The 57,002-nt window shown below is 67.6% G+C and carries 48 protein-coding genes and 1 tRNA gene (2 of these 49 only partly in view); 31 read left to right on the forward strand and 18 right to left on the reverse strand.

The annotated features are described in order from the left end of the window. Both ACS5PN_RS24435 and ACS5PN_RS24440 read right to left on the reverse strand, forming a co-directional pair. A protein-coding gene (locus ACS5PN_RS24435) for a TonB-dependent receptor (protein ID WP_439466633.1) crosses the window boundary here: on the reverse strand, window positions 1-2,674 show its 5' portion. It extends 23 nt beyond the left edge of the window; only the first 2,674 of its 2,697 coding nucleotides appear in the window; the start codon lies at window positions 2,672-2,674; its stop codon lies off the left edge, out of view. A gap of 482 nt (window positions 2,675-3,156) precedes the next feature. After that, window positions 3,157-3,882 carry an IclR family transcriptional regulator gene (locus ACS5PN_RS24440; RefSeq protein ID WP_439466634.1) on the reverse strand — a complete coding sequence of 242 codons (726 nt, stop codon included), beginning with the start codon at window positions 3,880-3,882 and terminating at the stop codon, window positions 3,157-3,159. Between the two features lie 72 nt (window positions 3,883-3,954). On the opposite strand from ACS5PN_RS24440, the gene ACS5PN_RS24445 reads away from it, so the two are divergent. The 7 genes from ACS5PN_RS24445 (at window position 3,955) to ACS5PN_RS24475 (ending at window position 13,406) form a co-directional block, all read left to right on the forward strand. Further along, complete coding sequence (locus tag ACS5PN_RS24445) at window positions 3,955-4,923, forward strand: MBL fold metallo-hydrolase (RefSeq protein WP_439466635.1); 969 nt, start codon at window positions 3,955-3,957, stop codon at window positions 4,921-4,923. Then, the gene (locus ACS5PN_RS24450) at window positions 4,923-6,503 is read left to right on the forward strand and encodes an FAD-dependent oxidoreductase (protein ID WP_439466636.1); all 1,581 of its coding nucleotides are present in this window, start codon (window positions 4,923-4,925) and stop codon (window positions 6,501-6,503) included. The genes ACS5PN_RS24445 and ACS5PN_RS24450 overlap by 1 nt, the downstream gene beginning before the upstream one ends. Next, entirely contained in the window at window positions 6,500-6,700 is a 201-nt protein-coding gene (locus ACS5PN_RS24455) for a DUF2783 domain-containing protein (protein ID WP_439466637.1), read from the forward strand. The genes ACS5PN_RS24450 and ACS5PN_RS24455 overlap by 4 nt, the downstream gene beginning before the upstream one ends. Further along, window positions 6,693-7,976 (forward strand): homogentisate 1,2-dioxygenase, encoded by a 1,284-nt coding sequence (hmgA, locus tag ACS5PN_RS24460; RefSeq protein ID WP_439466638.1) that lies wholly within the window; start codon window positions 6,693-6,695, stop codon window positions 7,974-7,976. Before ACS5PN_RS24455 ends, hmgA begins: the two co-directional genes overlap by 8 nt. After that, the gene (fahA, locus tag ACS5PN_RS24465; protein ID WP_439466639.1) at window positions 7,973-9,202 is read left to right on the forward strand and encodes a fumarylacetoacetase; all 1,230 of its coding nucleotides are present in this window, start codon (window positions 7,973-7,975) and stop codon (window positions 9,200-9,202) included. The genes hmgA and fahA overlap by 4 nt, the downstream gene beginning before the upstream one ends. A gap of 223 nt (window positions 9,203-9,425) precedes the next feature. Then, window positions 9,426-12,011, forward strand: coding sequence for a TonB-dependent receptor (locus ACS5PN_RS24470; RefSeq protein ID WP_439466640.1), 2,586 nt, complete (start codon window positions 9,426-9,428; stop codon window positions 12,009-12,011). Between the two features lie 75 nt (window positions 12,012-12,086). Further along, entirely contained in the window at window positions 12,087-13,406 is a 1,320-nt protein-coding gene (locus ACS5PN_RS24475) for a sugar MFS transporter (RefSeq protein WP_439466641.1), read from the forward strand. Here ACS5PN_RS24475 and ACS5PN_RS24480 read toward each other — a convergent pair. The 8 genes from ACS5PN_RS24480 to ACS5PN_RS24515 form a co-directional block, all read right to left on the reverse strand. After that, on the reverse strand, window positions 13,393-14,703 hold the full coding sequence (locus ACS5PN_RS24480) for an FAD-dependent oxidoreductase (RefSeq protein ID WP_439466642.1): 1,311 nt from the start codon (window positions 14,701-14,703) through the stop codon (window positions 13,393-13,395). The genes ACS5PN_RS24475 and ACS5PN_RS24480 overlap by 14 nt on opposite strands. Window positions 14,704-14,712: 9 nt before the next feature. Continuing rightward, entirely contained in the window at window positions 14,713-16,899 is a 2,187-nt protein-coding gene (locus ACS5PN_RS24485; RefSeq protein WP_439466924.1) for a carboxy terminal-processing peptidase, read from the reverse strand. An 81-nt stretch (window positions 16,900-16,980) separates the two neighbouring features. Beyond that, entirely contained in the window at window positions 16,981-18,453 is a 1,473-nt protein-coding gene (locus tag ACS5PN_RS24490; protein ID WP_439466643.1) for a tryptophan halogenase family protein, read from the reverse strand. Further along, entirely contained in the window at window positions 18,450-19,979 is a 1,530-nt protein-coding gene (locus tag ACS5PN_RS24495; RefSeq protein ID WP_439466644.1) for an ATP-binding protein, read from the reverse strand. The genes ACS5PN_RS24490 and ACS5PN_RS24495 overlap by 4 nt, the downstream gene beginning before the upstream one ends. Further along, window positions 19,969-20,688, reverse strand: a complete 720-nt coding sequence (locus ACS5PN_RS24500) for a response regulator (RefSeq protein ID WP_439466645.1) — start codon at window positions 20,686-20,688, stop codon at window positions 19,969-19,971. Before ACS5PN_RS24500 ends, ACS5PN_RS24495 begins: the two co-directional genes overlap by 11 nt. Continuing rightward, a complete protein-coding gene (locus ACS5PN_RS24505) occupies window positions 20,685-21,992 on the reverse strand; it encodes an ABC transporter substrate-binding protein (protein WP_439466646.1) in 1,308 nt (435 codons plus the stop codon). The genes ACS5PN_RS24500 and ACS5PN_RS24505 overlap by 4 nt, the downstream gene beginning before the upstream one ends. Before the next feature lie 149 nt (window positions 21,993-22,141). Then, the gene (locus tag ACS5PN_RS24510; RefSeq protein WP_439466647.1) at window positions 22,142-24,499 is read right to left on the reverse strand and encodes an FtsX-like permease family protein; all 2,358 of its coding nucleotides are present in this window, start codon (window positions 24,497-24,499) and stop codon (window positions 22,142-22,144) included. After that, the gene (locus ACS5PN_RS24515) at window positions 24,492-25,193 is read right to left on the reverse strand and encodes an ABC transporter ATP-binding protein (RefSeq protein WP_439466648.1); all 702 of its coding nucleotides are present in this window, start codon (window positions 25,191-25,193) and stop codon (window positions 24,492-24,494) included. Before ACS5PN_RS24515 ends, ACS5PN_RS24510 begins: the two co-directional genes overlap by 8 nt. Window positions 25,194-25,325: 132 nt before the next feature. On the opposite strand from ACS5PN_RS24515, the gene ACS5PN_RS24520 reads away from it, so the two are divergent. From ACS5PN_RS24520 to ACS5PN_RS24570, 11 genes are all read left to right on the forward strand, one after another. Next, on the forward strand, window positions 25,326-25,913 hold the full coding sequence (locus ACS5PN_RS24520; protein ID WP_439466649.1) for a hypothetical protein: 588 nt from the start codon (window positions 25,326-25,328) through the stop codon (window positions 25,911-25,913). 178 nt (window positions 25,914-26,091) lie between these two features. Next, entirely contained in the window at window positions 26,092-27,114 is a 1,023-nt protein-coding gene (locus ACS5PN_RS24525; RefSeq protein WP_439466650.1) for a sensor histidine kinase, read from the forward strand. Next, on the forward strand, window positions 27,111-27,863 hold the full coding sequence (locus ACS5PN_RS24530) for a LytR/AlgR family response regulator transcription factor (protein WP_439466651.1): 753 nt from the start codon (window positions 27,111-27,113) through the stop codon (window positions 27,861-27,863). The genes ACS5PN_RS24525 and ACS5PN_RS24530 overlap by 4 nt, the downstream gene beginning before the upstream one ends. A 221-nt stretch (window positions 27,864-28,084) precedes the next feature. Then, the gene (urtA, locus tag ACS5PN_RS24535; protein WP_439466652.1) at window positions 28,085-29,335 is read left to right on the forward strand and encodes an urea ABC transporter substrate-binding protein; all 1,251 of its coding nucleotides are present in this window, start codon (window positions 28,085-28,087) and stop codon (window positions 29,333-29,335) included. 119 nt (window positions 29,336-29,454) lie between these two features. Then, window positions 29,455-30,996 carry an urea ABC transporter permease subunit UrtB gene (gene urtB / locus ACS5PN_RS24540; RefSeq protein WP_439466653.1) on the forward strand — a complete coding sequence of 514 codons (1,542 nt, stop codon included), beginning with the start codon at window positions 29,455-29,457 and terminating at the stop codon, window positions 30,994-30,996. Further along, window positions 30,993-32,039, forward strand: coding sequence for an urea ABC transporter permease subunit UrtC (gene urtC, locus ACS5PN_RS24545; RefSeq protein ID WP_439466654.1), 1,047 nt, complete (start codon window positions 30,993-30,995; stop codon window positions 32,037-32,039). The genes urtB and urtC overlap by 4 nt, the downstream gene beginning before the upstream one ends. Then, window positions 32,036-32,869: an urea ABC transporter ATP-binding protein UrtD gene (gene urtD / locus ACS5PN_RS24550; RefSeq protein ID WP_439466655.1), complete on the forward strand. Its 834-nt coding sequence runs from the start codon at window positions 32,036-32,038 to the stop codon at window positions 32,867-32,869. Before urtC ends, urtD begins: the two co-directional genes overlap by 4 nt. A 1-nt stretch (window position 32,870) precedes the next feature. After that, window positions 32,871-33,563: an urea ABC transporter ATP-binding subunit UrtE gene (urtE, locus tag ACS5PN_RS24555; RefSeq protein ID WP_439466925.1), complete on the forward strand. Its 693-nt coding sequence runs from the start codon at window positions 32,871-32,873 to the stop codon at window positions 33,561-33,563. Between the two features lie 65 nt (window positions 33,564-33,628). Continuing rightward, window positions 33,629-34,024 (forward strand): DOPA 4,5-dioxygenase family protein, encoded by a 396-nt coding sequence (locus tag ACS5PN_RS24560; RefSeq protein ID WP_439466656.1) that lies wholly within the window; start codon window positions 33,629-33,631, stop codon window positions 34,022-34,024. Between the two features lie 24 nt (window positions 34,025-34,048). Next, window positions 34,049-34,654: a GNAT family N-acetyltransferase gene (locus tag ACS5PN_RS24565; protein WP_439466657.1), complete on the forward strand. Its 606-nt coding sequence runs from the start codon at window positions 34,049-34,051 to the stop codon at window positions 34,652-34,654. A 164-nt stretch (window positions 34,655-34,818) separates the two neighbouring features. Continuing rightward, window positions 34,819-35,478, forward strand: coding sequence for a hypothetical protein (locus ACS5PN_RS24570; RefSeq protein ID WP_439466658.1), 660 nt, complete (start codon window positions 34,819-34,821; stop codon window positions 35,476-35,478). A gap of 33 nt (window positions 35,479-35,511) precedes the next feature. Here the strand turns inward: ACS5PN_RS24570 and egtD are convergent, their stop codons facing one another. Together egtD and egtB are read right to left on the reverse strand one after the other, a co-directional pair. Continuing rightward, window positions 35,512-36,483 carry an L-histidine N(alpha)-methyltransferase gene (egtD, locus tag ACS5PN_RS24575; protein ID WP_439466659.1) on the reverse strand — a complete coding sequence of 324 codons (972 nt, stop codon included), beginning with the start codon at window positions 36,481-36,483 and terminating at the stop codon, window positions 35,512-35,514. Beyond that, window positions 36,480-37,622 (reverse strand): ergothioneine biosynthesis protein EgtB, encoded by a 1,143-nt coding sequence (egtB, locus tag ACS5PN_RS24580; protein ID WP_439466660.1) that lies wholly within the window; start codon window positions 37,620-37,622, stop codon window positions 36,480-36,482. Before egtB ends, egtD begins: the two co-directional genes overlap by 4 nt. Window positions 37,623-37,765: 143 nt before the next feature. Between egtB and ACS5PN_RS24585 the strand changes: the two genes are divergently transcribed. Genes ACS5PN_RS24585 through ACS5PN_RS24595 form a run of 3 tightly spaced genes read left to right on the forward strand, consistent with a single transcriptional unit; the run spans window position 37,766 to window position 40,544 of the window. Continuing rightward, window positions 37,766-38,785 (forward strand): TRAP transporter substrate-binding protein, encoded by a 1,020-nt coding sequence (locus ACS5PN_RS24585; protein ID WP_439466661.1) that lies wholly within the window; start codon window positions 37,766-37,768, stop codon window positions 38,783-38,785. Next, on the forward strand, window positions 38,782-39,237 hold the full coding sequence (locus tag ACS5PN_RS24590) for a TRAP transporter small permease (RefSeq protein ID WP_439466662.1): 456 nt from the start codon (window positions 38,782-38,784) through the stop codon (window positions 39,235-39,237). Before ACS5PN_RS24585 ends, ACS5PN_RS24590 begins: the two co-directional genes overlap by 4 nt. Continuing rightward, window positions 39,234-40,544 carry a TRAP transporter large permease gene (locus tag ACS5PN_RS24595; protein ID WP_439466663.1) on the forward strand — a complete coding sequence of 437 codons (1,311 nt, stop codon included), beginning with the start codon at window positions 39,234-39,236 and terminating at the stop codon, window positions 40,542-40,544. The genes ACS5PN_RS24590 and ACS5PN_RS24595 overlap by 4 nt, the downstream gene beginning before the upstream one ends. On the opposite strand, the gene ACS5PN_RS24600 is transcribed toward ACS5PN_RS24595, so the two are convergent. Together ACS5PN_RS24600 and ACS5PN_RS24605 are read right to left on the reverse strand one after the other, a co-directional pair. Beyond that, entirely contained in the window at window positions 40,516-40,905 is a 390-nt protein-coding gene (locus ACS5PN_RS24600) for a VanZ family protein (RefSeq protein WP_439466664.1), read from the reverse strand. The two genes, ACS5PN_RS24595 and ACS5PN_RS24600, sit on opposite strands and share 29 nt — an antisense overlap. A gap of 243 nt (window positions 40,906-41,148) precedes the next feature. Beyond that, window positions 41,149-43,479: a hypothetical protein gene (locus ACS5PN_RS24605; protein ID WP_439466665.1), complete on the reverse strand. Its 2,331-nt coding sequence runs from the start codon at window positions 43,477-43,479 to the stop codon at window positions 41,149-41,151. A 135-nt stretch (window positions 43,480-43,614) separates the two neighbouring features. Here ACS5PN_RS24605 and ACS5PN_RS24610 point away from each other — a divergent pair, with 135 nt between their 5' ends. The 10 genes from ACS5PN_RS24610 to ACS5PN_RS24655 all read left to right on the forward strand — a co-directional run bounded on the left by ACS5PN_RS24610 (window position 43,615) and on the right by ACS5PN_RS24655 (window position 54,580). Continuing rightward, window positions 43,615-43,992 (forward strand): hypothetical protein, encoded by a 378-nt coding sequence (locus ACS5PN_RS24610; protein ID WP_439466666.1) that lies wholly within the window; start codon window positions 43,615-43,617, stop codon window positions 43,990-43,992. A gap of 128 nt (window positions 43,993-44,120) precedes the next feature. Then, window positions 44,121-46,214, forward strand: coding sequence for a 3-hydroxyacyl-CoA dehydrogenase NAD-binding domain-containing protein (locus ACS5PN_RS24615; RefSeq protein WP_439466667.1), 2,094 nt, complete (start codon window positions 44,121-44,123; stop codon window positions 46,212-46,214). Between the two features lie 31 nt (window positions 46,215-46,245). Next, on the forward strand, window positions 46,246-47,421 hold the full coding sequence (locus ACS5PN_RS24620; RefSeq protein WP_439466668.1) for an acetyl-CoA C-acyltransferase: 1,176 nt from the start codon (window positions 46,246-46,248) through the stop codon (window positions 47,419-47,421). Beyond that, the gene (locus ACS5PN_RS24625; RefSeq protein ID WP_439466669.1) at window positions 47,418-47,840 is read left to right on the forward strand and encodes a PaaI family thioesterase; all 423 of its coding nucleotides are present in this window, start codon (window positions 47,418-47,420) and stop codon (window positions 47,838-47,840) included. Before ACS5PN_RS24620 ends, ACS5PN_RS24625 begins: the two co-directional genes overlap by 4 nt. A gap of 1 nt (window position 47,841) precedes the next feature. Next, complete coding sequence (locus ACS5PN_RS24630; RefSeq protein WP_439466670.1) at window positions 47,842-48,261, forward strand: PaaI family thioesterase; 420 nt, start codon at window positions 47,842-47,844, stop codon at window positions 48,259-48,261. A gap of 4 nt (window positions 48,262-48,265) precedes the next feature. Then, window positions 48,266-50,062, forward strand: coding sequence for an acyl-CoA dehydrogenase (locus ACS5PN_RS24635; RefSeq protein ID WP_439466671.1), 1,797 nt, complete (start codon window positions 48,266-48,268; stop codon window positions 50,060-50,062). A 65-nt stretch (window positions 50,063-50,127) separates the two neighbouring features. Further along, window positions 50,128-50,919 carry an SDR family oxidoreductase gene (locus tag ACS5PN_RS24640; protein ID WP_439466672.1) on the forward strand — a complete coding sequence of 264 codons (792 nt, stop codon included), beginning with the start codon at window positions 50,128-50,130 and terminating at the stop codon, window positions 50,917-50,919. A gap of 7 nt (window positions 50,920-50,926) precedes the next feature. Then, window positions 50,927-51,364: a PaaI family thioesterase gene (locus ACS5PN_RS24645; protein ID WP_439466673.1), complete on the forward strand. Its 438-nt coding sequence runs from the start codon at window positions 50,927-50,929 to the stop codon at window positions 51,362-51,364. Window positions 51,365-51,612: 248 nt separating this feature from the next. Further along, window positions 51,613-52,254, forward strand: coding sequence for an RpiB/LacA/LacB family sugar-phosphate isomerase (locus tag ACS5PN_RS24650; protein WP_439466674.1), 642 nt, complete (start codon window positions 51,613-51,615; stop codon window positions 52,252-52,254). A gap of 40 nt (window positions 52,255-52,294) precedes the next feature. Then, the gene (locus ACS5PN_RS24655; protein ID WP_439466675.1) at window positions 52,295-54,580 is read left to right on the forward strand and encodes a DEAD/DEAH box helicase; all 2,286 of its coding nucleotides are present in this window, start codon (window positions 52,295-52,297) and stop codon (window positions 54,578-54,580) included. A gap of 50 nt (window positions 54,581-54,630) precedes the next feature. Here ACS5PN_RS24655 and ACS5PN_RS24660 read toward each other — a convergent pair. From ACS5PN_RS24660 to pheT, 4 genes are all read right to left on the reverse strand, one after another. Then, window positions 54,631-54,707 (reverse strand) — tRNA-Pro (locus ACS5PN_RS24660). A gap of 67 nt (window positions 54,708-54,774) precedes the next feature. Continuing rightward, entirely contained in the window at window positions 54,775-55,296 is a 522-nt protein-coding gene (locus tag ACS5PN_RS24665; protein WP_439466676.1) for a MerR family transcriptional regulator, read from the reverse strand. A 35-nt stretch (window positions 55,297-55,331) separates the two neighbouring features. Further along, window positions 55,332-55,703, reverse strand: coding sequence for an integration host factor subunit alpha (locus tag ACS5PN_RS24670; protein WP_025563996.1), 372 nt, complete (start codon window positions 55,701-55,703; stop codon window positions 55,332-55,334). A gap of 23 nt (window positions 55,704-55,726) precedes the next feature. Beyond that, on the reverse strand, window positions 55,727-57,002 hold the 3' portion of the coding sequence (gene pheT / locus ACS5PN_RS24675; protein WP_439466677.1) for a phenylalanine--tRNA ligase subunit beta. 1,151 nt of this gene lie beyond the right edge of the window; 1,276 of the gene's 2,427 nt are visible here — the last part of the coding sequence; its start codon lies beyond the right edge, outside the window — the gene reads right to left on this strand; its stop codon occupies window positions 55,727-55,729.

Raw genomic sequence — 57,002 nt, forward strand, 5'->3', positions numbered from 1 at the left:
CGTAGTAGGTGCGGCCCGCTGCGTTGGCGTAGCGCGAATCCCAACCGCCGGACTGGAACAGGTCGCCCTGGTTGGTGAACGGCGGATCGCGGTCGAACAGGTTGCGAACGCCCAGCAGCAGAGACGCGCCCTTGATGGGCGACCAGCTGCCGTACAGGTCGGTCGTCGTGAAGGCCGAGACGTGGTTGGTCGGGGTGAAGTCCACATAGCCCGACTTGTAGTGCACGGCGGCGCCCAGAGCGAAGCTGCTGTAAGCCCAGTTCGCCGTCAGGTTGTGCTGCCACTTGAAGACCGGGCCGGCACCGGAGTAGACGCCGACGTTCTGCTTCCAGGGGCCCGTCTGGTAGTCCTGGTACTCGTACTTGTTGACGAAGGTGCTGTTCAGCGTGAAGTCGAACTGGCCGACGTTGGAGCGCAGGCGGTACTGGGCGCTCAGGTCCACACCGTTGGTGTTGGTGCCGCCCAGGTTCTGGTTCAGCTGCTCAACATAACCGCACTTCGGACCCGGGCAGTTGCTGGTGATGGACAGCAGGTTGCCAGGTTGCGCGAAGTGGAAGTACTGCTGGAACTGCTGGTATTCCTGGAACAGCGTCGACTGCGGCAGCACGGCGATGGCGTTCTTGATCTTGATCGCCCACAGGTCGATGCCCAGGCTCATATCGGCCATCGGCTCGAACACGGCACCCAGGGTGTAGTTCTTGGCCTTCTCGGGCTTCAGGAAGGCGTTGCCGCCGTTCTGGACCTGGAACTGGCCGTTGCAGTTCGCTTGCGATGCGCCGGGGATGGCGGTGCCGCCCGGGCAGTTGATCGGGTTGTTGAAGTTGCCGGCCGTGTTGGTGAACGACGTCGAGCTGTAGAGCTCGAACAGCGTCGGGGCGCGGAAACCGGTGGAGGCCGATCCGCGGAACAGCACTTCCTTGCTGGGCTGGAAGCGGAAGGAAATCTTGGGATTGGTGCTGTCGCCGAAGTCGCTGTACTTGTCGTAGCGCAGCGAGCCGGTCAACTCCAGGGCCTTGTTGATCGGCACGTTGAGTTCGCCGTACGCCGCATAGACCTTGCGCGTGCCCTTGGAGGTCGCATCCGGATCGACACCGGTGGAGGCCGAGACGAGCTGGGCGAAATCCTTGATCGGATGCGAGTCGAAGTCCTCGTGACGGTACTCACCACCCACGGCGATCGCTGCCGGTCGGCCAGCGCCGACCCAGTCACCCAGTTCGCGGCTGGCCGTGACCTTGAAGATGTTGACCTTGCCGACGGCGGTCTGCAGCTTGCCGTTCAGGGCAGCCTTTTCCAGCAGGGCGGTGCCTGCGGCGCTCTGCGCACCGAAGGGGTTGATGACGCCTTCGAGCAGGCCTTCACCGATCATGTCGCCGTCACCGTAGCCACCGGTCAGGTTCTGGTCGACGGTGTTCTTGTTGGCCGAGAACTTGACCGAGTAGTCCCAGTTCATGGCATTGCCGTCGGCCGACAGGACGATGCGGCTTTGCTTGTTCTCGTTCATCTGGGCGCGCGAGCCGTTGGGGAAGTCGCGCCAGAGGACGTAGACGAAGCCAGGCTGCACGGCCACCGGGTTGGCAAAGGCGGCAGAAGGGTTGAAGGGCTTCAGGCCGACCGAGCCGTCGTCGAAGGTCGGATCGACGTGAGCGGTCGGGAAGTAGGGGTTCTTCTGACCATTGGGCATGGTCGGGTTCATGTAGTAGCCGCCGTAGGGCACGGGGGCGATGCGCGTCGTGACCCGGTTGCGGGTCAGGAAGGCTTCGGCGCCCAGTTCCAGCGAGTCATTGACGCGCAGCGTGCCCTTGAGCATGCCGGAGGCGGTGTCCGACTTGGGAGCGAAGTCGACGAAGTTGGGCGTGACGATCTTGCACTGCGTGCCGCCGGCGACGGGGATCAGCGAGGTGCCAGCGCAACCCGGAGCGGCCGGGTTGTACAGCGTGCCGAAGTCCTGGGTGTAGTTGGCGGGGTCGGTGCTGTTGGACAGTCCGCCGACGATGCGCTTGTTGAAATCGCGCTGGTCACCGGCGATCGGGTCTTCCTTCTTCACGCTGAGGAAGGCCAGCACGTTGAAGTTCTGGGTGGCGAGGTCGCCGAAGCCGAAGCCGACATTGGCGCTCTTGGCGCGGCCGCCTGCGGCCTTGGGCCGGTCGTAGCCGAGCGTGACGGTGGCGCCGTTGTAGCTCTTCTTCGTGATGAAGTTGATCACGCCGCCGATGGCGTCCGTGCCGTACAGGGCCGAGGCACCGTCGCGCAGAACTTCGATGCGCTCGATGGCAGCGAAGGGGATCATGTTCAGGTCGGGAGCCGAGCCGTCGACCGCGTTGTTGGCGATGCGTTCGCCATTCAGCAGCACCAGGGTCTTGTCCGCGCCGATGCCACGCAGGTCGGCGAAGGAGGCGCCGCCGCTGCCGGAGCCGATGGACTGGGCCGCATTGGTCGATTGCTGCACGGCCGTCAGGCTGGACATGATCTGCTCGACCGACGTCACGCCGGAGTTGCGCAGGTCCTGCATCTTGATGACGGTGACGGGCACCGACGTCTCCGCGTCGATGCGCTTGATCGCAGAACCGGTGACGGTCACGCGCTCGATCTGTTGCGGCTCGGCCTGTTGGGCCCAAGCGCTGAGACCACCGACGGTCATCAGGACCGCGGCGGCGATTTTGGTTTGCTTATGCATCTCTGCTCCAGAAAAGAATGGCTAGCGGGTGTGCTGCCAAACGGCTCAGCCAAATAACAACGCGCCCGGTCGGGCGGTGGCTGGGGCAAATTTTCGGAGCGCGCGAAATTCAGCCTGGCTTGGGAAAACCCCTAGCCTCCCCAGAAACGGCGGGTCATCGCGTCCGGATTGCGATGCAAGCTGTTGATTTCAATGAGGTTGTTCAGGCCTCGCAATAAGCGGAGATGTGGTTCAAATGCTGCAGTTTTCAGCGCAGCAATCCATTTTCACATTCGGCAACCATCTGGAAAAGGTGTATCAAAAAGTTTCAATCATTTATTTGTTGTTGGCTAATAAATGAATGACTTTTGGCTGGGCTGGGTCGAATGTGATCAGGAGTTGTGTTGATTAGCCACGGCAATGTGCCGCAAAGGCAAAAATAGTTTGCGAGGGTTTTTGCGAGATTTGCTGTCGCCAGGCTGTCGTGGCGACATCTGGGGATTTCAGCGGCCGAGTCGCCGTGACAAGAGGGCGGCGGCCTCGCGCAGGCGTTGGGCCAGAGGGCCATCCGGGGCCGTGTCGAAACTGGCCGTCGGCCCGATGGCCGTCAGCGCCAACACCAACCGCCCCGAGGCTTCGAATACCGGGGCGGCCGCGGCGCTGACACCCGCCACCACCCCGTCGCGCGAAGTGGCCAGGCCGGCCGCGCGAACCTCGTCGGTGACCGTCGAATCCGGCGGCGGTTCGCCCAGGGCCTGGGCGTCCTCCGCCCGCCAGGTGGCAAACAGCCGCCCCGACGCCGTGCCCGCCAGGCTCATCACCGTGCCATGCCGCATGCTGATGTGCACCGGCGTCGGCCCCTCGGCCACGCGCACGATGGTGGGCCCACGCGTGCCCCAGACGGCGATGGCCACCGTGTGGCCGAGCTGCACGGCCAGCTCCTCGATGACTGGGGTGGCCAGGCGCACCGGGTCGTACTGCTGCAGGCTGATCAGGCCGAGCTGCAGGGCCAGTGGGCCCAGGCCGTAGGGGCCGCTGCCGCCGTCCTGCTCCACCAGGCCCAGTTTGATGAAGCTGACCAGATAGGGGTGGGCCTTGGCCGGCGTCATGCCCGCCTCACGGGCCAGGTCCTTCAGCGCCATCGGCCGGCCGTGGTGAACCAGGGCCAGCAGCAACTGGCCGCCTACTTCGATGCTCTGGATGCCGCGGGGGGCCTTGGTTTCCGCCATGTTCAAAATTCTATATTGGTGAATTGATTTGGAATAGGCTAAATTTCGGGCCTGACGCAGCCGGAGACCGCCATGACCGCCAAAGCCTTTGCCTCGCAAGCCGACCTGGAAGAGAAGCAGGTCAGCTTCGAGCGCCTGTCCGAGCATGCCTGGGCCTACACGGCCGAGGGCGACCCCAACACTGGCATCGTCATCGGTCGCGATGCGGCCATGGTGATCGACACCCAGGCCACACCCGTCATGGCGGCGGACGTGATCCGCCGCATCCGCGAGGTGTCGGCCGTGCCTATCAAATACGTGCTGCTCAGCCACTACCACGCGGTGCGCGTGCTGGGCGCTTCCGCCTTCAAGGCCGAGGGCCTGGAGCAGGTCATCGCCAGCGAGGGTACGCTGGCCCTGATCAAGGAGAGAGGCGAACAGGACAAGGCCAGCGAGATCGGCCGCTTCCCGCGCCTGTTCCGCAATGTCGAGTCCGTGCCGGCAGGCCTGACCTGGCCGACGCTGACCTTCAGCGGCCGGCTGACGCTGGACCTGGGCGGCGTGAAAGTCGAGATGTTCTCGCCCGGCCGCGGTCATACGGCCGGCGATACGGTGGCCTGGTTGCCCGAGGAGAAGGTGCTGTTCAGCGGGGACCTGGTGGAGTTCGATGCGACGCCCTATTGCGGCGATGCCCACTTCGAAGACTGGCCGGCGACTCTTGCGGCCATCGCCAAGCTGAATGCCCAAGCCCTCGTGCCCGGTCGTGGCCCCGCGCTGAAGGGCGCCGAGCAAGTCGCCGCTGGCCTGGATGGCACGCGCGCATTCGTCAGCGAGCTCTATGCCGCCGTGCAGTCGGGTGTGAGGGCCGGCGAGGAGTTGAAGGCCGTCTACCAGCGCACCATGGCGGCGCTGCGGCCCAAGTACGGCCACTGGGTCATCTTTGACCACTGCATGCCTTTCGATGTGACGCGGGCCTATGACGAGGCGGGCGGCACTTCACATCCGCGCATCTGGACGGCAGAGCGAGACGTGGACATGTGGAAGGCGTTGGAAGGAGCCTGATGGACCTGCCGCGCTACCCGTATCACCAGACGCTGGAGCAGCGCTCCGGTCAGCCGGAGCGCCGGCCGGTCGTCATCGTCGGCGCAGGCCCGGTCGGGCTGACGCTGGCGCTGGACCTGGCGCGGCGCGACGTGCCCGTCGTCGTCATCGACGACAGCGACCGCATCGGCGAGGGCTCGCGCGCCGTCTGCTGGGCCAAGAAGACGCTGGAGGTCTTCGACCGCCTCGGTGTCGGCGAGCCCGTTGCGCGCGAGGGCGTGCGCTGGCAGCGCGGCCGCGTCTTCCACGGCGAGCACGAGGCCTATGCCTTCGACCTGCTGCCCGAGGCGCATCACAAGATGCCGGCCATGGTCAATCTGCAGCAAGACCAGGTCGAGGCGCGGCTGGTGCGCGCCGTGCAGTTGGACCCGCGTATCGAGCTGCGCGGCAAGCACGAGTTGATCGGACTGGAACAGGATGACGAAGGCGTCACGCTGAATGTGCGCACGCCGGACGGCCTGTTCGATATGCGGGCCGACTGGGTGGTCGGCTGCGACGGTGCGCGCAGTCCCACAAGAACACTGCTGGGCCTGGGATTCCAGGGTCAGGTCTTCGAAGACCGCTTCCTGATCGCCGACGTGCGCCTGGCGACCGCTGTGCGGCCACGCGGCCTCGACCCGGCCAGGCCGGAGCGCTGGTTCTGGTTCGACCCGCCTTTCCATCGCGGCCAGTCCGTGCTGCTGCACGCCCAGGCCGATGGACTCTGGCGCATCGACTTCCAGCTCGGCCGCGATGCCGATGTGGAGGCCGAACGCGACCCCGAGCGCATCAAGTCTCGCGTCGCGGCCATGTTGGGGACGCACGGCTTCGAGCTGGCCTGGTCGTCCATCTATCAGTTCTGCTGCCGCCGTGCCGAGCGCTTCCGTGTCGGTCGCGTACTGCTGGCCGGTGACGCGGCCCACCAGGTCTCGCCCTTCGGCGCGCGTGGCGCCAACAGCGGCGTGCAGGACGCCGACAACCTCGGCTGGAAGCTGGCCGCCGTGATCCAAGGGGAGGGCGGCGACGTGCTGCTGGACTCCTATGAATTCGAGCGCCTGGAAGCCGCTGACGACAACATCGGCCATTCGACGCGGGCGACCGACTTCATCAGTCCCAAGAGCGCCTTGAGCCTGCGCCTGCGCAAGGCCGCGCTGGACCTCGCTGCGCGCACGGAGTTCGCCAAACCGCTGGTCAACAGCGGGCGGCTGTCGATGCCGACCGAGCATGTCGATTCGCCGCTGAGTACGGTCGGTGCCGAAGCGTGGACGAACGGCCCTGCGCCCGGCTGCCCGGCGCCCGATGCGCCGTTGGACGGCGATGGCTGGCTCAGCGAGCAGTTCGGCAAGGGCTTTGTGCTGCTGGCCTTTGGCTGGTTCGTCGAAGTGCCGGGCCTGCAGGTCGTCACGCTGCCGGGCGAGGGCATCGCCGCCACGCGTTATGGCGCCCGTCCGGGCAGCGTTGTGCTGATTCGCCCCGACGCTGTCGTAGCCGCCCGCTGGCATCGCTTCGACGCCGGTGCGGTGGCATCCGCGCTGGCCCGCGCCCATGGGAGGCCTCAATGAGCCAATTGAACCTGACCCCAAATTTCGGACGTGAAGCGGACGCCTTTTATGCCGAACTCATCGCTGCCCAGGCCGGCTTGAGTGACGAACAGGCGGCCGACTGGCTGGCGCGCCTGACCCTGATCCTGTGCAACCACATCGGCGATCGTGAAGTCCTCCGCCAGGCCTTCGCAGCCGCCCACGAACACCATGACTGAACTGACCTATCTGACGGGCTTCGGCAACCAGCACAGCAGCGAGGCCCATCCCGGCGCTTTGCCCATCGGCCGCAACAGCCCGCAGAAGGCGCCGCACGGCCTGTATGCCGAGCTGCTGTCGGGCAGTGCCTTCACCGCGCCGCGGGCTGACAACCACCGCACCTGGATGTACCGCCGCCGACCCTCGGTCGTGGTCGGGGGCTATGAGGCGCTGCCACATACGTTGTGGAAGAGCGGCGCCGCGGAAGGTGAGCACGCGCCGCCCGATCCGCTGCGCTGGGGCCCGACGCCTTTGCAGGGCGATGGCGACTTCATCGACGGCCTGCGCAGCTATGCCGTCAACGGCGAAGTGGGCATCACGGGCATGGGCGCCCTGGCCTATGTGGCGACGCGCTCCATGGGCCGGCGTGCGCTCGTGAACGCCGATGCGGAGATGCTGCTGGTGCCCCAGCAGGGCCGTCTGCTGGTGACGACCGAGCTGGGACGCCTGGAAGTCGCCCCCGGCTCCATCGCCCTGCTGCCGCGCGGCATGGCCTTCAAGGTCGATCCGCTGGACGTGCCGGCACGAGGCTATGTCTGCGAGAACTTCGGCGCCGCCATGCGCCTGCCCGAGCTCGGCCCCATCGGCAGCAACGGCCTGGCCAACGCGCGCGATTTCGAGGCGCCGGTGGCCTGGCATGAGCAGGGACAAGGCGAGTACGAGATCGTCAAGCGCTACGGCGGCAAGCTGTGGCGGGCCCGGCAGGCGCACAGCCCTTTCAATGTCGTCGCCTGGCATGGCAACCTCGTGCCCTACCGTTGGGACACGTCGCGCTTCATGACGATCAACACCGTCAGCTTCGACCATCCCGATCCCAGCATCTTCACGGTACTGACCAGCCCCAGCGACACCCCCGGCTGGGCCAATGTCGACTTCGTCATCTTCCCGCCGCGCTGGATGGTGGCCGAAGACACCTTCCGCCCGCCCTGGTACCACCGCAACGTGATGAGCGAGTTCATGGGTCTGGTGCTGGGCCAGTACGACGCCAAGCCCGAGGGCTTCAAGCCCGGCGGCGCCAGCCTGCACAACAGCTATGTGCCCCACGGCCCCGACACCGAGGCCTTCGACAAGGCCAGCAACGCCGACTTGAAGCCGCACAAGCTGGACCAGACACTGGCCTTCATGTTCGAGACGCGCTGGCCCCTCAAGCCCACGAGCTGGGCACTCAACGATGCGCCGCTCGAGAAGACCTATGCCGATTGCTGGCGTGACCTGAAAGAAGAGTTCAACCCATGATTGACCACACCCACGACGCCGCCGCCCTTTCCTGGGTCGCCTCGGCCAACGACCCCGCCACCGACTTTCCGCTGCAGAACCTGCCCTTCTGTTCCTTCCGACGCGCCGGCAGCCTGGAGCCCTGGCGCGTCGGTGTCGGCATCGGCGACCAGATCCTGGACTTGACCGGCTGGGGCATCACCGACCTGAACGCGCTGATGGCCCGCCCCAGCAGCGAGCGCCTGGCGCTGCGCCATCGCCTCTTCGACACCTTGAAGGCCGGTGCGCCCGAGGTCGACCTGGTGCCGCAGGCCCAGGCCGAATACACGCTGCCCTGCCGCATCGGCGACTACACCGACTTCTACACCGGCATCCATCACGCCCGCGCCATCGGCAAGCTGTTCCGCCCGGACAACCCGCTGCTGCCCAACTACCAATGGGTGCCCATCGGCTACCACGGCCGCTCGTCCTCCATCGTCGTCAGCGGCACGCCGCTGCGCCGCCCCAAGGGCCAGGTCAAACCGCCGGACGCCGAGGTGCCCGTCTTCAAGCCCAGCGCCCGCGTCGACTGCGAGCTGGAGCTGGGCCTCTTCGTCGGCCCCGGCAATGCCCTGGGCGAACCCTTCGGCATCGACGAGGCGGACGAGCACGCCTTCGGCCTGACGCTGCTGAACGACTGGTCGGCCCGTGACATCCAGCCCTGGGAGTACCAGCCCCTCGGCCCCTTCCTGGCCAAGAACTTCGGGACCACCATCTCGCCGTGGATCGTCACGATGGAGGCGCTGGAGCCCTTCCGTATCCCCTTCACGCGCCCCGAAGGTGACCCCCAGCCTCTGCCCTATCTCGACTCGCCGGCGCACCGCGCCAACGCCAGCTACGACATCGAGCTTGAGGTCTGGTTCAAGACACCGACCATGAGCGAGCCGACGCGGCTGTCACGCTCCAACCTGCGCCACGCCTATTGGTCGCTGGCCCAGATGCTGACCCACCACGCCAGCAACGGCTGCAACCTGCAGCCGGGTGACTTGCTGGGCACGGGCACCATCAGCGGCCCCGAGCAAAGCGAAGCCGGCTCGCTGTTGGAGCTGACGCTGGGCGGCAAGCAGCCCATCACCTTGCCGAACGGTGAACAGCGCACCTTCGTGCTGGACGGCGACCAGCTCGGCATCCGCGCCTTTGCGGAGAAACCCGGATATCGCCGCATCGGTTTCGGGGCCTGCGACGGCCAAATCACCCCTGCCACCTGAGCCTGTCTTGCGCCAACGTAACGTCGGCGCAATGAAGTCCAACAAAGCGCAACGAGGTGCGCCGCGCGGGAGCGCCGCCGCTAGATTGCCGCCACTGGCCGGGGACTGACGACAAGAGACAACGCAGCCCTGGCCTTTTCGAGAACTGCCCACCCTGTCGGTACACCCGCCGACGGGCCAGGCCTTTGTTGTCCAACAGAACTCGTTGCCCAGGAGCACCTACGTGGCCAAGCCTCACTTCCAGCAGAACCTCTTGCCCCGCCTCATCGGCCTTGCGCTCGGCGCCAGCGCGCTCGGCGCCATGGCTCAGGAGGCCGCCCAGCAACTCGACACCGTGGAAATCCGCGGCGTGCGGGCGACGCTGAAGAAGAACCTCGCCGAGAAGCGCGAGTCGCAGAACATCGTCGACTCCATCAGCGCCGAGGACGTGGGCAAGTTCCCCGACAAGAACGTGGCCGACTCGCTGCAGCGCGTGCCCGGCATCTCGGTGGACCGCATCTGGGGTGAAGGCAAGGCCATCTTCGTGCGCGGCACCGACAAGAACCTCAACATGACGCAGCTCAACGGCCAGGCCGTGGCGTCGTCGGAGTGGTGGCTGAACGAACCGCAGACGCGCAGCTTCAACTACGACGTGCTGCCCTCCGAGATCGTTGGCAGCCTGGACGTCTTCAAGAGCCCGTCGGCCGACCTGGACGAGGGCAGCATTGGCGGCCTCGTCATCGTCAAGACCCGCAAGCCGCTGGCCTTCAAGGACCAGCTGACGTTGCAGGCCTCGGCCGAGGCCATGTACAGCAAGCTGCCCGGCAAGACCGACCCGCAGGTCTCGGGTCTGCTGAACTGGAAGAACGACGCCAAGACCTTCGGCGTGCTGCTGGCCGTCAGCAGCCAGAAGCGCCACATGCGCCGTGACGGCCTGGAGCAGTTCTCCGACGGCAAGTACGACGTCAAGGACCAGAACGGCAATGTCACCAATGCCTATGCCTCCTGGGGCGGCGGCTCGGCCATCTTCCGCCAGGAGCGCGAGCGCACGACCACCAACCTGGCCCTGCAGTTCCAGCCCAACCCGGCCACCGACATCGTCCTGAACCTGATGGATTCGGACATGAAGATGAACAACAACAACCAGAACTACCTCTGGCAGGCCGGCGGCCTGGCGGTGGGCGGCGTCATCAGCGCCGTCGACCCGAAGTTCATCACCGTCAGCGATGGCAGCAAGGCCCTCGTGGGCGGCACCTTCGGCCCCAAGACCGGTGTGTCTTTCGAGCCCATCTACCGCGAGAGCTATATCAAGTCCAAGGTGGCGGACCTGGACGGCAACTACCAGGGCGGCAACTGGACGCTGCACGGCCAGGTCGGCACGACCGACAGCCAGGGCGGCAGCTCGCATGACCGCCACTTCTGGATGGAGGGCGACACGCGCACCCAGATCAGCCTGGGCCCGGATCACTACGGCGTGAAGTACCTGGACATCAGCCCGCTGGACCCCAAGGCCCTGACGCTGAAGTCCGGCGACGACCGCATCCGCCGCATGGAGGCCAAGGAGAACTATGCCCAGGGCGACGTCACCTTCGACCTCGACAGCGGCGTCATCAAGTCGGTGAAGTTCGGCCTCAAGCTGCGCGACAACACGCTGAAGAACTCCCGCATCCAGGGCACGGCCGGTCCCAACTCGCCGGGCTGGCAATCGTTCTCGCTGTCTGACCTGTCCACCGGCCCCTCGCCGCTGCTGAGCCAGCAGGCAGCCACCTCCGACGCCCTGACGCAGTACGCCTGGTATGACGACGGTCTCGTCGCGAGCAAGGGCATCCCCATGTTCGACAAGGCCATGACCTACAAGGACGTGCTCAACGAGAACTACAAGATCCACGAGAAGATCACGGCCCTGTATGCCAAGGCCGACTACGCGATGGGCCAGCTGCGCGGCGACTTCGGCCTGCGCTTCGTGCGCACCCAGCAAACGTCGGACGGCTACCTCGGCAACGCGACCGGCGGCTTCTCGCCCACCAGCGTCGGCAACAACTACACCGATGCCCTGCCCAGCGTGAACGTCGTCTATGACCTCAGCAAGCAGGTCATCGTGCGTGGCTCGGTCTCGCGTGCCATGGCCCGCCAGACCTTCGACCTGCTCAGCCCCGGCCTGCGCCGCGACGGCACCGTGCTGTCCAAGGGCTATGCCGGCAACCCCATGCTGAAGCCGGTGCATGCCAACCAGGCCGAAATCGGCGCCGAGTGGTACTACGCAGATGCCGCCCTGGTCTCGGGCACCTTCTTCATCAAGAAGCTCGACACCTTCACCTACAAGGCCTCCAAGTCCGAGCAGGTGGGCAACGAGACGCTGACGGTAGAGCGCCCCTACAACGCCGACAACGGCGCCGACATCAAGGGCTTCGAGCTGCAATGGCAGCAGCCCTTCGGCAACACCGGCTTCGGCACCGTCGTGAACTACACCTTCACCGACGCCAAAGCCGGCGCCGTGACGGGCCAGCCGCGCCTGAAGGTGTTGGGCAACTCGCGTGACCAGTTCAATTTCAGCGGCTACTACGAGCAGGGCCCCATCAGCCTGCGCGTCTCCTACAACTACCGCTCCAAGAGCTATGGCGACGTGCAGATGGGCGGCCAGGTCGTCAATGCCGCTTACGGCCAGTGGGATGCCTCGGCCAGCTGGGATGTGACGAAGCAGATCGCGCTGTACGCCAGCGCCGTCAACATCAACAACGAAGTGATCAAGTCCAACACGGTGGACGGCATCCCGGTGGGTGTGTACGAGAACGGCGCCCGCTACAGCATCGGTGTCCGCGCGAAGTTCTAAGTAAGGTCCTGATAGCCGAGACCCCGGCAGCGGTGTACACCACCGCTGCCGGCCCTTGCTTCACGCCCATCGCCCATGCAAACCAAAACTCTCACCCCCACGGCAGGCCAGGGCGTGCTGCTGCCCATGCTCTTCATCGGGCTGATGTTCTTCATCCTCGGCTTCGTGACCTGGCTGAACGGCTCGCTGATCCCCTTCCTGAAGATCGTCTGCGAACTGAACAACTTCCAGGCGCTGTGGGTGGCCTTCGCCTTCTACATCGCCTATACCGTGATGGCCTTGCCCAGCGCGGCCATCCTGGCCCGCATCGGCTACAAGAACGGCATGACGGCCGGTCTCGGCGTGATGGCCGTGGGCGCCTTGCTCTTCATCCCGGCGGCCCGCTCGGGCCTGTATCCCGTCTTCCTGCTGGCCCTGTTCACGCTGGCCAGCGGCATGACGCTGATGCAGACCGCCATCAACCCCTACATCGTCTGCATCGGCCCGCGCGAGAGCGCGGCCATGCGCATCTCCATCATGGGCCTGTTCAACAAGGGTGCCGGCATCGTCGTGCCTCTGGTGTTCACGGCCATGATCCTGTCCGGCATGGAGCGCTTCTCCGAGTCGGCGCTTGCGGCTCTGGACGTGGCCGGCCGCGAGGCCCTGCGCAACGAACTGTCTCAGCGCCTGGTCTTCCCCTATGCGGTGATGGCCATCGGCCTGGTCGTCTTCATGGCGCTGATCCACTTCTCGTCGCTGCGGGAACCCGAACTGGACGCGGCCGACGCATCCTCCGGCGAGGTCAAGCGCTGGGGCGTGTTCCAGCATCCTCAGGTCGTGCTCGGGGCCGTTGCGCTGTTCGGCTACGTGGGCGTCGAGGTCATCGCCGGCGACACCATCGGCCTGTATGGCCGCCAGCTGGGCGTGGCTCACTACGGCGTGCTGACGTCCTACACCATGGGCTTCATGGTGCTGGGCTATCTGCTCGGCGTCGCCCTCATCCCCCGATGGCTGTCGCAGCGCGCGGCGCTGATCTTTTCGGCGGTCACCGGCATCGCCTTCGTGGTGGGCATCGCGCTGTCGTCGCCCACCGAGGCGGGCCTCTCGCAGGTCCTGCTCGGCTGGGTGGGCGTGCCGGCCGTGCCCAACACCGTGTTCTTCCTGGCCCTGCTGGGCCTGTCCAACGCCCTGGTCTGGCCGTCCATCTGGCCGCTGGCGCTGGAAGGCCTGGGCAAGTACACGGCCGCCGGCTCGGCCCTGCTCATCATGGGCATTGCGGGTGGTGCGCTGATCCCCATGCTGTATGGCCACTTTGCCGATGTGTGGACGCCGCAGAGCGGGTACTGGGTGATGCTGCCTTGGTACGGGCTGATCCTGGTCTACGCCTTGTTTGGCAGCAGGCTCAGGAGGTGGTGAGTCTGTCGTCGCGTCTCGCGCGGCTTTTGTCCGGGCTGGCGTCGAGGGGTTCCAGCCGTTCCGCCACCGTCAGCGCTGACCGCACCGCACTTTCCAGCAGCGGCACGCCGGCCTCCGCGTAGGAGCCGCACCACCACACGCGGCGGTCGGGTTGCTCATGCAGCCGCTGCAGCGCCGCCAACGCCGCGGCGCTGCCGGCACCGACCAGCGGACGCTCGAAGCGGGCGTGGCCGAGGATGCTGTCTTCTCGCGGCGAGCGCTGCGGCATCACGGTCTGGAACAGCGGCGCCACGCGGCGCAGCCCCGGCTGCACGCGGTTGATCCAGATCGTGCTTTCGGGTTGGGCGTGTTCGGCGCAGACGCGGGCGTTCACTGGCGACCAGTCGGCGCGGCGCTCGGGCATCAGCGCGGGGTCGCCGTGCATCAGCACCTCCAGCGCCCGGTAGCGGAAGGCCGCCAGCGCGGTGGCCTCATCCGGTGCCGCATCGGCCAGCAAGGCGAGGGCCTGGTTGGCCTGCGTGGCGAAAACGACATGGTCGAAGGACTCTTCGCCCGCGGCGTGCTGTACCAAGACCTGCCCGACACGATTCGGGCGTCGAACGGCCACCACGCCGGCATTGCATTGCACGCGGGTGATGCCGGCCAGCAGCTTGGCGGCCACCGCGTCTGCGCCATCGCTCGCACGGCGCACACTCTCGCGTGCTAGTCCGGCGGTGACGTATCCAGCGACGACGGTAGCGGGGTAGGCACGCGCATCTGCCGTGCTGCAGGTGGCGATGGTGGCGATGGCCGGCAGCAGCAGGCCGTCTACAAACTCTGGGGCAATGTGCTCGGCGGCGACGAACTCGCCGATGCTGGCGCCGCCCAGGTCTCCCGCAGCCTGCGCCGCGCGGGCCCGGGCCTGGAAACGCAACGCGCCCTGCACGATGCGCCAGCCGCGCGCACTGGCGACGTCTTGAGGCAGCACATAGGGCAGCGACCAGCCACCCAGGCGCGCGTTGCGCCAGCGGAAGTAGGCCCGGCCGTCGCTGCCACTGAAGGTGGTGGCGTAGTCCACGGGCTCCGTGGCCACGCCCAGTTCCGCATAGAGGCGGGTCAGCGTCGGGTAGTAGCCGGGGTAGAACACGCGCAGCGGCACATCGACCCGCAAGCCCGGAGCGATGGCGTCCAGCGTCACCGAACTGGCGACAAAACCGGGCGCCGCGTGGCGTTCGAAGAGCGTCACCGCATGGCGCCGCGACAGCTGCCACGCAGCGACCAGGCCGGCGATGCCGCCGCCGATGACGGCGATCTTCATGCCCGCAGCCTATTGCTCCGATGAACCCTTGGTCAGCAGGGCCTTGACCACCACCGGACGGGCGGGCGAAGCGCTCGCGGTCATCTGCGACTTGCCTTCCTTCAACGCCACGCTGTCGGACACGATGTTGACGGCCTCGTTCAGGAGGACGTCGTTGACGGCTTCCCGGGTCTTCTGCGCGGCCAGATCCTTGCCGAGCTTGCGTTCGTTGAACTGCAAGCCATCGTCTGCCAGGGCGTTTTCCGCGCCGGGTTCCGAGCCCGTTTCGGCGGTGCCCAGCATGGCAGTCAGGCGCTTTTGCAAAGCGGCGCGTTCCTTGCGCCGAACCGCTTCGTTGAGTGAAATCACATTGTTCTTGCGCTGGTCCTGTGCCTTTGCCACGTCCTCCAGCAGGCCCTGGTAGTCACGATCGCGCTGAACACGGCTCTCGTGCCACGCCAGCAGGCGCGGCAGCTGTGTCGTCACGTCGCCCACAGCCGCGTAATCGACCGCCTTGATGCGGGTCCAAGGCAGGGCGTTGCCGTAGCTCGACTCACCGAACTGGGTCTCATCGCCGCTTGCCGGGTAGCGGATGTCCGGCGTCACGCCACGCAGCTGCGTCGTCCCACCGTTCACCCGGAAAAACTGCGCGATGGTCATTTTCAGGTCGCCGAGCACCGGCGTGGCGCTCTTGGCGAGCCTGTCGAGGCTGGCCACGGTCTGGACCGTGCCCTTGCCGAAGCTGGGCTCGCCGATGACCAGGCCGCGACCGTAGTCCTGCACCGCCGCCGCGAAGATTTCCGACGCTGAAGCCGACCCCCTGTTGATCAACACGCCCAACGGGCCGTTCCAGGCCTGGCCGGTATCGGTGTTGGTCGCCACGGTGATGTCGCCCTTGGCATCGCGTGTCTGGACCACCGGCACCTTGCCAACGAACAAGCCCGTCAGCTCCACCGCTTCGCGCAGCGAGCCTCCGCCGTTGTTGCGCAGGTCCACCAACACGCCCTCCACCTTCTGGGCTTTCAAGTCGAGCAGCAGCTTGGCCACGTCGCGCGACGCGCTGCGGTAGTCCTTGTCGCCCTTTTGCATCGCCGCGACATCCTCGTAGAACGAGGGCAGGGTGATCACGCCGACCAGGCGCTTGCCCTCGCCGGTCGTCACCGAATAGACCTTGGCCTTGGCCGCGCTGTCCTGCATCGTGATGGTTTTGCGGACCAGGGCCAAGGTCTTGATGGGTGCGTCGGCGCCGCTGTCGGCCGGCTGGATGTCCAGCCGGACCGTCGAAGCCGTCGTACCGCGAATCAAGGCCACCGCATCGTCCAGGCGCCAGCCGACGATGTCCTCCATCGGGCCCGTCGCGCCTTGCCCGACGCCCACGATGCGGTCGCCCACCTTCAGTTGCCCAGACACGAGGGCGGGCCCGCCCGCCACCAGTTCCCGGATGGTGATGTAGCCGTCGATCTCGGTCAAAACCGCGCCAATACCCACCAGCGACAGCCGCATCGCGATGTCGAAGTTCTCTGCGGCGCGTGGCCTCAGGTAGTTGGTATGGGGCTCGATCGCCATCGTGTAGGCGTTCATGAAGGCCTGGAAGGCGTCGGCGCTGGAGATCTTGCCCAGGCGCCTGGCGGCGCTGTCGTAACGCTTGTCGAGCACCTTCCTGATGGCCGCGTCGTCCTGGCCCGCGAGCTTGAGCCGCAACCAATCGTTCTTGACGCGCTTGCGCCAGAGGTCGAGCGACTCGGCTTCAGTCGCCGGCCAGGGCTGGTCCTTGCGATCGATCATCAGCGTCTCGTCGCGCTCGAAGTCGAAGCCCTTGGGCAGCAGGCTGCGGGCAAAAGCCATTCGCTCGACCGCCCGGCGCTCGTACAGGTTGAAGATCGCGAACGGCGCGTGCAGGTCCTCGGTCAGGATGGCATCGTCAAGCCGGGTGCGGTCGACGGCGAGCCGGTCGACGTCGGACTGCAGGAAGTACAGCTTCTCCGGATCCAGCGACTTCAGGTACTGGTCGAACACCTTGCCCGACAAGGCATCGTCTAGCGGGATGGACTTGTAGTGGTAGCGCGAGAGCACTTCCGCAGCCAGGCGAGCCGCCTTGGCCTCCTGGACTTCCGGCTTCAGCAGTGGCGGGTAGGCAAGCTCCGCATCCGCCTTGGCAACCTGCATTGCGGCCGCCATGGCCAGCACGAACCCGATCAGCTTGTATCCCAATCTCACTCCACGGTTGGACGACCCAATGAACATGGGCAGGCGTGGATGGTGCCATGTCACGAGCAAGGGCTGCTGCCCGACTGTGAATCAACCTGTCAGATGACTGCGATGTGAGCCGAATTCCCGGGCCATCCGGTTCAGCCGGTCTCTGGCCTGGGCCGCCGTGATGGCCTGCGGCGCCGCACGCAGCTCGGCCGGGAAACGGCCCATGCCGGCGAACAGGCAGTACCAGGACGGGCGCAGATACATCAGTCCGGCGCCGTGGCGCTCCAGTTCAGCCTCGAAATCGCCGCCGCGGTCCCACACGTCGAGCAGGCTGATGAGGCGCTCCGAGATGTTGCGATTGGCGCGGTTGGCTCGCCAGTAATCGGTGTCGCGCCGCGTGTTGAGCTGGTAGTGGGCGACGACATAGTCGCGCACGCCTTCGAACATCGCGTTGATGCGCTCGTTGTAGGCCGCCTGCCGGCCGCGGCCAAAGCCATCGCTCTCGAGCACGGCGATGAACTGCTCGACGCTGAGCTGGATCAGCATCAGCGCCGTGGCTTCCAGCGGCTCGATGAAGCCTTGCGAGAGGCCGATGGCCACGCAGTTCTGCCGCCAATGCTGCTTGACGCGGCCGACGCGCATGCGCAGCCGCCGCGCCTCCACGCCAGCGGCTGCGGGGCCGAGGTGTTCGCGCAACTCGCGCTCGGCCTCGTCGTCGCTGACGAAGTCGGAGCTGTAGACGTAGCCATTGCCATAGCGCGCTGTCAGCGGAATGCGCCAGGCCCAGCCATGGCGCAGAGCCGTGGACACGGTCTCCGGCGGAATGTCCTCGCCGTCGACCAGCGGCGTCGGCATGGCGATGGCGCGGTCGTTGAAGAGGTTGTCGCGATAGGGGTGGAAAGGCTCGCCCAGGGTCTCGGTGATGAGCAGGCCCTTGAAGCCGCTGCAGTCGACGAAGAGATCAGCCGCGACGCGCGTGCCGGTCTTCAGGTGCACGGCGGTGATATCGCCGTTCTCGTGCTGCTCGACGCGAGCCACCGTGTCGACGACATGGCGCACGCCCAGGCCGATGGCATGCGTGCGCAGGAAGCTGCCGAGCCGGCCGGCGTCGAAGTGGTAGGCGTAGTCCATGCCCGGCCCGTCTGGCGCCCGGCGTTGTCGCGCCAGCTCGGCCGCGAGGAAGAAGTCCTGCGGGTTGGCGTCCGCCGCCTGGCCGCGGCGGCGCAGGCAGGCATTGGTGAAGAACTGGTTGCCCAGTTCGCGGTCCGCCTCGTTGAAGAAGGGGTGGACATAGCTCTCGTAGCCCGCCACCTCGCTCCAGCCGGGGAAGCGGATGCCGGCCTTGTAGGTTGCATCGCAGGCCGGCATCCAGTCGCGCTCGGCAATGCCCAGTGTGCGGAAGAAGTGGCGCATGAAGGGCGTCGAGCCCTCGCCGACGCCGACGGTGCCAATGTCGGCCGACTCAATCAAGGTGACCTCGACGCCGAACCTGGCCCAGTGGTGGCGCAGCAGATTGGCCGTCATCCAGCCGGCGGTGCCGCCGCCGACGATGGTGATGTGCTGCGGAGGGTTCATGCTGCCGGCAGCGCCAGGCGAACTTCAAAGCCGCCGTCGGGATGGTTGCGAAACCGAACGGAGCCGCCATGGTCGGCCACGATCTCGCGCACGATGGACAGGCCCAGGCCCAGGCCTTCCTTGCGCATGGCAGCACCGTGATCCAGGCGGGTGTAGGGCTGGCCGAGCTTGGCCAGGGCGCCCTCGGGGACGCCGGGACCGTGGTCGCGTACGGTCACCAGCACCTGGCCCTTTTCATCGCTGCCCATACTCACCTGCACGGGCTGCTCGCCCTCGCCATAGAACATCGCGTTGTCCAGCAGATTGCCGATGGCGCGCTTCAGGGCCAGGGGCTTGCCGAAGACGGTCAGCGCCTGGCTCTGCAGCTCGATCTTGTGCCCGCCCATGCGCGCATCGCGCACCATCTTCTGCAACACGAGGTCGATGCGCAGCGGCGCGCGGTTCTCGTGGATGTCGGTGTCCTTGACGATCTGCAGCGCCGTCTTGACCATCATGTCCAGCTCGTCGAGATCCTCGTGGAATTCGTCCTGCACGGCGGTGTCGTCCAGCAGCTCGCTGCGCAGGCGCAGCCGCGTGATGGGCGTGCGCAGGTCGTGGGAGATGGACGCGAACAGCCGTTCGCGGTCGCCGATGTAGCGGCGGATGCGTTCCTGCATGTCGTTGAAGGCCTCGATGGCCTGGCGCACCTCGTGCGTGCCGGACACACGCAGCGGCTTCGGCGCGACGCGCCGGCCCACGCGCGCGGCCGCCTGGCTCAGGCCCGCCAGCGGCCGCGTGATGGCGCGCACGCCGATCAGCGTCAGCAGCACGGCCAGGCCCAGGGCCAGCAGCTGCGGCGTCAGGCGCTGCCAGGTGAAGAACTCCAGCTGCTCCAGGAAATAGGGGTCGGGCAGGGTGCTGCTCAGGTACAGCCACTGGCCCGGCTCGGTCTCGGCCTGGATGACGAGAAAGGGCGCCGGGCGCTCGGCCGCGATCAGCGAGGGCTCGACCCAGCTCTCTGGCAGATCGCTCAACAGCGCGCCGCCGGGCGATACGGCCAGGCCGATCGGCGAGGCCAGCACCACGCGCACCGGGGTCCCTTTTTGAAATTTAGGCAACTGGGCTGCCAGCTCCTGCGTGACCTGCTGCTCCAGCATGCGGGCCATGGGCTGGTCGGCCAGCGGCGTGACCGTGACGGCCGCGTTGTTGAAGAAGACCAGGAAGCGCGTGCCGCCCATGGTGCGCAGTTGCTCGATGAGCAGGGGCCGGTAGGCCGCGGGCAGCTCGCGCAGGGCGCGCACCGCGCCCATGGCGCCGCTGGCCACATGGTGGGCGGCCAGTTCGGTCTGGCGGCGCACGCGCTGCTCGATCTGGCTGTACCAGAGCAGGTTGACGACGAGCTGCACCAGGGCCAGGCCGCCCAGCATGGCCAGCACGAAGCGGCCCTGCAGGCTGTCGAAGAGAAAGCTGCTGGCGCGTTGCCACCAACTGCGTGCCGGTGCGGGAGGGCCGTCAAAGGCGACGGCCTCGGCCGTGTCAGAGGGCATGCCTTGGGGTGACGGTGGTCGCAAACACGTAGCCCGAGCCCCGCACCGTCTTGATCAGCGCCGGCTGCTTGCCGTCGTCTTGCAGGCGCTGGCGCAGGCGGCTGACCTGCACGTCCAGGGACCGGTCCAGCGGCCCCAGGTCGCGCCCACGCGTGACCTCGGCGAGGCGGCTTCGGTCCAGCACCTCGCCGGGGTGTTCGACGAGGAGCTTGAGCAACTGGAAGTCCATGCCCGACAGCGCCGTGGCCGTGCCGTCGGGGTCGATGAGGCTGCGCTCCAGCAGGTCCAGGGTGTAGCCGTTGAAGGCGTAGTAGCGCGGCTCCTTGGGCTTCTCCTGGCCGGTGCGGCGCGTGATGGCCTTGATGCGGGCCAGCAGCTCGCGCGGGTTGAAGGGCTTGCCGAGATAGTCGTCGGCGCCCAGCTCCAGGCCGACGATGCGATCGGTCTCGTCGGCGCTGGCCGTCAACATGATGACGGGCACCTCGGAGCGGCGGCGCACCGACTGGCACAGCGTGAAGCCTTCGGTGTCGGGCAGCATCACGTCGAGGATGCACAGGCTGATCTCGTCGCGATGGCGTTCGAACTCGGCCATGAAGCTGGCGCCGTCATGGGCCAGCAGCACCTCGTACTGGTTCTTCTCGAGATAGGTCTTGAGCAGGCTGCGGATTTTCTGGTCGTCGTCGACGATCAGGATCTTGCGCGGGGTCATGGGGCGGAGGCTTTCTTGGGAGCGAGGGCGCGCAGCAGGCCTTGCAGCTTGCGCTGCGCGGCGGCCGGCGTCTGGCTCGGGTCCAGCGCAAAGCGGTGGACGGTTTCGATGATGGCGTTCTTGCCGACCTCGCCAAAGGCCATGCGGTGCACGAGGCTGGGCACGCGCGGCGTGCTGGGGTTGGCGAAGAGGTGGAAGGACGCCTGGGCGCAGGGGTCGAGCTCATCCACCGGCACGTCGCGGCGCACGGGGATGGAGCCCTTGATGCGGTTGTAGCCCAGCTGCAGCGTGGCGCTGCCGAGCAGTTCGGCCATCTTTTCCTGGTCGGCCTGGCTGCCGCCGTTGCCGGCCAGCATGGCCAGGGTGTCGATGCTGTAGAGATGGGCCTGGGCGGTGCCGGGCACGGCCTTGCAGGTGAAGTCGCGTTCGCCTTCCAGCCCCTGGGCGCCGAGTTCGCCGCGGGCCCAGTCGCCCATGATGAGCATGGCGGCGCGCTCGTTGGCGAAGTCGGCCACGACATCGGTCCAGGGCCGCTCGCCAGGGGCGACGCCACTCGCCGGCAGGGCCAGATTGCGCCAGTTGCGCAGCCGCTTCAGCGCGCGCTCCAGCGCCGGGTCGTCGAAGGCGCTGAGGTCGCGCTGCTCCAGCATGCGGCGGTACAGGGCCGGGCCGGCCTCGCTGAGCAGCATGGCTTCGAAGACGGTGGCGACCTGCCAGGGCTCGTCGCTGAAGGCCACCGGCGTGATGCCGGCCGCGCGCAGCTTGACTGCGGCGCGCTCCAGGCCGTCCCAGTCGTTGGGCGGCTCGATGCCGATGCGCTTGAACAGCGCCTTGTTCAGGTAGAGGTTGTTGATGCGCTGGATGCCCAGCGGCGCGGCGACGATGTGGCCGCGCACCGTCACCTGCGCCATGACCTGGGGAAACATGACCTTGGCCCAGTTGCGCTTGGCCGCCACGCCGTCGAGCTCCAGCAGCAGGCCCATGTCGGCCCATTCGTTCATGGAGGCGCCATTGAGCTGGGCGACCTTGGGTGCCATGCGACGCAGGATGCGTTCGTTCAGCACCTTGATGGCGGGGCCGCCACCGCCGCCGGCGACGGCGCCATCCACCCACTTCAGGCCGTTCTCGGCCATGCGCGCGGCGACATGGTTGGCGGCGGCGCGTTCGCTGGCCGACGTCCACCAATGCAGCACATTGAGCTCACCGCTGCCTTCCGGCGCCGGTGTGGTCGCGGGCACGGTCGCAGCGGGGCCGGCCGCCATGGCCGCGCAACTCCAGGGCAACACCGCCGACGCCAGCAACATGCGGAGCATCTTGCGGGCGGCCCGGCGGCGCCAGCCTTGCGTTGTGTACGACTTCTGTAATGTTGTGTGACTCAAGGACAACCGCCACCTGCCGGGAGGCGGAGATTGTCTGGTTCGGCGTTGCAAATAGCGATTGGGGCTTACCGTGATCAGTTGTAAGCCAGAGCGTGAGCAGCTGGAATTCGAAGGGCGCGACGCGCGGGCAGGGCGCAGGCGATCAGCGAGATCAAAGCCATCAATCCGAGCCAACCAAACGCAGTTGCCGCGCTTGGTATCAGCCGCCACGGCACGCTGAACATGATGCGCCCGAAGGCCACTTGCAGCAGGGCGCTGAGGGGCAGGGCCAGGGGCAGCGAGGCCAGCCAGGCGAGCCCGACCAGGGTCAGGCCTTCGACCTGCACCATGGCGAGGATGGCGCCGTCGCGCGCGCCGATGGCGCGCAGAACACCGATCTCGCGGCGCCGCTCCAGCACGGCCAGGCCCATGGTCGAGGCCAGGCCCATGGCGCCGACGGCGATCATGACGATGCCCATCGCGCCGAGGAAGTCCACCACCATCAGCAGATGGTCCTCGACGACACGCCGGTTCTCGGCCTGGGACTGGCTGGCGGCGATGACTATGCCGGCCTCGGTGAAGGCCTCCCGCAGTTGCCGCACGGCGTCGAGCAGGGCAATGGGCGAGTCGGGACGGTCCAGCCTCAGCACCAGGCTAGTGGCGAGGTCGTTGCCGGCCAGCGAATCGAGCGCGGCGCGTGAGGTGTAGGCGAGGGCCTGTGGACCCGCGTCGACGAGGCCAACGATGGTCCAGTCGCGGTCAGCGATGCGGTGTTGGCTGCCGACCGTGAGTGCGGGTTGCTGCCGCTGCAGCAGGCGGCTGACGACGAGCTCTTGCGCCGTGCCGTCGGCCAGCCAACGGCCCTCGATCAGGCGTGGCTGCAGCAACTGGCCCGCGGCGGGCACGCCCAGCAAGGTCAAGGGCTCGCTGCCCAGGGCCGTGCGCAAGCCGCGCCAGGCCTCGGCGCCGGCGACGCCGGGTACGTCGCGCGCCAAGGCTTCCAGCTTCGCCGCCGCCTGCGGCGCGCTGACACGCACCTGCACCTGGTAGCGCTGGGCGCTGAAGAGGTCGTCCACCGAGCCGCGCACGGCGCTGCGCAGATTGGCCGCGCCGAGATATACCGCGCCACCGGCGGCGAGAGCCAGCACGGTCAGCAGCATGCGCTGGCGGCGGCGGAAGGCATTGCCCACCGACAGCAGCAGCGGTCGCGCCCAGCCACCCAGCAGCGGCACCAGTCTGGCAGCGAAGGCGCCGCGCTGCAGGCTCAGCGCCCGGCCTTCGCGGGTGATGCCGATATCGCGCAAGGCTTCGCCGACCGACCGGCGCAGGGCCGCACGCACGGGCATGGCGGCGGCAGCCAGCGGCAGGGCGAGGCCGACGGCAAGCTGCAGCGCAACGGCCCACGCGGGCGTCGCGATGCCATCGAGCGGGAAGTTCAGCAGCTCGGCCTTCAGCCCGCCGTAGATGCGGCCCAGCCACAAGGCGGCCGGCAGGGCGATGAGGGAGGCCAGCAGGCCAAGGAGGCCGGCCTGGGCCAGCACCATGGCGGCGATCTGGCGCGGCGAGCCGCCCAGCACCTTCATGACCGCGATCTCGCGCGTCTGGCCGGCCAGCATGGCGCTGACGAGGTTGACGACAAGAAAGCCGCACGCCAGCAGGGCCAGCAGACCGAAGGCGCCTTGCGTCATCAGCAGCGAGTCCATCTGCGCGGCATGGATGTGCTGGCCGGGCTCGGGCACGTCAACGCCCTTGACCGTGTAGCCGGCGGCAACCAGCTTGTCCTTCAGGGCGTCGACGCCGCGGCGCACCTCGGCGCGGGTCGGGTGCTCGTCGCGCATGCGCACCTGCAGCTCGTTGAAGCCGGGCGGTGCGCCCAGCCGCGTCAACATGGCTTCGCTGCCGTAGAGGTAGACGAGGTTCTCCATCCAGCCCGGCGCCTGGCTGACATCGCGCACCAGGCCGCGGATGTCCACCGACTGCGTATCGGCGCCGGCCAGCTTGAGGGAGACGGGTTCGCCGACGCTGGCGCCGGAAAAGTCCAGCGACGAGCGTTCGATCCACAGGCCTTCTTCAGCGGGCGGCCATGCGGTGGATTCGTTGCGCAGGCGTGCGATGTCGTGCCGCTGGAAGTCGTCCAGCGACACGACGACGGCGTTGCGCCCGCGGCCATTGGCCTGCACGGCGGCCATCACGCTGCGCCGCAGCCGTGCGGCCGCGACGTCGGGCTGGGCCTGGGCGATGGACAGGGCCGGGGCATCGGCGCGGTCCAGCACCAGCGTGGCCGAGACTGGCAGGCTGGCGCGGTAGCCGAGGTCGGTGGCGCGTTCGACCAGGGCCCAGGCATTCAGGATGGTGCCGGCGGCCATCAGGCCCAGGGCCACGGCCAGCACGACCAGAACGCTGCGTGCGCGGTGCTGCCAGAGGTCACGCCAGCTCTTCAGTGCCCTAAGCATGACGGCGGTCCTCGATGAGGCGGCCGTCGCGCAGGCGCAGGCTGCGCTGCACCTGGCCCAGGGCCGCGGCCTCGTGGGTGACCATGACGATGGTGACGCCCTGTTCACGCGCCAGCTCGGCCAGCAGCGTCAGCAGGGCTTCGGCATTGGTCGAATCGAGATTGCCGGTGGGTTCATCGGCCAGCACGAGAGCAGGCGCGTTCGCCAGCGCCCGCGCCAGTGCCACGCGCTGCTGCTGACCGCCCGACAGGGCCGAAGGGAATTTGTCGGCCTGGTCGGCCACGCCCAGCCGCTCCAGCAGGGCCCGCGCTCGCGTGGGCCGTTCAGCGGCCGGCCAGCGGTCGCAGAAGTCCATGGGCAGCATGACGTTCTCCAGCGCCGTCAGCGTCGGCAGCAACTGGAAGAACTGGAAAACGACGCCGACGGCCTGGCCCCGCCAGCGCGACAGGGCGCGCTCGGGCAGGGCGCGCAGGTCCTGGCCGGCCACCGTGAGTTCGCCGCTGCCGGCGCGGTCGATGCCGGCCAGCAGGTTGAGCAGGGTCGACTTGCCGCTGCCCGAGGGCCCGACGACGGCGACGAACTCGCCGGCCGGGATGTCGAGGTCGAGATCGGTCAGCGCCTGGAAGTCGCCGCCCGCAGCGGGGTAGCTCTTGCCGACGCCGCGCAGGCGGATGAGTGGGGTGTGGGTGTCCATGGCGGCCAATGTAGGAAGCGCATCGCCCGCCGGCGCGCCGTTCGACGGCATGGTTCTGCCACTCGGCGAATCGCCCCTCGCCAGGCGCCGCGCGCGTCGCGATGCTCGCGCCATCCCTTACCTGGAGACGCCATGAAAGCCCTTGTTCTCTCGCTCGCACTCGCCCTCACCGGCATCGCCCATGCCCAGCATGGCGGGGGTGCACCTGCCGTGGCTGCCGCCGTGCCGGCCGAGGCGGCGCAATTCGATTTCCTCGTCGGCCAATGGGAGCTGGAGGTCAGTCCCAAGGTCAACGGCCTGGCCGCCATGATCCACGGGGCTCCGAAGCTGGTGGGGAGCTGGAAGGCCTGGAAGGCCTTTGACGGCTATGGCCTGGACGACGAGCTGCGCATCCTCGACGCCTCGGGCAACCCGATGTCGCTGAACTTCAGCCAGCGCATCTTCGACAGCAAGAGCAAGCGTTGGCTGGTCAACGGCCTGGACGTCTACCGCGCGCGCTTTGGCAGCAGCACGGGCCAGTGGCAGGACGGCGAGATGCGCCTGGAAGGCAGCAGCCAGAACGCCGAAGGCAAGACGGTGACGACGCGCACGCGCTACCTCGAGATCACGGCCGACCGCTTCAAGATGCGCCAGGACCGCTCCTATGACAATGGTGCGACTTGGGAGGAAGGAACGCTGACCATCGTCGCCAAGCGCGTGTCGCGTAAAGCGCTTCGCTGAGCCCCTCGTCCAAGGAGTACCTTGGCCGGTCCCCCGAGGGGACGGCGATGCTTGCCGGCTCGACCAGCAAGCACATCGCCTGAGGCGGGCCGGCTAGGGGCGGCCCGGCGCTCGGCCCGCAGGTTCGCGTGCCGCTGCGCGGCAGGTGTGGAATGACAAGTTGACTCGAAGGAATTCAATGGGTCGAGCCTGGATCTGGGTGCAATGGCTGATCGGCTGGCTGCCGGTGGCCGCGCTGTTTGCGGTGCTGATGATGACGGTGCATGGCGCCGGCATCCACGAGGCCCTGCATTACTCGCTGCGGCTGATGGCGACGGCGGCGGTGCTTGGCCTGGTGGTGCACCGGGTCACCGCCCGCCTGCCCTGGCCGCATCCGATGCGGCTTGCCTTCATCGCCAAGCATGCGGTCGGCGCAGCGCTGTATGCCGTCGCCTGGGTGGCGGCCAACAGCGTCGTCGAGAGCTTGAGGGTGGGACGCACCGTCATCGTGGTCGGGCCGGGCCTGCCGGCCTATCTGGTCACCGGCGTCTGGTTCTACGTGATGATCGCCGGCGTTGCCTACGCCCAGCGCGCCGCGGCCCGCAATGCCGAGCTGGAGGCCCTGCAGGCGCGCAGCCAGCTCGCGGCGCTGCGCGCCCAGCTGCATCCCCATTTTTTGTTCAATGCCCTGCACACGGTGGTGCAGCTGATCCCGCTCGACCCCGAGCGCGCCACGCGGGCGGCCGAGCAGCTGGCGGCGCTGCTCAGGGCCAGCTTTGACAACCCGCGCGAGCAGGTCACGCTGCGCGAGGAGTGGAAGATCGTGCAGCTCTATCTGGACATCGAAGCCATCCGCTTTGGTGAGCGGCTGCGTATCGATGCTGAGTTCGAGCCGGCCGCGCTGGATGCTTCCGTGCCGAGCTTTGCCCTGCAGAGCCTGGTGGAGAACGCCGTACGCCACGGCGCCGCGCCGCGTGTGGAGGCGACGACCTTGCGTGTCCGCGCGAAGGTCGAAGGCGAGAAGCTGATCGTCACCGTCGAGGACGATGGCATGGGTGCCGAGCCGGCCGCGCTGGAGGCAGGCGGCACCGGCCTGCGCCGCCTTCGCGAGCGCCTGGGTTGGCTCTACGGCGGCAGCGCGTCGCTGGCCGTGCAGACCCAGCCGGGCCGCGGCCTGAGTGCCGAACTGCGCCTGCCCCTGAAGTCGCCCGAAGACGAATGAGCACGGCCGCCGTCACCGCGCTGATTGCCGACGACGAGCCCGTCGCCCGTGCCGGCCTGCGCCATCTGCTGCGCGGCTTGCCCTGGTTGCACTGCATCGGCGAGGCGGCCGACGGCCCGGCGGCCCTGGCCGAGATCCAGCGCCTCAAGCCCGAGCTGGTCTTCCTGGACATCCAGATGCCGGGCCTGCTCGGCACCGAGGTGTTGCGCCGCCTGGCCGAGGCTGGCACGCCGCCCCTGGTCATCTTCACGACGGCCCATGCCGAGCATGCGATCACGGCCTTCGAGCTGGGCGCCCTGGACTATCTGCTCAAGCCCTTTGGCGCCGAGCGCCTGAACGCGACGTTGGAGCGCGTACGCGCGGCCCTGGGCGAGCCCGTGCCGCCGGCGCTGGAGCGCCTGGCCGAGCTGCTGGGCCGCGGGCCGCTGACGCGCCTGTTCGTGCGCAGCGGCTCGGCCATCGTGCCGGTGGCGGTCAGCGAGGTCAGCCATTTCGAGGCGGTGGGCGACTATGTGGCGGTGCATGCCGGCGGTGCCGAGCATCTGCTGCACCTGGCCCTGGCGCGACTGGAGGACAGGCTGGACGCCGAGCGCTGGGTGCGCATCCACCGGGGCTGCATCGTCAACCTGGACGCGGTGGCGCGCTTTCGCCGCCTGGCCAACGGCCAGCTCAGCGCCGAGCTGAAGGACGGCCAGGCCCTGATGGTCAGCCGCAGCCGGTCGCAGGCCTTGCGCGGCTTGGCGGGTTAGGCAGGACCCAGGGCGGGGCGCCGCCAGCCCGTTTTCGTGCGATGGCGGGATGCTGCGGCGCGCCATCGGTGCGCCGCGCACCATGACAGGGCTGTCATGGGCTGTAACCGTGCGGCGGCTGTGGCGATCGCCGGGTGTGACGAAGTGCACGGGCTGGCACGGGGCTTGCGCTCAGTGCACCCGGCTACTCGATCCCTCAATCCAACCCGGAGGATTCCCCGATGCTTCGCCGTTCTGCTCTTGCGCTGGCCGTTGGTGCCAGCCTGCTCACCCCCGCCGCCTTTGCCGCCGACACCATCAAGGTCGGCGTGCTGCATTCGCTGTCGGGCACCATGGCCATCTCCGAGACCGTGCTCAAGGACACGGTGCTGATGGCCATCGACGAGATCAATGCCAAGGGCGGCCTGCTCGGCAAGAAGCTGGAGCCGGTGGTGGTGGACCCGGCCTCCAACTGGCCGCTGTTCGCCGAGAAGGCCAAGCAGCTCATCTCGCAGGACAAGGTCGCCGTCGTGTTCGGCTGCTGGACCTCGGTCAGCCGCAAGTCGGTGCTGCCGGTCTTCGAGCAGACCAACTCGCTGCTCTTCTACCCCGTGCAGTACGAGGGTGAGGAGCTGAGCAAGAACGTGTTCTACACGGGTGCCGCGCCCAACCAGCAGGCCATTCCTGCCGTCGAATACCTGATGAGCAAGGACGGCGGCGGCGCCAAGCGCTTCGTGCTGCTGGGCACCGACTATGTCTACCCCCGCACGACCAACAAGATCCTGCGCGCCTTCCTGAAGAGCAAGGGCATCCCCGACGCCGACATCATGGAGGACTACACCCCCTTCGGCCACGCGGACTATCAAAGCATCATCGCCAAGATCAATAAGTTCGCCGCCGAGGGCAAGAAGACGGCCGTCATCTCGACGATCAACGGCGACTCCAACGTGCCCTTCTACAAGGAACTGGGCAACCAGGGCCTGAAGGCGACCGACGTGCCGGTGGTGGCCTTCTCGGTGGGTGAGGAAGAGCTGCGCGGCGTGGACACCAAGCCGCTGCAAGGCCACCTGGCCGCCTGGAACTACTTCATGTCCATCAAGGCGCCGGCCAACGACGCCTTCATCAAGAAGTGGAGCGACTACGCCAAGGCCAAGGGCATTGCCGGCCACAAGGACAAGCCGCTGACCAACGACCCGATGGAAGCCACCTACATCGGCATCAACATGTGGGCGCAGGCGGTGACCAAGGCCAAGAGCACCGACACCGACAAGGTCATCGCCGCCATGGCCGGCCAGACCTTCACGGCGCCCTCGGGCATCACGTCAAAGATGGACGAGAAGAATCACCACCTGCACAAGTCGGTCTTCATCGGCGAGGTGAAGGCGGACGGCCAGTTCAACGTGGTGTGGAAGACGCCGGGACCGGTCAAGGCTCAGCCGTGGAGCCCCTTCATCCCCGAGAACAAGGGCAAGAAGGACGAGCCCGCGAAGTAAAGCCGGCCGTGCCGCAGCGACAACTGCGGCCGGACGGCGCGCTGCCGTGGGCTGGGTCCACGGCAGCCACCTCGATGGTGCGCGCGATGCGCATCACGCTTTCGTTCGCTTGGCTCTTCATGATCAAACGACTTCTTCTGGGATGCCTGCTCCTGCTGAGCGGCTTGTCGGCCTGGGCCTTGCCGCCCGAGCTGGCCTCGCGCATCGCGGCGGGTGAGGGCGACGACCGCGTCGCGGCCATCCAGCAGGCGCTGGCCGCTGGCGACGTGTCGCTCGGGCCCTTCCTGCGTGCGTTGCTGGAAGGCCGTGTGCGTGTGAAGGGCGGCCAGGCTCTGGTCATTGCCGAAGGCGCAACGGCACCGGCGGATGCCGAGGAGCCCATGCTGAACAACCGCATGCGCCGCGAGATCGATGCGGCGCTGGCGGGGCTGGACCTGCTGTCCAAGGACCGCGACACGCGCGCCAAGGCGCTGGCGACGCTGCGCGACGATGCCGATGCGTCCAAGCTCGCGCTGTTCGAGAAGGCGCTGGCAGCCGAGAGCGACGTGGGCTTGCGTGCCCAACTGAATTCGCTGGTGGCGGGCGCCAAGCTGTCGTCCACCGACCCGGGCCAACGCCGTGCCGCGGCGACCGAGCTGGCAGGCAGCGCCGACCCCGCCACGCGGGCCCTGCTGCTGGAAAAGCTGGCGGCCGAGTCCGACCCCGGCGCCAAGGCCGCGATGCAGCAGGCCACCGACGCCATCGGCTCGCGCCTGGCTTGGGGGGAGCGTGCCCAGTTGCTGTTCTCCGGGCTCAGCCTCGGTTCGGTGCTGCTGCTGGTGGCCCTGGGCCTGGCCATCACCTACGGCCTGATGGGCGTCATCAACATGGCCCATGGCGAGCTGCTGATGGTGGGCGCCTATGCGACCTACTGCGTACAGCAGGGTTTCAGGGCCTGGGCGCCCGGCGCCTTCGACTACTACCTGTGGATCGCGCTGCCGGCGAGCTTTCTCGCCGCCGCACTGGTGGGCGCGGCGATGGAGCGCACGGTCATCCGCTGGCTCTACGGCCGGCCGCTGGAGACGCTGCTGGCGACCTGGGGCATTTCGCTGGTGCTGATGCAAGCCGTGCGCACGCTGTTCGGCGCGCAGAACGTGGCGGTGGAAAACCCCGCCTGGCTGTCCGGCGGCTGGGCCCTGCTGCCCAACCTGACCCTGCCCTACAACCGCATGGCCATCCTCGCCTTCGCCGGCCTCGTGCTGGGCGGCATGGCGATGCTGCTGGCCAAGACGCGCCTGGGCCTGATGGTGCGCGGCGTCACGCAGAACCGCCGCATGGCCGCCTGTGTGGGCGTGAACACGGCCAGGGTCGACACGATGGCCTTCGCGCTGGGCTCCGGCATCGCCGGCCTGGCCGGCTGCGCGCTGAGCCAGATCGGCAACGTGGGGCCTGACCTGGGCCAGAGCTACATCGTCGATGCCTTCATGGTCGTCGTGCTGGGCGGCGTCGGCCAGCTGGCTGGCACCGTCTATGCCGGCCTGGGCCTGGGCGTGCTGTCCAAGCTGCTGGAAGGCTGGCAGGGCGCGGTGCTCGCCAAGATCGCGCTGTTGATGCTGCTGGTGCTCGTCATCCAGAAGAAGCCCCAGGGCCTGTTCGCGCTGAAGGGCAGGTCGGTCGAATGAAGAAGACATTGCTCATCGCGGTGGCCCTGGTCGTGCTGCTGGTGCCCTTGCTGCATCTCGCCTTCCCGCCCGGCCACGCGCTGCATCTCAGCGAGTTCTATGTCGGCCTGCTCGGCAAATTCCTCTGCTTTGCCATCTGCGCGCTGGCACTGGATTTGATCTGGGGCTTTGGCGGCATCCTGTCGCTGGGCCACGGCCTGTTCTTTGCGCTCGGCGGCTACGGCATGGGCATGTACCTCATGCGCCAGATCGGCCGCGAGGGCCAGTACCAGTCGGACCTGCCGGACTTCATGGTCTTCCTGAACTGGAAGGAACTGCCCTGGCACTGGGCGCTCAGCGACTCGCTGGTCGGGCAGATCTTCCTGGCGCTGGCCGTGCCCGGCCTGCTGGCGGCGGTGTTCGGCTGGTTCGCCTTCCGCTCGCGCATCCAGGGCGTCTACTTCTCCATCATCACGCAGGCGCTGACGGTGGCGGCCATGCTGCTCTTCTTCCGCAACGAGACGGGTTTCGGCGGCAACAACGGCTTCACCGACTTCAAGCGCATCGCGGGCATGCCGCTGAACACGCCGGGCATGAAGGTCGGCCTGTGCATCGCCAGCGGCGTTGCGTTGATCGCCTGCTACCTGATCGCCAGGGGACTGACGAACAGCCGCTGGGGCCGCATCCTGCAGGCCATCCGGGATGCCGAAGGCCGCGTGCGCTTCCTCGGCTATGACCCCGTCGCCTTCAAGCTCAGCGCCTACGTCATCTCCGCCATGATGTGCGCGCTTGCCGGCATCCTCTACGTGCCCCAGGTTGGCATCATCAACCCGGGCGAGATGAGCCCGGCGGCCAGCATCGAAATGGCCATCTGGGCGGCGGTGGGTGGCCGCGGCACGCTGATCGGTCCGGTACTGGGCGCCTTCTTCGTCAACGGCACCAAGTCCGTCTTCACGGCCTGGTGGCCCGAGGGCTGGCTCTACATCCTCGGCGGCCTCTTCATCGCGGTGACGCTGTTCCTGCCGCAGGGCTTGATGGGCCTGGCACGGAGGTTCAAGAAATGACACCGGAACTTCTCGAAGCCGGTTCCGAGGCGCGCTCACGCGCGTTGACCCGCATCGCCACGGCCGGCGAACCCATCTTCAACCAGGGCGTGGCGCTATACGTCGAAGACCTCAGGGTCGCCTTCGACGGCTTCCAGGCCCTGGGTGGCCTGTCCTTCACGGTGGGTGTCGGTGAACTGCGCTGCGTCATCGGCCCCAACGGCGCCGGCAAGACGACGACCATGGATTGCCTGACCGGCAAGACGCGGCCCGACAGCGGGCGCATCTACTTCGGCAGCAACCTCAACCTGCGCCTGATGAGCGAGCAGCAGATCGCCCGCGCCGGTATCGGCCGCAAATTCCAGAAGCCGACGGTCTTCGAGGCACTGACGGTGGCCGAGAACCTGGAGCTGGCATTGGCCGGCGATCGCCGCGCGCGCTTCGCCATGCGCGCCAAGCTCGACGGTGAACAACGGGACCGCCTCGACGAGTTGCTGAACACGGTTCATCTGGCCGACGAGCGCGAACGCGTCGCCGGCCTGCTGAGTCATGGCCAGAAGCAGTGGCTGGAGATCGGCATGCTGCTGGCCCAGGACCCCAAGCTTCTGCTGCTCGACGAGCCCGTCGCCGGCATGACCGACGAAGAGACCGAACGCACCGCCGAGCTCTTCCTGAGCCTGGAGGGCAAGCACTCGCTGGTCGTCGTCGAGCACGACATGAGTTTTGTCGCCACGCTGGCGGGTGCGCATCGCACGGTCACGGTGCTGCATGAAGGCCAGACCCTGGCCGAGGGCACGATGGCGGCGGTGCAGTCCGATGAGAAAGTGATCGAGGTGTACCTTGGCCGATGAGATTCTTCGCGTCGAGAGCCTGCATCAGCATTACGGCGGCTCCAACATCCTGCGTGGCCTCAGCTTCGATCTGAAGCCCGGCGAGATCACCGTCGTCATGGGCCGCAACGGCGTCGGCAAGACGACGCTGCTGAAGAGCCTGATGGGCGTCGTGCCCATCACGTCCGGCAGCATCACGCTGGCCGGCGAGAACATCAACAAGCTGCGCACCCACCAGCGCGTGCGCGCCGGCCTGGGCTATGTGCCCCAGGGCCGCGAGATCTTCGGGCGGCTGTCGGTCATCGAGAACCTGCAGATGGGACTGGCCAGCCAGCCGGCCGGCACGCCGCTGTCGTCCGAGCTGTTCGAGCTCTTTCCGGTCCTCGCCAAGATGCGCTCGCGCCGCGGGGGTGACCTGTCGGGTGGCCAGCAGCAGCAGCTGGCCATCGCGCGGGCGCTGGCGCCTGGCCCGAAGGTGCTGCTGCTGGACGAGCCGACCGAAGGCATCCAGCCCAACGTCATCCAGGACATCGGCCGCGTCATCAAGCACCTGGCCCACGACAAGGGCTTGTCGGTGGTGCTGGTGGAGCAGTACTACGATTTCTGCGCCGAGCTGGCCGACCAATATCTGCTGATGCAGCGGGGCGAGATCGTCATGCGCGGGCGTGGGCAGGACATGGCGGCGGACGGCGTGAGGGAGCGGCTGGCAATCTGACGTCGGCTCAATGCCAGGGGTGGTCGTATCCTCTTCGCCTCGCGCGAACTTGACGGAGCCGCCGCATGGCCGACGCACACGACCCCTTTCACGCTCACATCTACTTTGACGCCTCGGATCGCGCTGTCGCCGAGCAACTTCATGCCGAACTGAGAAGCAAGAAAGGCAGCGGCGAACTGGCCGACGTCTTGCATGTCGGGAAGATGATCGAACGGCCGGTGGGGCCCCATCCGAAACCGCAGTACGAGGTCCACTTCTACAGGACGGCGCTGCCGACCATCCTTGAGCTCATCAAGGCCACCCGGTTGGGAGCGCTGGTTCACGAATTGACGGACGACGATCTGGCGGACCACACGACCCTGGCGATCTGGATCGGCGAGCCTTTGCCCCTCGATCTCTCCTGCATGGATCCGCCGGGCAAGAACCAGGGGTTTGCCAGATTCGGGAATGCCGACTTCTGAGCGTCAGGAGTTGAGGCCACCATCATGCAAATCACCGCCGCAGCCCCGTCCGACATCGAAGCCGCTGTGGCCCGACTGGCGGCCGCTTTCGAGAACGACCCGATCACCGGGTTTCTGCTGCAGACCGGGCCTGGCTACCGGGAGCGCGTGACGCAGTTCTTCTCGCTGCTGATGGGCGCGCGACTCGCCCTGGGCATGCCGGTGCTCGTCGCGCGAGACGCGGCAGGCGTTCATGGCACGGCAATGGGTTACACCACGGCGCGACCGGTGTGGCCGAAGCCCTTCGCAGACGACTGGGACCATTTCGAGAACGCCATCCCCGGGCTCAGGGAGCGCATGGCCGTCTACGACGAGATCGCCGACAAGGGCAAGCCAGCCGAGCCGCACTACTACCTCGGCGTTCTGGGCCTGGACCCGGTCCTGCAGGGCCGCGGCATCGGGATGCAATTGCTCCAGGCCTTCTGCGAACGATCGGCCGCGGACTCACGGTCAGCGGGCGTCTATCTGGAGACGGCGAACCCTTCGAATGTGAGCTTCTACCAACGAGCCGGCTTCGAGGAGACCGGTCGGGGGGGCCTGGGTGATGCGACGCTGTGGTGCCTGTTCCTGCGCCACTGCAGCGACACTTGATGGCAGGTCGGGCGCGATATCCAGCGGCCCAACCGTCGATCGCAGGGAGCACACAATGACCGAAACCGCATGGCTGACACTCGGAGCTGCCGCTCTCGTCGTCTGGGGGCTCAAGCTGATCTTCTTCGGCTGCACGAAAAAGACCGGCACCTGAGAGTGCGCTTATGGTGCAGCGCCGCTTTCGCTTTCTCCTCTGTGGCCTGCTTGCACTGGCGCTGGTCGCGGCCAGCTTGTTTGCTCTGGGCCTGTACTCGAATCGGGATCGGAACAGCAGCTTCTATCTTGTCGATGCCGAACTCGCAGACGCTGGTTATCTCGACAAGCTCCAGATCGAGCTGCAGGCGGGCGATACCTTCCGGGCGAATCCTGGGTTCGGCTTCTCGGCTCACAGGCTGAAGGCCGGAGACGGCATGGTGCTGGCCCATCGCCACTTCACCGGCGGCAGCGCCATGGTCACGGACGATGAGGGCTATCAGAAGCTCACGGTATGGCTGCGGCGGCCGGTTTCGCTCTCCGCCCAGCAATCACTGCGCGTTCCGGAGCAAGGCGTTGTGTTGTTGTCTTCGGGGGGCTCGGCCTGGCCCCGCAACGACTGTTCCGCATACATCCGCGGCGTCGTCGACGTCACGCCGCTTGGATCCGAGTTCAAGGTCGGAATCCATGGCAGCTTTGAGCCGCGCGGCATTCGCGACCCCTGGCACCCGTGCAAGCCGCGAGAGGTCGCGCTGCAGTTCCAGGCTTCGCCGATTCAACTGCGGGACCTCAGCCCTTGGCAAGGTGGCGCCGCAGCGGCCCACCCCTATGACGAAACCTACGCTCGCTAGGCACTTCACCAATGAAGCGTCCAGCTGCCGCGGCTAGGCCGCCGCGGCCTCCAGCCACAACACCGCAAACCACCCGTTTTCGTCCGTCCAAACCTTGCCCGGCTTGAAGCCCGCGCGCTCTGCCAGGGCCTGGAAGCCGGACACGGTGTATTTGTGCGAATGCTCCGTGTGCAGCGTCTCGCCTTCGTGGAAGTTGTAGACCTCTTCGCCCAGACGCAGCTCCAACGGTCGTGTCGCGCGCAGATGCATCTCGATGCGCCGGTAGGCTGGGTTGTAGAACGCCAGGTGCTCGAAGCCGTCAGGTGGGTACTCAGCGCCCAGCTCCTGGCGGGCGCGGTCCAGCAGGTTCATGTTGAAGGCCGCCGTGACGCCGGCCGCGTCGTTGTAGGCCGCGTGCAGCACGCCTTGGTCCTTGACCAGGTCGATGCCGATCAGCAGGCCGCCGCCGGCCAGTTCGCCGGCCGCCAGGCGCAGGAAGGCATCGGCTTCGGCGGGTGTGAAGTTGCCGATGCTGGAGCCCGGGAAGAAGCCCACGCGGCGGCTGCCGTCAGGGCAGGGCGGCAGGGTGTGCGGCCGTGTGAAGTCGGCCACCAGGGGCTGGATGGCCAGGCCCGGGTAGTCGTTGGCAAGGCCGTCGCAGGCCGCCAGCAGATGCGGGCCCGAGATGTCGACCGGCACGAACTCGACGCTGTCACGCGGGATGGCGTCCAGCAGCAGGCGCACCTTGCGCAGCGCGCCGGCACCGTACTCGACGAGCTGCACCTGACCGCCCATTTGCGCCACCATGTCGGCGGCATGCGTCTGCAGCAGCGACAGCTCGGTGCGCGTCGGGTAGTACTCGGGCAGCTCGCAGATCTGCTCGAAGAGCTTGGAGCCGACCTCGTCGTAAAAGTATTTGGGCGAGATGGCCTTGGGCGCACGGCTCAATGCCGCATGCAGGTCGGCTGCGAATTGTTCGTTGTCTGCCGAAGCGCGGGGCTGGCGCCATTCAATACCTGGTTTCATCTTGCGAGCCTCACTCCACTGAACTGCCAGCGCGCCGCTGGCGGAAAGAAATTGCGGTAAGTCGGCCGGGCATGGCCCGGCGGCGTCGCGAGGCTCCCGCCGCGCAGCACCTGCTGCCCCACCATGAACTTGCCGTTGTATTCGCCGACGGCGCCCGCTGCCGGCTTGAACCCGGGGTAGGGCGCATAGCTGGAGCGGGTCCACTGCCAGGCTTGATCGGCGGCATTCGCGAAGCCCGGCAATCCGCATGCCGCCTCCCACTCGAATTCGGTGGGCAGGCGGGCGCCGGCCCATTCGGCAAAGGCGCAGGCCTCGTAGAAGCTGAGCTGCTGGACCGGTGCATTCGGGTCCAGGGGCTGCACGCCATTCAGGCCGAAGACGCTGCCGTCCTCCTGCCAGTAGGCGGGCCGCTGCCAACCTTGCGCTTGCACGGTGGCCCAGCCGTCGGACAACCACAGCAGCGGCTCGCGGTAGCCGCCGCTGGCGATGAAGTCGGCGTATTCGCCGCAGCTGACGAGGCGGTTGCTGATCTCGAAGGGCGCCACCAGGGCTTGATGCCTGGGCCCCTCGTTGTCGAAGGCAAAGACTTCGCCGCCGTGGCCGATGTCGACGATGCCCGCTGCATGCTTCAGCCAGGCCTGCTCCGGCACCACGGCCTTTGCGGGCGCGCTGGCGTCGTAGGCCGGCAGCAGCGGGTTGCAGGAGAAGGCATGCAGGATGTCGGTCAGCAGCAGTTCCTGATGCTGCTGCTCGTGGTGGCAACCCAGCTCGATGAGGCGGCGCGCATCCTCGCCCGCCTGCGGCAGCAGGTCGGCCAGGGCCGCGTCGACATGCCGGCGGTAGGCTTTGACCTCGTCCAGGCTGGGCCGGCTCAGCAAGCCGCGCTGCGGCCGGGCATGGCGCGGGCCCAGGCTCTCGTAGTAGGAGTTGAAAAGGCGCGACCAGCGTTCGTCGAAGACGCCGTAGTCGGGCAGATGGGGCGTCAGCACCAGGGTCTCGAAGAACCAGGTGGTGTGGGCCAGATGCCATTTGGCAGGGCTGGCGTCGGGCATGGACTGCAGCTGGGCGTCCTCGTCCGACAGGGGCGCGGCCAGCGCCAGGGAATGGGCACGGGTGGCGCGAAGCAGCTCGGTCAACATGGGTGTCACCGTATCGCAAACTGCTGCCAACGGTATGTCAGTGCAGGGGCTTTGGGTGTAGGACACCTCCCCCTAGGGTGGGTGCGGGGGCGGCAGCACTGGCACTTCCCCTAGGATGCCGGCCCAACAACAAGGAGACCGGCATGAAAGCAATCGCCTTCATCGCCACCCTGCTGGCCGCCACCGCGGTGCAGGCCGCCGAGCCCATCATGCTCAAGGTGCATCATTTCTGGCCGCCCGGTGCCATGCCGCCGACACAAATTCTGGCGCCGTGGTGCGACCGGATCGCAGCCGACTCGGCCAACCGCCTCAAGTGCCAGGTCTTTCCGGCGATGCAGCTGGGCGGCACACCGGCCCAGCTGATTGACCAGGTCAAGGACGGCGTCGTCGACGTCGCCTTCACGCTGCCGGGCTACACGGCCGGGCGCTTCCCCATCATGGAGGTGTTCGAGCTGCCTTTCATGACCAACTCGGCCGAGGCTGCTTCCCGCGCTGCCTGGGACTTCTATGGCAAATACGCCGTCAAGGAGTTCGCCGCGGTCAGGCCGCTGATGTTCGCCACGCATGACGAGGGCTATCTGCACACGCGCGACCGCCAGATCAAGACCCTGGCCGACTTCAAAGGGCTGAAGCTGCGGGCGCCGACGCGCCAGACCAACAAGCTGCTCAGCAGCCTGGGCGCCTCACCCGTCGGCATGCCGCTGCCGGCCGTGGCCGACGCCGTCAGCAAGGGCACCATCGACGGATTTGCTCTGCCCTGGGAGGTCATTCCCTCGGTCAAGCTGCATGAGATGGTCAAGTTCCACACCGAGACCGACCCGAGCCGGCCGACTTTGTACACCGCGGTCTTCATCCTCGCCATGAACCCGGCCAGGTACGACAGCCTGCCGGCCGACCTCAAGGCCGTCATCGACAGGAACTCCGGCGCCACGCTGTCGCAGGCCGCCGGCCGCACCTGGGACGCCAGCCAGGCGCCGGGGCGCAAGCCGGCCGTGGACCGCGGCAATGTCTTCTACACGGTGCCACCGTCCGAGGTGGACCACTGGATCAAGGCCAGCCACCCGCTGTACGACGACTGGACCGCCGACATGGACAAGCGCGGCCTGCCTGGCAAGCAGATGCTGGCCGAGGCGCAAGCCCTGCTGGCCAAGTACAAGAAGTGAAATGGCTTGAGAAGCTGGCGGCCGGCTTTGCGCTGCTGGGCGGGCTGTGCGCGCTGCTGGTGGCGGGGCTGACGCTGTACAGCGTCATTGGCCGCAATCTGTTCGCCCACCCGCTGCCGGGCGACGTCGAGCTCAGCCAGATCGGCATCGCGCTGTCCATCGCGCTGTGCTTGCCCTGGTGCCAGTTGAAGCGCGGCAACATCATCGTGGACTTCTTCACCCAGGCCGCACCCGAGCGCGTCAACGGCGCCCTGGACCGCTTCGGCGCGCTGCTACTGGCCGTCATGCTGGGCGTGCTGGCCTGGCGCACCGGTGTGGGCGCCCTGGCCGTCGACGAGGCGGGTGAACAGACCATGATCCTGGGCCTGCCGATGTGGTGGGGCTACGCCGTCCTGACGCCGGGCCTGGCGCTGACGACTGTCATCGCCGTGGCACAGGTGGTCAGGCGATGACCGTCGGCCTTGTCATCTTCGGCCTGATGCTGGCGCTGATGGCTCTGCGCGTGCCCATCGCTGCGGCCATGTTCATCCCGGGCGCCATCGGCTATGCCTGGATGAGCAATGACGCGGCCCTGCTCAACCTCATCAAGGGCTCGGCCGTCGCGCGGCTGACGGTCTACGAGCTGTCCGTCATCCCGCTCTTCCTGCTGATGGGGCAGTTCGCGACCCAGGGCGGCCTGTCCAAGGCGCTGTTCCGCGCCGCGTCCGCCTGGGTCGGCCACTGGCGGAGCGGTCTGGCCTTTGCGGCCATCCTGGCATCGGCGGCCTTCGGCTCGGTCTGCGGCTCGTCGGTGGCCACCTGCGCCACCATCACCCAGGTGGCGTATGGCGAGATGAAGGCGGCGGGCTATCACGGGCGCCTGTCCACGGCGGTGCTGGCCACGGGGGGCACGCTGGGCATCCTGATCCCGCCTTCGGTGCCGCTGATCGTCTACGCCATCCTGACCGAGCAGAACATCGCCAAGCTGTTTGCGGCGGCCTTCATCCCGGGGCTGATCGCGACGGCCGGCTATCTCGCCGTCATCGCCATCACCTGCCGGCTGCGGCCCGAGCTGGCCGTGCCGGGGCGGCGCCACGGCTGGGGCGAACGCCTGCGGGCGCTGCTGGGCGTGTGGCCGCTGTTGGCCATCTTCGTCGTCGTCTTCGGCGGCATCTATGGCGGCCTGTTCAGTCCAACCGAGGGCGCATCGGTCGGCGCGCTGGCGACGCTGACCAGCGGCATGCTGTCGGGCGAGCTGCGCGGCGAAGGACTGAAGCGCGCCCTGCTCGGCACGGCCGAGACGACGGCCATGGTCTTCATGATCTTCCTCGGCGCCGACATGATGAATTCGGCGTTGGCCCTGACGCAGATGCCGACGCATCTGGCCGAATGGGTGGGCGGCCTGCCGGTGCCGCCGCTGGCCATCGTGGCCGGCGTGCTGGCCTTCTACATCGTGCTGGGCTGCGTGATGGACGAGCTGTCCATGCTGCTGCTGACCATCCCCGTCATCTTCCCCACCATCATGGGCCTGGACCTGTTCGGCCTCGCGGCCGAGCCCAAGGCCATCTGGTTCGGCATCCTGGTGCTGATGACAGTGGGCATCGGCATGCTGGCGCCGCCGGTGGGCCTCAATGTCTATGTCGTCAACGGCATGGCGCGCGACGTGCCCATGAACGAGACCTACAAGGGCGTCATGCCCTTCCTGGCCAGCGATGTGCTGAGGCTGCTGCTGCTGCTGTTCGTGCCCGCCGTTAGCGTCGGCGTGCTGCGCTGGCTGTGATGGGCCAGGCGACAGCCAGGCCCAGCGCGATGCCGACGCTGTCGGCGACCACGTCGTGCCAATCGGCCTCGCGCGGCGGCAGGAAGCTCTGCGCGATCTCGATGGCGATGCCGTAGCCGACCAGGGCCGCCACCAGCCAGATCCACTGCCGCGGCCGCTGCCACACAGCCCAGACGCTGGCAAAGGCCAGCGAGGCGAAGGCGAGGGCGTGGTTGGACTTGTCCCAGCCGGTCGTGATGGCCTTGGGTGGCGCCGGGCTCAGCGCCAGCCAGGTGATGGCGATGAGCAGGACGGCGAGCAGGGCGCGCCACAGGATGCGGCGCTCGGGGGCGGTGCAGAGATGGAGGATGAAGCGGGGCATGGCGGGCGGCATTGTGGCCTGCACGTTCCGCATCTGAATTGCGGACCGAGCGCCGGGCCGCTCCCTAGCCGGCCCGCTCTGGCGATGTGCTTGCGGTTCAACGCCGCAAGCATCGCCGTCCCCTCGGGGGCTGAGGCTGGACACAGCGCGCCCCGTGGGCGCGGTATGCCTGCCGAAGCGTTGCGGCCACTGGTCGCAGCGCGGTCCCGGCCACGGTACGCCGTGGACGAGGGGTCTGCTGGCCTACTTCATCTGCAGCATCCAGCCCTTGGCCTGACGCAAGTGGGCGACCAATTGCGCCTGGGCGGCGCCAACGGCCGGGTCAGCCGGGTTGAGCTTTTCCAGCAGCGCCGCGTCGATGAGCTCGCGCGAGGCCGAGTTCAGCATCCAGTTCATCGACGGCTGGCGCTGACCCGGCATGGCTGGCAGGCGCAGCTCGGCCACCTGGCCGCAGCCGCCGATGCGCTTGATGAGCTCGACGGCCGAATCCCGGCCGCGGGCGTTGTTGCTGTTCAGGATGCCTTGCGCCGGCGCGACGACCTCGTTCAAGCCCATGTGGGTGGCGCGGTAGCGGCGGCTGTCCAGAGGCTGGGCATCGGCGGCCGTGGGCGCATCACGGCACAGCCAGTCGTCGACCTGGGCCGGCGTGTTGACGAGCAGCAGCAGGCGCAGCCGCGAGCGGTCCAGGATGCCTTGGCGGGCGCAGTCGTCCTCGGGTTTGCAGACCTTGAGATGACCGGCGGCCTCGAGGTCGTGCAGCAGGTCGGACAGCATCAGCGTCGCGCTGGCCTCCACATAGCCGCCGTCGCCCAGGCGGTCCCAGACGCGGCCGACATCGCCGTTCTCCTCGTCCTTGTGCGACTCCTTGAAGATCACGGCGGCGGCCGGGCTGATGTAGGGGAAGCGGGCGCTGTTGTGCACGGCCTGGGCCAGGGTCATGCGGTCGACGTCCAGGCCGAGGGAGGGGTCGAGCAGGTCGATGCCGTCGCCGCCGGGCAGCACGAAGTCGGACTGGTAGACGCGCTGGCCGCGCGACAGGGCCGTCGTGTTCAGGCTCAGCAGGGGCAGCCATTCGGCATCGGTGGCGCGGCCGTGCAGGGCCGTCATGGCCTCCCCCCAGGGATTGGGATGGGCGCTCGGGCGCAGCGGGCATTGCCGGGCCAGGCTCTTGGGCCAGTCGTGGGTCCAGACCTTCTCCAGCCCCAGCGAGCGGTCGGCGCCGGCGACGGCCACGGGCAGGAAGCGCTGCACGAGGTCGGGGTAGAGCATGTCGCCGACCGGCGTGGCGAGGTGGTCGCGGCCGGTGAAGTCGCGCACCAGCTTCCAGGGCGTGCAGTTGGCGGCGTCGACGGCCTGGCGGCGCGCATCCACGGCGGCGACGAAGCTGGCCGCCCCCAGGGCGCCGCCCGAGGTGCCGCTGATGGCGAAGACGTAGTCGGCAAAATTGACGCCTTGCTGCTCGCCGAGGTCCTGCAGCCGCGCCATCGCCGCGCCACCCCAGTAGGCGGCGCGCGAGGCGCCGCCGGCCACGGCGACGAGGACGAGCGGTCGCTTGCCGTCGGCGCCGACGGTGCGCAGCCAGGTCTGCACCCAGGCATCGGCCGGCTGCCGGGCGGTGACGGCACGGGTCGCGCTGCGTTCGGGGTCGGCCACGCGGTGGTTGTCGTTCAACGGCGCGAAGGCGACGAAAAGCAGCACGGGCAGGGCGGTCAGCGGTATGCGGATCAAGGCCTTGGGTACATAGGTCAGCAAGATGCCGCCGAAGACGATCCAGCTGCCCATGGCCAGCAGCACCAGGGCCGGCGAGCCGATGGCGCGCGCCGTTTCCTCCGGCGCGGCGACCAGGGCAGCAAACATGCCCCACTGCAGCAACAGCACGAGGGCGACCAGCACGCGCGACGGCGTGCTCATGCGGTCCTCGCGCTCGAGCAGCGCAATGGCCTCGCGGCGGCCGTCCAGGGCCAGCAGGCGGGCCAGGCGTGAGCCGGTGCCGAGCTTGAGCAGCCAGGCGCGGCGCCGCCAGGCGAAGAGGTAGAGGCCCAGCGTGACGGCCAGCAGGGCGACACCGATGAAGCGCTCGCGCTCCTGCATCAGGAAGAAGATCGCGATGGGCAGGCCGCCGCCGACGATGAGGCTGCGGGGCAGCCAGCGGCGCAGGCGCTCGCCGAAGCGCGGGCTGATGCATTCACCCAGGGTGTCGGGCTTGAAGCGGCGGTCCAGCAGCAAGCGGGCCACATACCAGGCCAGCAGCAGCCACAGGCCGAAGGCGCCGACGAGGACGCCCGTCTGCACGCTGCCGACTTCCAGCGACAGCAGGGTCTCACGGGCCTGCTCCAGGCCCAGCAGCACGATGACGCCGGCGATGACGATGCCGACCGGGAAGGCGCACAGGCCCAGCACGCGCAGCAGATAGAGCATCCAGGGCACGTCACCCTCCGGACCGGCCGAGGGAGCCGGTGGTGGTTCGGGCGGCGGCGGCGGGCTGGGCTGGGGCGCGCCCGCCGGAGGCGGCGGCGGGGAGAACGTCGGCGGCGGCTTGGGTTCGTGGGACGGGTAGACGACCGGAATCAGCATGGCCCGGACTCTAGCCGTGGGCCGTGGTGCCTCCAAGACGGGCAAAGGTCCATGGCGACTCGTGAAAAACCCCAAGCGGGGCGGGCGCCGGACCGATACAGTGCCGATGGACAACGATGTCGAGGGGGAAAAAACATGGACAACGGTCAACTGCTGCCCTTGCTGGGCGGTTTCGCGCTGGGGGCAGCGCTTGCGGGCGGGGCGGTCTACGCCTGGGCAGCCAAGAAGCTCAAACGTGAGCACGAGCGCGTCATGCATGTCGAGCAGGCGCGCCAGCTGGGCGCGCAGCAGGTCACGCAGGCGCGCAAGCAGATCGAGCAGTTGCAGCGCGAGTGCCATGAGCTCCGCCTGGCCGTGCGGCCGGCACCGCGTCCCGTGCCACCACCACCCGCGCCGATCGATGCCGCCGAGGCGACGCGTCGCTATGCGGAGTCCAAGCTGCAGCCGCCCGCCCCGGTGGAAGCACCCAAGCCTTTCAAGGACACGGTGGTGCTCCCCAAGTCTCAGTACTAGGGGCCTGAGCAGTCTTGTCACTGCCGGGACAAGACTGCGGCGGGACGGCTGCCTAGAATCGAACGGTCGTTCTATTCTGGGCCGTCCTGCTGGAGACGCGGCATGGCCCATCAACCGAGGTCGTGCCCATGACAGCCCATTACGAAGTTCGCGGCAGCGTTGCCGTGATCACGCTCGACAACCCGCCGGTCAACGGTCTGGGTTTCGCCACCCGCTCTGCGGTCGCCGCGGGCGTCGAGCGCGCCGAAGCCGATCCGGCCGTCACCAGCCTGGTCATCACCGGCGCCGGCAAGGCCTTCTCGGGCGGTGCCGACATCAAGGAGTTCGGCTCGCCCAAGGCGCTGGCCGAGCCCAATCTGCTCAGCCTGATCGCTGTGGTCGAGAACTGCAGCAAGCCGGTCGTTGCGGCCATCCACAGCGTCTGCATGGGCGGTGGCCTGGAGCTTTCGCTGGGCTGCCACTACCGCGTCGCGCAGACCGGCACCAAGGTCGCCCTGCCGGAAGTGAAGCTGGGCCTGCTGCCCGGCGCCGGCGGCACGCAGCGCCTGCCCCGCGCACTCGGCGTGGAGCCGGCACTGAACATGATCGTCAGCGGCGAGCCGGTGGAGGCCCAGATGCTGGCCATGGTCCCGGGCCAGAAGCTGTTCGACAAGATCGTCGACGCCGACGTGGTCGATGCTGCCGTCAAGTTTGCTGAAGAAGTCTCCGAAAAGCGGCCGCTGCCCAAGGTGCGCGACCTCAAGGCCCGTCACCCCAACGCCGACGCCTACTTCCAGTTCGCCCGCAACATGGTGGGTGGCATGAGCAAGAACTTCCCGGCACCGCTGCGTTGCCTGGAAGCCGTGGCCGGTGCGGTCAACCTGAAGTTCGACGACGGCATGCGCGCCGAGCGCGAGGGCTTCGCCGCCCTGATGCTGACGCCGGAGTCCAAGGCCCTGCGCCACCTGTTCTTCGCCGAGCGCGTGGCCAGCAAGATTTCCGATGTGCCCGAAGACACGCCGCTGCGTACCATCGCCAAGGTCGGCGTCATCGGCGCCGGCACCATGGGTGGCGGCATCTCGATGAACTTCCTGAACGCCGGCATCCCGGTCACCATCCTGGAGACCAAGCAGGAAGCCCTGGACCGCGGCGTCGCGACCATCAAGAAGAACTACGAAGCCCAGGTCAAGAAGGGCAAGCTCAAGGAAGACAAGTACGCCCAGCGCATGGCGCTCTTGAGCACCACGCTGAGCTATGAAGACCTGAAGGACTGCGACCTCATCATCGAAGCCGTGTTCGAGGAGATCGGTGTCAAGGAAGCGGTCTTCAAGCAGCTGGACGCCGTCGCCAAGCCCGGTGCCATCCTGGCCTCCAACACCTCGACGCTGGACGTCGACAAGATCGCTTCGTTCACCAAGCGCCCGCAGGACGTGGTGGGCATGCACTTCTTCAGCCCGGCCAATGTGATGAAGCTGCTGGAAGTGGTGCGTGGCAAGGAAACGGCCAAGGACGTGCTGGCCACGGTCATGGCCATCGGCAAGAAGATCAAGAAGACGGCCGTCGTGTCGGGCGTCTGCGACGGCTTCATCGGCAACCGCATGATCGAGCAGTACAGCCGCCAGGCCGGCTTCCTGCTGGATGAAGGCTGCAGCCCGCAGCAGGTGGACAAGGCGGTCGAGAAGTTCGGCTTCGCCATGGGCCCCTTCCGCATGGGCGACCTGGCCGGCAACGACATCGGCTGGGCCATCCGCAAGCGCCGCGCCGTCGAGCGCGCCAACATGAAGTACTCGGCCAGCGCCGACCGCCTCTGCGAGCTGGGCCGCTTCGGCCAGAAGACTGGCGCCGGTTGGTACGACTACCTGCCCGGCAAGCGCGACGCCATCCCGTCGCCGGTCGTCGAAGAGATGCTGGCCAAGCACCGCGAGGCCATTGGCGCCAAGAAGCGTGACATCAGCGACGAGGAGATCGTGCACCGCCTGGTGTTCGCCTTGGTCAACGAGGCTGCCCATCTGCTGGAAGAAGGCATCGCCCAGCGCGCCTCGGACGTGGACATGGTCTACCTGACCGGCTACGGCTTCCCCATCTTCCGCGGTGGCCCGATGTGCTACGCCGACACGGTCGGCCTCTTCAACGTCGTGCAGGCGATGAAGCGCTTTGCCAAGAACCCGATGGACGACGGCGCGTTCTGGACGCCGGCGCCGCTGTTGGCCCGATTGGTCGCTGAAGGCAAGTCCTTCACCTGATCGCCACAGCCATACCAACAAGGATCAAGACATGAGCAACGCACTGATCGTCTCCACCGCCCGCACCCCGCTTACCAAGAGCTGGAAGGGCGCGTTCAACATGACCCATGGCGCGACCCTGGGCGGCCACGCCGTCAAGGCGGCCGTCGAGCGCGCCGGCATCGATGGCGGCGCCATCGAAGACGTGCTGATGGGCTGCGCCAACCCCGAGGGTGCCACCGGCGCCAACATCGCCCGCCAGATCGCGCTGAAGGCCGGCCTGCCGGTCACGGTGAGCGGCGTCACCATCAACCGCTTCTGCTCCAGCGGCCTGCAGACCATCGCCATGGCCGCCCAGCGCATCATTGCGGGCGAGGGCGACGTCTACATCGCCGGCGGCGTGGAAAGCATCTCCTGCGTGCAGCAGGAAATGAACAAGCACATGCTGGCCGACCCGGCCCTGCTGAAGATCAAGCCCGAGATCTACTGGAACATGCTGCAGACCGCCGAGAACGTGGCCAAGCGCTACAAGATCTCGCGCGAGCGCATGGACCACTACGGCGCCGGCAGCCAGCAGAAGGCCTGCGCCGCGCAAGCGGCCGGTCTGTTCAACGACGAGATGGTCTCAGTGACGACGACCATGGGCGTGGCCGACAAGGTCATGGGCCTGATGAGCAAGGAAGTCACCGTCAGCGCCGATGAAGGCCTGCGCGAGGGCACGACCTATGAAGGCATCAAGGACCTGCGCTCGGCTGTGCCCGGCGGCCTGGTGACGGCCGGCAATGCCAGCCAGTTCAGCGACGGGGCCGGCGCCTGCGCCCTGGTCAGCGAGCAGTACGCCTCCACGCACAACCTCAAGCCCCTGGGCCGCTTCCTCGGCTTCGCGGTGGCCGGCTGCGAGCCCGACGAAATGGGCATCGGCCCCGTGTTCGCCGTGCCCAAGGTGCTGAAGAAGCTGGGCCTGACGGTCGCTGACATCGACCTGTGGGAGTTGAACGAAGCCTTCGCCGTGCAGGTGCTGTACTGCGCCGACACGCTGGGCATCCCGATGGACAAGCTCAACGTCAACGGTGGCGCGATCGCCGTCGGCCATCCCTATGGCGTGTCGGGCCAGCGTCTGACCGGCCATGCCCTCATCGAAGGCAAGCGCCGTGGCGCCAAGCGCGTCTGCGTGACCATGTGCATCGGCGGCGGCATGGGCGCCGCGGGCGTGTTCGAGGTCCTGTGACCCCACAGGAGTTCGTCAAGCGCGGCGCGGAAATCCTCGCCGCGCAGCCCTTCAGCCGCCTGCTCGGCGTGGAGATCGGCGCCGTGGCGCCGGGCCGCGTCGAGTTGCGGCTGGCGATGAAGCCCGAACTGCTGCAGCAGCACGGCTTCGCGCATGGCGGCGTGCTGAGCTATCTGGCCGACAACGCGCTGACCTTTGCGGGCGGCACGGCCTTGGCGTCGGACGCACTGACGAGCGAATACAAGATCAACTATCTGCGCCCCGCCGTCGGCGAGTTGCTGATCGCGCGTGCCGAGTCGGTCAACGCCGGACGCACCCAGGCCGTCTGCCGCTGCGATGTGTTCGCGGTCAAGGATGGTGTCGAGAAGCTCTGCGCCGTGGCGCAAGGCACCATCGTCAAGCTCCAGCAGGACGCCTGAGATGCAGGTCGACCTCGACACGCTGCGCGGCTTCTTCCGCTCGGCGCCCTTCATGGTCGACCTGGGTGTGGAACCCACGGCTGTCGAGCCCGGCCGCGTGAGCACGCAGCTGGTGGTGGCCAAGCGCCATTGCCAGCACACGGGCGTCGTCCATGCGGGTGTGGTCGCGGCGCTGGCCGATCACACCATGGGCGCGGCGGCGCAAACCATGGCCGCGGACGGCCGCTGGGTGCTGACGGCCGAGTTCAAGACCAGCCTGCTGCGCGGCGCCAGCGGCGAGCGGCTGGAATGCGAGGCCTGGGTCATCAAGCCCGGCCGACAAGTTTCCTTCACCGAGGCCGAGGTGTACGCGGTGCAGGGCGGCGAGCGCAGGCTCGTGGCCAAGGCCAGCGGCACCATGGCCGTCACCAAAGCGGAGTAGCGCGATGCGCGAGACCCTGGATTTCCTGCTCTACGACTGGCTGCGCGCCGGCGACCTGACGGCCCGCGAGCGTTTCAGCGACCACTCGCGCGAGACCTTCGGTGCGGTGCTCGACACCTGCGAGCGCATCGCCCGCGAGAAGTTTGCGCCCCACTACCGGCTGATGGACACCGAGGAGCCGCGCTTCGATGGCGAGCGCGTGCATCTGCCGGCGGCGACGCTGGAGGCGGTGGATGCCCTGGTCGAGTCCGGCATGCTGGCCGCGACCCACGACTACGACGTGGGCGGCATGCAGTTGCCCTGCCTGGTGGAGACGGCAGCCAACACTTTTGTGAGCATGGCCAACGTCCACGCCGGTTCCTACGCCGTGCTGACGACATGCAATGCCAATCTGCTGATGGAGCATGGCAGCGAGCGCCAGCGCGAGGTGTTCGCCAAGACCCTGCTGGCCGGCCAGTGGTTCGGCACCATGTGCCTGTCGGAGCCGCAGGCCGGCTCGTCGCTGTCCGACGTGGTCACCCGCGCCGAGCTGGAGGATGAGAGCGACCCGCTGGGCGCGCGCTATCGGCTGCGCGGCAACAAGATGTGGATCTCGGGCGGCGAGCATGAGCTGCGCGGGAACATCGTCCACCTGGTGCTGGCGAAGATCCCTGGGCCGGACGGCAAGCTGGTGCCGGGCACCAAGGGCATCTCCCTCTTCATCGTGCCCAAGCAGATGGTGGGGGCAGATGGCCGATTGACCGGCGAGCGCAACGACATCGCGCTGGCCGGGCTCAACCACAAGCTGGGCCACCGTGGCACCACCAACTGCCTGCTGAACTTCGGCGAGGGGCGCCACAAGCCCGATGGCAAGGCCGGCGCGGTGGGCTATCTCGTCGGCAAGCCCGGCGAGGGCCTGCGCTGCATGTTCTTCATGATGAACGAGATGCGCATCGGCGTGGGTCTGGGCGCCGTCATGCTGGGCTATGCCGGCTACGAGGCCAGCCTCGAATACGCCAAGCAGCGCCCGCAGGGCCGGCCGATGACGGCCGCCGGCAAGGACGCCGCCAGCCCGCAGCGGCCCATCATCGAACACGCCGACGTGCGCCGCATGCTGTTGGCGCAGAAGAGCTATGTCGAGGGCGGCCTGGCCTTCGAGCTGTATTGCGCCCGCCTCGTCGACGAGCTGAACACCGGCGACGCCAAGGTCGAAGCGCAAGCCCTGCTGGACGTGCTCATCCCCATCGCCAAGAGCTGGCCCAGCGAGTGGTGCCTGGAGTCCAACTCGCTCGCCATCCAGGTGTTGGGCGGCTATGGCTATACGCGCGATTTCCCCGTCGAGCAGTACTGGCGCGACCAGCGCCTGAACATGATCCACGAGGGCACCCACGGCATCCAGGCCCTGGACCTGCTGGGCCGCAAGGTCGTGCAGCAGGGCGGGGCGTCGCTGGCCGCTTTGGCCGTGCGCGTGCAGACCACCATCGAGCGCGCCATGCAGACCGAATGGGCGCCGTTGGGCAACCAGCTCGCCGCGGCGCTGGCGCAGGTGGGCGGCGCGACCAAGAAGGCCTGGAGCACCGGCGAGCCCGAGGAGGCTCTCGCCAATGCCACGCCGTACATGCAGGCCTTCGGCCACACCGTGCTGGCGTGGATCTGGCTGGACGTGATGCTGGCTGTGCAGGGTGACAGCGACTTCGCCCACGGCAAGCGCGCTGCCGGCCGCTATTTCTTTGCCTACGAGCTGCCCAAGATCGGCGCCTGGCTCGATGTCGTCGCGCGCCGCGAGCCGCTGTGCCGCGAGATGAAGGCTGAATATTTTTGATGACCTTGCGGGTCGGACCGCTCGCGCAGCGAGTGCTCTGACCCCAACCGTATAGGAGACACCCCATGAGCACCAAAGTCCAAGATCTTTTCGACCTCAGCGGCCAGGTGGCCCTCGTGACCGGCGGCTCGCGTGGCCTGGGCCTGCAGATCGCCGAGGCCCTCGGTGAAGCCGGCGCCAAGATCATGCTGACCTCGCGCAAGGCGGCGGACCTGGAAGAAGCCGCGGCGCACCTGCAGGCGCGCGGCATCGACACGCGCTGGGTGGCGGCCGACGCCGCCAAGGAAGAGGATGCCCAGCGCGTCGTCGCCGAGACCATGGAGCGCCTGGGCCAGATCGACATCCTCGTCAACAACGCCGGCGCCAGCTGGGGCGCGCCCGCCGAGGAGCACCCCCTCGAGGCCTGGGACAAGGTCATGGACCTGAACATCCGCAGCCTGTTCGTGTTCGCGCAGGCCGTGGCCAAGGCCAGCATGATCCCGCGCAAGTCGGGCCGCATCATCAACGTGGCCTCCATCGCCGGCTTGGGCGGCAATTCGGCCGTCATGAAGACCATTGCCTACAACACCAGCAAGGGCGCGGCCGTGAACTTCACGCGCGCGCTGGCCGGTGAGTGGGGCCAATACGGCATCACCGTCAATGCGCTGGCGCCGGGCTTCTTCCCGAGCAAGATGACCAAGGGCCTGCTGGCCACCATCGGCGAGGACAAGATGGCTTCGCACGCGCCGCTGAACCGCATCGGCGACGACGACGACCTCAAGGGTGCGGCCCTGCTGTTCGCCTCGCGCGCCGGCAAGCACATCACCGGCCAGATCCTGGCGGTGGATGGCGGCGTCTCTGCGATTCACGGGGGATGATCGGGGCATGGAGTTCCCGGTCCACATCCCCTTCGTCCAGCAACTCGGCTTCCAGCTTCACAGCGTCGGCGACGGCGAGGCCGAACTGAGGCTGACGATCAGCGAGCAGCACCTGAACTCCTGGCGAGTGGCCCATGGCGGCGTCGTGATGACGCTGCTGGACGTGGCCATGGCCCATGCGGCGCGCAGCGTGAATCGGCATCTGCCTGATCTCGGGCCGGGCGTCGTCACGGTGGAGATGAAGACCAGCTTCATGCGCCCCGGCGAGGGTGAGCTGCGGGCGGTGGGCAAGCTGCTGCACCGCTCGACGACCATGGCCTTCTGCGAGGGCTCGGTCTACGGCGCCGGCGACAAGCTCTGTGCCCATGCCACAGGCACCTTCAAATACCTGCGGGCCTTGCCGGCAGGGCGGCAACTCAAGCCTCTGGGTGGCGAGGGAGACTAGCCCCTGCATCGCTCTCGGGTTTGAGCGATGTTTATGAAACGCTGTTCCAATATTTGGCACAATGGCGGCAGCGTCTGCGTCCCTTCCCGGGGCGCGCGGTTGGCCAGGTGGACGCGGACCATGCAGTCCTGCTTCGATCACCTGGTATGACGGCCTGCGCTCGAGGCCCCTCTGGCCCGAGCGACCCGAGCCCCTGCACCGGGCGGTCCTGAGCCGCCTCGCCCTCATTACGCCCGAAAGCCACCGCCATGAAGATCGCCCTCATCATCGAGAACAGCCAGGCCGCCAAGTCCGAGATCGTCCACAACGCCCTCAAGACCGTCGCCGAGCCGCTGGGCCACAGCGTCCACCACTACGGCATGTACACGCCGGAAGACAAGGCCTCGCTGACCTATGTGATGAACGGCCTGCTGGCCGGCATCCTGCTGAACTCCAAGGCCGCCGACTTCGTCGTCACGGGATGCGGCACCGGCATGGGCTCCATGCTGGCCTGCAACAGCATGCCAGGTGTGTTCTGCGGCCTGGTCATCGACCCGACCGACGCCTTCCTGTTCGGCCAGATCAACGACGGCAACTGCATGTCCATGCCCTATGCCAAGGGCTTCGGCTGGGCCGCCGAGCTCAACCTGCAGGACTGCTACCGCAAGCTGCTGGACAACGAGCGCGGCGCCGGCTACCCCAAGGAGCGCGCCGCCATCATGGCCAAGAATCGCGGCATCCTGAAGGACCTGAAGGCTGCCTCTTGCAAGGACATGCTGACCACGCTGAAGGCTGTCGACCAGGACCTGTTGAAGGCCGCCGTGTCGGGCGAGAAGTTCCAGGAGCTGTTCTTCACGAACTGCCAGGACGACGCGATCGCGTCGCACATCAAGGGCGTCCTGCAGAGCTGAGTTCGGTCGCGACGGTCTCGCGGGCTGCGAGACTGTCGCGATGCCTGTTTCCCCGCCACCCCACCTCACGCTGCGCACGCTGACGCGCGGCGACGGCCTGCTGGGCCTGCGCCCGCGCGGCCCGCTGGGTCCGCGCGGCGAGCAGGTGACGGTGGCGACGCTGGCGCGGCGGGATGCCGACGCCGAGCTGGCCCTGCAGAAGCTGGGGCTGATCGCCCTGGACCCTGCGCTGCTGCAATGGCGCGGCACGCCGCCGCCGCTGGGCGGCGACTCCCTGTGGACCCTGGTCCAGGAAGAGTTCTTCGGCGACTTCCATGCCGAGAAGGTGCCGGAGCTGCTGGCTCTCGGCTGGCAAATCACGACCGAGCCGGGCTTTGCCCATCACAGCCAGTTCGTCAGCGGCTGGCAGCTCGGGCTGACGGAAGAAGAAGCGCCTGAAGCCCCCAAGCCCAACCGCCGCGTCGAAGGCCTGGGCCTGGAGCGACGCACCGGCGCCTGGCTGGTCAGCCTCGGCATGGAGGTGGACGGCCATCGCATCGACTTGGCACCGCTGATGGCCAACCTCTTGCGCCGCGACAAGCGTTGGCTGGACGCGGTCGCCATTGCCGCCATCGAGGATGACGCCATCGTCTCCTTGCGCGCACCGGGTGGCCGCCGCTATCACGCCATTGCGGCACCGCTCAAGGCCATCATGCTGGCCCTGCTGGACCTGCTCAAGCCGGTGGAGCTGGAGAAGGGCAAACCCCTCAAGCTCAACGATTGGGATGCCGACCGCATCCGCTGCATCGAGGACGAGGGGCGGGGGCGCTGGCAGATCCACGGTGACGCAGGGCTGAAAGCATTGGGCCAGCGCCTGCTGGCGGCAGGTGCGCCGATTTCCATGCCGCAGCCTGACGGCCTGGGCCTGCAATTGCGTCCCTACCAGCTGCACGGCCTGGCCTGGCTGCAATATCTGCGCGAACAAAGCCTGGCTGGCATCCTGGCCGACGACATGGGTCTGGGCAAGACGGCACAGGCCCTGGCTCACATCTGGACCGAGAAGCAGGCCGGTCGCCTGGACCGGCCGGCCCTCGTCATCGTGCCCACCTCGCTGCTCTTCAACTGGCAGCAGGAGGCGGCGCGCATCGCACCGGGTGTGAAGGTACAGACTTGGCATGGCGCCGACCGCGCGGCGGTTCAGCTTGCAGATGCCGACATCGTGCTCAGCACCTACAACCTCGTCTGGCGCGATCTGCGCACCTTGTCGGCTCAGCCCTGGCATCTGCTCATCCTCGACGAAGCCCAGGCCGTCAAGAACGCCCAGGCCCGCGCCGGCCGCGCGCTGCGGCGGCTCAACACCCGCCATCGCCTTGCGCTGACCGGCACGCCGCTGGAGAACCACCTCGGCGAGCTGTGGTCGCTGTTCGACCTGCTGATGCCCGGCTTTCTCGGCGACTCGCGCAACTTCGCGCGCCACTGGCGCAAACCCATCGAGGTCAACCGCGATGGTCCGCGCGCGCGGCTGCTGGCGGCCCGCGTGCGCCCCTTCATCCTGCGGCGTTTGAAGACCGAGGTCGCGACCGAGCTGCCGCCGCTGACCGAGCTGGTCAAGCGCGTCACGCTGGTGGGCCAGCAGAAACAGCTCTACGAGAGCGTGCGCGTGGCGGCCGACCACATGGTGAGACGCATCCTGGCCCGCGACGGCTTCACGCCCACCAGCCTCATCAGCGTGCTGGACGCGATGCTCAAGCTGCGCCAGGTCTGTTGCGACCCGCTGCTGCTGAAGGCTGTCGAGACACCGCCGGGCGTCGAGCGCGCCAAGCTGGAGTGGCTGCGCGAGCACCTGCCCGATTTCGTCGCCCAGGGCCGGCGCCTGCTGGTGTTTTCGCAGTTCACCGAGATGCTGGACCTGATTGCCGCCGAACTGGACCGTTTGGGCCTGACCCATTTGCGCCTGACCGGCGAGACGGCAGCATCGCAACGCGGCGAGGTGGTGCGCCGCTTCCAGGCCCGCGAGGAACCCATCCTTCTGGCCAGCCTCAAGGCCGGCGGTGTGGGGCTGAACCTGACCGCCGCCGACACCGTCATCCATGTCGACCCCTGGTGGAACCCGGCCGTGCAGGCTCAGGCCAGCGCGCGCGCTCATCGCATCGGCCAGGACCAGCCGGTCTTCGTCTACCAGCTCGTGGCCCAGGGCAGCATCGAGGAGCGCATGCTGGAACTGCAGGCGCGCAAGAAGGCATTGGCCGATGGGCTGCTGGGCCGGGACGATGGCGGTGCGTTGAACAAGTTCAGCGAAATGGAACTGAAGCTGTTGCTGGCGCCCCTGGAGACGGGCGAGGCCTGAAAAGCAAAAAGCCTGGCATCTTGCGATGCCAGGCTTCGGGCTGTTCTCAATGGTCGGGACGGCGGGATTCGAACTCGCGACCCCTTGCACCCCATGCAAGTGCGCTACCAGGCTGCGCTACGCCCCGACTGAGCCAAGCAGTATAACCCAGGAATTCAAGCCTCTGGCGGTGCAGCGCCGGATTTCTCGCTCTGTCAGCCGAGAAGGGTGGCCCGGATGGCCAGCAGCTCGGCGCGCACCTGTTCCAGCGAGGTGATGTTCTCGATGGCCAGCACCGGCAAGGTGATGGAGGCCTCGGCGGCCTTCAGGGGCTGGGCGTGCGCGGCCCCATGACGCGTGGCTGGCACGGGGACCAGTTCGACCGCGACGTCGAGCTCATCGTCTTCGAGCTCGCTGTCCAGCGCGTCCATGGCCATGGCGGCTTCCGCCTCGTCACGGAAATTCTGGGCGCCGGTGGGGGGCAGGCCCTCGCTGAGCTGATTGCGAGCGCCGCTGATCGTGAAGCCCTGGTCATAGAGCAGATCGCGGATGCGGCGGATCAGCAGGACTTCATGGTGCTGGTAGTAGCGCCGGTTGCCGCGCCGCTTCATGGGCTTGAGCTGGGTGAACTCCTGCTCCCAGTAGCGCAGCACATAGGGCTTCACGCCGCACAGCTCACTGACCTCACCAATGGTGAAGTAGCGTTTGGCGGGGATGGCGGGAAGCGCCTTTTCCATTGCAAATCAACAAGTTCGCGAGGGGAAGGCAGACTCTACTCGAAGTCTTCCCCGGCTGGCGCATCCCCTTGCACGACCCCCTTGAGTTTGTGGGAGGCGTGAAAAGTCACGACATTGCGTGCCTTGATGGGGATGGATTCCCCCGTGCGCGGGTTGCGGCCCGGGCGCGGCGCCTTGCGGCGGATGTTGAAGTTGCCGAAACCCGAGAGCTTGACGTCCTGGCCCTTGACCAGGCTGTCGTGCAGGATGTCGAAGAAGGCTTCGACCATGTCCTTGGACTCGCGCTTGTTCAGGCCCAGCTTGTCGAACAGCAGTTCGGCCAGCTCGGCCTTGGTCAGGGTGGGCGTTTCCAGGCTGCCGATGACGACCGCAGCGGCTTCGGATTTCTTGGCGTCGTTCGCGTCCATTCGTCGTGTTCCTGTTCCTGGGGTCAGCCGCGCAGGCGGGCGCCAAGTTGCTGGGTCGTCGCCGCGACGATGCTCGCCACGGCTGCCTCGATGCGTTCGTCGGTCAGCGTGGCTTCGTCATCGAGCAGTTCCAGGCGCACGGCCAGGCTGCGTTCGTCGGCCTGCAGATCGGTCGTCGAACCGGCCGCAGGCTTGAAGACGTCGAAGAGCTTGGCCGAGCGCAGCAGCGCGCCGCCGGCCGTCGTGATGGCGGCCATCAGCGCGTCGTGTGGTGTGCTGTCCTTGACGACCAGGGCCAGGTCGCGCTGCACGGCCTGTTGACGCGGCAGCGGCTGGCCTTGCGGCAGGGTGCGGGTCAGGGCGGCGTCGAGGTCCAGCTCGAAGACGACGGGCGCGGTGCCCGTGATCTCGTAGCCCTGGCGCCAGCGCGGGTGCAGTTCACCAATGACACCGATGACGGCACCGTTCAGCTTCACGCGGGCGCTGCGGCCCGGGTGCAGGGCGGGGTGCTCGGCCGCTTCAAACGTCAGCGTCTGCGGCGCGAACAGGGCCTCCAGGTCGCCCTTGACGTCGAAGAAGTCGACGGCGCGGTCGCGCTGGCTCCATTGCTGCTGGTCGGCCGGGCCCCAGGCGAGGCCGCCCAGGCGCAGTGGCTGCTCGATGCCGGCCACGCTCAGCGGGCCGTTGGCCACCGCGGCGTCGCGCTTGAACACGCGGCCCAGCTCGAACACGCGCACGCGTGTCGCGCGGCGGGCCTGGTTGTGGCGCAGCACCTGCACGAGGCTGCCGATCAGGCTGGTGCGCATCACCGACAGCGGCGCGGCGATGGGGTTGAGCAGCTTGATTGGGTCGGTGACGCCGGCCAGCTCGCGCTCCCAGCGTTCCTCGACGAAGCTGAAGTTGATGGTCTCGAAATAGTCGCGTGCAGCAACCGCGCGGCGCAGCGCATGCTTGGCCTGGCGCGACTCCGAACCGGTGCGGCCGACGATGGGCGCCAGCGGCGCCGTCGACGGCAGCGTCGGGTAGCCCAGCACGCGGATGACTTCCTCGATGAGGTCTTCCTCGATCAGGATGTCGAAGCGCCAGCTCGGCGGGGTCACCGTGATGACGCCGTCAGCGCTCGTGAAGGGCAGGCCCAGGCGCGTGAACACGCCTTCGCACTGCGCTTGCGTGACCGGCATGCCGATGACCTTGGCGGCGCGGGCGACGCGCAGCGTCACGGCCTTGGCCACCGGCACATTGGGCGACTGGTCGTCCATGGGGCCGACGCGGGTGTCCGGCGTGCCGCAGATGTCGATG

The organism is Roseateles sp. NT4, assembly GCF_051857475.1.
Lineage (GTDB): Bacteria > Pseudomonadota > Gammaproteobacteria > Burkholderiales > Burkholderiaceae_C > Pelomonas.

Bases quoted from the DNA above. Each gene is read 5' to 3' on its own strand.
- ACS5PN_RS24440 (WP_439466634.1), bottom strand. From the start codon at position 3,882: ATGGCGGAAACCAAGGCCCCCCGCGGCATCCAGAGCATCGAAGTAGGC.
- ACS5PN_RS24445 (WP_439466635.1), top strand. From the start codon at position 3,955: ATGACCGCCAAAGCCTTTGCCTCGCAAGCCGACCTGGAAGAGAAGCAG.
- ACS5PN_RS24450 (WP_439466636.1), top strand. From the start codon at position 4,923: ATGGACCTGCCGCGCTACCCGTATCACCAGACGCTGGAGCAGCGCTCC.
- ACS5PN_RS24455 (WP_439466637.1), top strand. From the start codon at position 6,500: ATGAGCCAATTGAACCTGACCCCAAATTTCGGACGTGAAGCGGACGCC.
- hmgA (WP_439466638.1), top strand. From the start codon at position 6,693: ATGACTGAACTGACCTATCTGACGGGCTTCGGCAACCAGCACAGCAGC.
- fahA (WP_439466639.1), top strand. From the start codon at position 7,973: ATGATTGACCACACCCACGACGCCGCCGCCCTTTCCTGGGTCGCCTCG.
- ACS5PN_RS24475 (WP_439466641.1), top strand. From the start codon at position 12,087: ATGCAAACCAAAACTCTCACCCCCACGGCAGGCCAGGGCGTGCTGCTG.
- ACS5PN_RS24480 (WP_439466642.1), bottom strand. From the start codon at position 14,703: ATGAAGATCGCCGTCATCGGCGGCGGCATCGCCGGCCTGGTCGCTGCG.
- ACS5PN_RS24490 (WP_439466643.1), bottom strand. From the start codon at position 18,453: ATGAACCCTCCGCAGCACATCACCATCGTCGGCGGCGGCACCGCCGGC.
- ACS5PN_RS24495 (WP_439466644.1), bottom strand. From the start codon at position 19,979: ATGCCCTCTGACACGGCCGAGGCCGTCGCCTTTGACGGCCCTCCCGCA.
- ACS5PN_RS24500 (WP_439466645.1), bottom strand. From the start codon at position 20,688: ATGACCCCGCGCAAGATCCTGATCGTCGACGACGACCAGAAAATCCGC.
- ACS5PN_RS24505 (WP_439466646.1), bottom strand. From the start codon at position 21,992: ATGTTGCTGGCGTCGGCGGTGTTGCCCTGGAGTTGCGCGGCCATGGCG.
- ACS5PN_RS24510 (WP_439466647.1), bottom strand. From the start codon at position 24,499: ATGCTTAGGGCACTGAAGAGCTGGCGTGACCTCTGGCAGCACCGCGCA.
- ACS5PN_RS24515 (WP_439466648.1), bottom strand. From the start codon at position 25,193: ATGGACACCCACACCCCACTCATCCGCCTGCGCGGCGTCGGCAAGAGC.
- ACS5PN_RS24520 (WP_439466649.1), top strand. From the start codon at position 25,326: ATGAAAGCCCTTGTTCTCTCGCTCGCACTCGCCCTCACCGGCATCGCC.
- ACS5PN_RS24525 (WP_439466650.1), top strand. From the start codon at position 26,092: ATGGGTCGAGCCTGGATCTGGGTGCAATGGCTGATCGGCTGGCTGCCG.
- ACS5PN_RS24530 (WP_439466651.1), top strand. From the start codon at position 27,111: ATGAGCACGGCCGCCGTCACCGCGCTGATTGCCGACGACGAGCCCGTC.
- urtA (WP_439466652.1), top strand. From the start codon at position 28,085: ATGCTTCGCCGTTCTGCTCTTGCGCTGGCCGTTGGTGCCAGCCTGCTC.
- urtB (WP_439466653.1), top strand. From the start codon at position 29,455: ATGATCAAACGACTTCTTCTGGGATGCCTGCTCCTGCTGAGCGGCTTG.
- urtC (WP_439466654.1), top strand. From the start codon at position 30,993: ATGAAGAAGACATTGCTCATCGCGGTGGCCCTGGTCGTGCTGCTGGTG.
- urtD (WP_439466655.1), top strand. From the start codon at position 32,036: ATGACACCGGAACTTCTCGAAGCCGGTTCCGAGGCGCGCTCACGCGCG.
- ACS5PN_RS24560 (WP_439466656.1), top strand. From the start codon at position 33,629: ATGGCCGACGCACACGACCCCTTTCACGCTCACATCTACTTTGACGCC.
- ACS5PN_RS24565 (WP_439466657.1), top strand. From the start codon at position 34,049: ATGCAAATCACCGCCGCAGCCCCGTCCGACATCGAAGCCGCTGTGGCC.
- ACS5PN_RS24570 (WP_439466658.1), top strand. From the start codon at position 34,819: ATGGTGCAGCGCCGCTTTCGCTTTCTCCTCTGTGGCCTGCTTGCACTG.
- egtD (WP_439466659.1), bottom strand. From the start codon at position 36,483: ATGAAACCAGGTATTGAATGGCGCCAGCCCCGCGCTTCGGCAGACAAC.
- egtB (WP_439466660.1), bottom strand. From the start codon at position 37,622: ATGTTGACCGAGCTGCTTCGCGCCACCCGTGCCCATTCCCTGGCGCTG.
- ACS5PN_RS24585 (WP_439466661.1), top strand. From the start codon at position 37,766: ATGAAAGCAATCGCCTTCATCGCCACCCTGCTGGCCGCCACCGCGGTG.
- ACS5PN_RS24595 (WP_439466663.1), top strand. From the start codon at position 39,234: ATGACCGTCGGCCTTGTCATCTTCGGCCTGATGCTGGCGCTGATGGCT.
- ACS5PN_RS24600 (WP_439466664.1), bottom strand. From the start codon at position 40,905: ATGCCCCGCTTCATCCTCCATCTCTGCACCGCCCCCGAGCGCCGCATC.
- ACS5PN_RS24605 (WP_439466665.1), bottom strand. From the start codon at position 43,479: ATGCTGATTCCGGTCGTCTACCCGTCCCACGAACCCAAGCCGCCGCCG.
- ACS5PN_RS24610 (WP_439466666.1), top strand. From the start codon at position 43,615: ATGGACAACGGTCAACTGCTGCCCTTGCTGGGCGGTTTCGCGCTGGGG.
- ACS5PN_RS24615 (WP_439466667.1), top strand. From the start codon at position 44,121: ATGACAGCCCATTACGAAGTTCGCGGCAGCGTTGCCGTGATCACGCTC.
- ACS5PN_RS24620 (WP_439466668.1), top strand. From the start codon at position 46,246: ATGAGCAACGCACTGATCGTCTCCACCGCCCGCACCCCGCTTACCAAG.
- ACS5PN_RS24630 (WP_439466670.1), top strand. From the start codon at position 47,842: ATGCAGGTCGACCTCGACACGCTGCGCGGCTTCTTCCGCTCGGCGCCC.
- ACS5PN_RS24635 (WP_439466671.1), top strand. From the start codon at position 48,266: ATGCGCGAGACCCTGGATTTCCTGCTCTACGACTGGCTGCGCGCCGGC.
- ACS5PN_RS24640 (WP_439466672.1), top strand. From the start codon at position 50,128: ATGAGCACCAAAGTCCAAGATCTTTTCGACCTCAGCGGCCAGGTGGCC.
- ACS5PN_RS24645 (WP_439466673.1), top strand. From the start codon at position 50,927: ATGGAGTTCCCGGTCCACATCCCCTTCGTCCAGCAACTCGGCTTCCAG.
- ACS5PN_RS24650 (WP_439466674.1), top strand. From the start codon at position 51,613: ATGAAGATCGCCCTCATCATCGAGAACAGCCAGGCCGCCAAGTCCGAG.
- ACS5PN_RS24655 (WP_439466675.1), top strand. From the start codon at position 52,295: ATGCCTGTTTCCCCGCCACCCCACCTCACGCTGCGCACGCTGACGCGC.
- ACS5PN_RS24665 (WP_439466676.1), bottom strand. From the start codon at position 55,296: ATGGAAAAGGCGCTTCCCGCCATCCCCGCCAAACGCTACTTCACCATT.
- ACS5PN_RS24670 (WP_025563996.1), bottom strand. From the start codon at position 55,703: ATGGACGCGAACGACGCCAAGAAATCCGAAGCCGCTGCGGTCGTCATC.